The 55,634-nt window shown below is 63.0% G+C and carries 58 protein-coding genes (2 of these 58 cut by a window edge); 23 read left to right on the forward strand and 35 right to left on the reverse strand.

Features of this window, described 5'->3' with window-relative positions; translation table 11 throughout:
• Positions 1 to 848: the end of a phytase gene (locus tag CLU92_RS08115; protein ID WP_101481460.1), read on the forward strand. 1,018 nt of this gene lie to the left of the window's left edge; only the last 848 of its 1,866 coding nucleotides appear in the window; its start codon lies beyond the left edge, outside the window; the stop codon is at positions 846 to 848.
• Between the two features lie 64 nt (positions 849 to 912).
• Here the strand turns inward: CLU92_RS08115 and CLU92_RS08120 are convergent, their stop codons facing one another.
• Together CLU92_RS08120 and CLU92_RS08125 are read right to left on the reverse strand one after the other, a co-directional pair.
• Complete coding sequence (locus CLU92_RS08120; RefSeq protein WP_101481461.1) at positions 913 to 1,329, reverse strand: hypothetical protein; 417 nt, start codon at positions 1,327 to 1,329, stop codon at positions 913 to 915.
• 69 nt (positions 1,330 to 1,398) lie between these two features.
• Positions 1,399 to 1,899, reverse strand: a complete 501-nt coding sequence (locus CLU92_RS08125; protein ID WP_101481462.1) for a hypothetical protein — start codon at positions 1,897 to 1,899, stop codon at positions 1,399 to 1,401.
• Positions 1,900 to 2,100: 201 nt separating this feature from the next.
• Between CLU92_RS08125 and CLU92_RS08130 the strand changes: the two genes are divergently transcribed.
• Both CLU92_RS08130 and CLU92_RS08135 read left to right on the forward strand, forming a co-directional pair.
• The gene (locus CLU92_RS08130; RefSeq protein WP_166674772.1) at positions 2,101 to 2,979 is read left to right on the forward strand and encodes an EamA family transporter; all 879 of its coding nucleotides are present in this window, start codon (positions 2,101 to 2,103) and stop codon (positions 2,977 to 2,979) included.
• A gap of 162 nt (positions 2,980 to 3,141) precedes the next feature.
• Positions 3,142 to 3,552 (forward strand): cytochrome c family protein, encoded by a 411-nt coding sequence (locus CLU92_RS08135; RefSeq protein WP_101481463.1) that lies wholly within the window; start codon positions 3,142 to 3,144, stop codon positions 3,550 to 3,552.
• Between the two features lie 226 nt (positions 3,553 to 3,778).
• On the opposite strand, the gene CLU92_RS08140 is transcribed toward CLU92_RS08135, so the two are convergent.
• On the reverse strand, positions 3,779 to 4,042 hold the full coding sequence (locus tag CLU92_RS08140; RefSeq protein ID WP_218973452.1) for a DUF378 domain-containing protein: 264 nt from the start codon (positions 4,040 to 4,042) through the stop codon (positions 3,779 to 3,781).
• 357 nt (positions 4,043 to 4,399) lie between these two features.
• Here CLU92_RS08140 and CLU92_RS08145 point away from each other — a divergent pair, with 357 nt between their 5' ends.
• A complete protein-coding gene (locus CLU92_RS08145; RefSeq protein ID WP_101481464.1) occupies positions 4,400 to 5,785 on the forward strand; it encodes a methyl-accepting chemotaxis protein in 1,386 nt (461 codons plus the stop codon).
• Positions 5,786 to 5,806: 21 nt separating this feature from the next.
• Here the strand turns inward: CLU92_RS08145 and CLU92_RS08150 are convergent, their stop codons facing one another.
• Together CLU92_RS08150 and CLU92_RS08155 are read right to left on the reverse strand one after the other, a co-directional pair.
• Positions 5,807 to 6,331, reverse strand: coding sequence for a GNAT family N-acetyltransferase (locus tag CLU92_RS08150; RefSeq protein WP_101481465.1), 525 nt, complete (start codon positions 6,329 to 6,331; stop codon positions 5,807 to 5,809).
• Between the two features lie 7 nt (positions 6,332 to 6,338).
• On the reverse strand, positions 6,339 to 6,911 hold the full coding sequence (locus CLU92_RS08155) for a helix-turn-helix domain-containing protein (RefSeq protein WP_101481466.1): 573 nt from the start codon (positions 6,909 to 6,911) through the stop codon (positions 6,339 to 6,341).
• Between the two features lie 117 nt (positions 6,912 to 7,028).
• Between CLU92_RS08155 and CLU92_RS08160 the strand changes: the two genes are divergently transcribed.
• Entirely contained in the window at positions 7,029 to 8,117 is a 1,089-nt protein-coding gene (locus CLU92_RS08160; protein WP_101481467.1) for a flavodoxin family protein, read from the forward strand.
• Positions 8,118 to 8,129: 12 nt separating this feature from the next.
• On the opposite strand, the gene CLU92_RS08165 is transcribed toward CLU92_RS08160, so the two are convergent.
• Positions 8,130 to 9,032 carry a LysR family transcriptional regulator gene (locus CLU92_RS08165; protein ID WP_101481468.1) on the reverse strand — a complete coding sequence of 301 codons (903 nt, stop codon included), beginning with the start codon at positions 9,030 to 9,032 and terminating at the stop codon, positions 8,130 to 8,132.
• A 118-nt stretch (positions 9,033 to 9,150) separates the two neighbouring features.
• Here CLU92_RS08165 and CLU92_RS08170 point away from each other — a divergent pair, with 118 nt between their 5' ends.
• Together CLU92_RS08170 and CLU92_RS08175 are read left to right on the forward strand one after the other, a co-directional pair.
• Positions 9,151 to 10,233, forward strand: a complete 1,083-nt coding sequence (locus CLU92_RS08170; RefSeq protein WP_257561028.1) for a YeiH family protein — start codon at positions 9,151 to 9,153, stop codon at positions 10,231 to 10,233.
• Between the two features lie 106 nt (positions 10,234 to 10,339).
• Positions 10,340 to 10,981: a LysE family translocator gene (locus CLU92_RS08175; RefSeq protein WP_101481470.1), complete on the forward strand. Its 642-nt coding sequence runs from the start codon at positions 10,340 to 10,342 to the stop codon at positions 10,979 to 10,981.
• On the opposite strand, the gene CLU92_RS08180 is transcribed toward CLU92_RS08175, so the two are convergent.
• A complete protein-coding gene (locus tag CLU92_RS08180) occupies positions 10,982 to 11,749 on the reverse strand; it encodes an alpha/beta fold hydrolase (RefSeq protein WP_101481471.1) in 768 nt (255 codons plus the stop codon). It lies immediately after the preceding gene.
• 85 nt (positions 11,750 to 11,834) lie between these two features.
• On the opposite strand from CLU92_RS08180, the gene CLU92_RS08185 reads away from it, so the two are divergent.
• Complete coding sequence (locus tag CLU92_RS08185; RefSeq protein WP_180338459.1) at positions 11,835 to 12,608, forward strand: helix-turn-helix domain-containing protein; 774 nt, start codon at positions 11,835 to 11,837, stop codon at positions 12,606 to 12,608.
• On the opposite strand, the gene CLU92_RS08190 is transcribed toward CLU92_RS08185, so the two are convergent.
• From CLU92_RS08190 to CLU92_RS08210, 5 genes are all read right to left on the reverse strand, one after another.
• Complete coding sequence (locus CLU92_RS08190; protein WP_257561029.1) at positions 12,605 to 13,324, reverse strand: CatA-like O-acetyltransferase; 720 nt, start codon at positions 13,322 to 13,324, stop codon at positions 12,605 to 12,607. The genes CLU92_RS08185 and CLU92_RS08190 overlap by 4 nt on opposite strands.
• Before the next feature lie 102 nt (positions 13,325 to 13,426).
• Positions 13,427 to 14,299, reverse strand: coding sequence for a hypothetical protein (locus CLU92_RS08195; protein ID WP_257561030.1), 873 nt, complete (start codon positions 14,297 to 14,299; stop codon positions 13,427 to 13,429).
• Between the two features lie 161 nt (positions 14,300 to 14,460).
• Positions 14,461 to 14,832, reverse strand: coding sequence for a DUF5071 domain-containing protein (locus tag CLU92_RS08200; protein ID WP_101481473.1), 372 nt, complete (start codon positions 14,830 to 14,832; stop codon positions 14,461 to 14,463).
• A 13-nt stretch (positions 14,833 to 14,845) separates the two neighbouring features.
• On the reverse strand, positions 14,846 to 16,066 hold the full coding sequence (locus CLU92_RS08205; protein WP_101481474.1) for an MFS transporter: 1,221 nt from the start codon (positions 16,064 to 16,066) through the stop codon (positions 14,846 to 14,848).
• Between the two features lie 78 nt (positions 16,067 to 16,144).
• Positions 16,145 to 17,170: an ice-binding family protein gene (locus CLU92_RS08210; protein ID WP_180338460.1), complete on the reverse strand. Its 1,026-nt coding sequence runs from the start codon at positions 17,168 to 17,170 to the stop codon at positions 16,145 to 16,147.
• Positions 17,171 to 17,693: 523 nt separating this feature from the next.
• On the opposite strand from CLU92_RS08210, the gene CLU92_RS08215 reads away from it, so the two are divergent.
• On the forward strand, positions 17,694 to 18,473 hold the full coding sequence (locus CLU92_RS08215; RefSeq protein ID WP_101481475.1) for an EAL domain-containing protein: 780 nt from the start codon (positions 17,694 to 17,696) through the stop codon (positions 18,471 to 18,473).
• A gap of 33 nt (positions 18,474 to 18,506) precedes the next feature.
• On the opposite strand, the gene CLU92_RS08220 is transcribed toward CLU92_RS08215, so the two are convergent.
• The 4 genes from CLU92_RS08220 to CLU92_RS08235 form a co-directional block, all read right to left on the reverse strand.
• On the reverse strand, positions 18,507 to 18,794 hold the full coding sequence (locus CLU92_RS08220; RefSeq protein WP_101481476.1) for a pentapeptide MXKDX repeat protein: 288 nt from the start codon (positions 18,792 to 18,794) through the stop codon (positions 18,507 to 18,509).
• Positions 18,795 to 18,972: 178 nt separating this feature from the next.
• Positions 18,973 to 19,743, reverse strand: coding sequence for a molybdopterin-dependent oxidoreductase (locus CLU92_RS08225; protein WP_101481477.1), 771 nt, complete (start codon positions 19,741 to 19,743; stop codon positions 18,973 to 18,975).
• A 10-nt stretch (positions 19,744 to 19,753) separates the two neighbouring features.
• Entirely contained in the window at positions 19,754 to 20,359 is a 606-nt protein-coding gene (locus tag CLU92_RS08230) for a cytochrome b/b6 domain-containing protein (protein ID WP_101481478.1), read from the reverse strand.
• Positions 20,359 to 21,165: a DUF1223 domain-containing protein gene (locus CLU92_RS08235; RefSeq protein WP_257561031.1), complete on the reverse strand. Its 807-nt coding sequence runs from the start codon at positions 21,163 to 21,165 to the stop codon at positions 20,359 to 20,361. The genes CLU92_RS08230 and CLU92_RS08235 overlap by 1 nt, the downstream gene beginning before the upstream one ends.
• A 140-nt stretch (positions 21,166 to 21,305) precedes the next feature.
• Between CLU92_RS08235 and CLU92_RS08240 the strand changes: the two genes are divergently transcribed.
• The 6 genes from CLU92_RS08240 (at position 21,306) to CLU92_RS08265 (ending at position 26,848) form a co-directional block, all read left to right on the forward strand.
• Positions 21,306 to 21,896: a sigma-70 family RNA polymerase sigma factor gene (locus CLU92_RS08240; protein WP_101481479.1), complete on the forward strand. Its 591-nt coding sequence runs from the start codon at positions 21,306 to 21,308 to the stop codon at positions 21,894 to 21,896.
• Positions 21,893 to 22,540, forward strand: a complete 648-nt coding sequence (locus CLU92_RS08245; RefSeq protein WP_101481480.1) for an NrsF family protein — start codon at positions 21,893 to 21,895, stop codon at positions 22,538 to 22,540. Before CLU92_RS08240 ends, CLU92_RS08245 begins: the two co-directional genes overlap by 4 nt.
• 132 nt (positions 22,541 to 22,672) lie before the next feature.
• Positions 22,673 to 24,181, forward strand: coding sequence for a DUF4331 domain-containing protein (locus tag CLU92_RS08250; protein ID WP_180338461.1), 1,509 nt, complete (start codon positions 22,673 to 22,675; stop codon positions 24,179 to 24,181).
• A gap of 18 nt (positions 24,182 to 24,199) precedes the next feature.
• Complete coding sequence (locus CLU92_RS08255) at positions 24,200 to 24,448, forward strand: hypothetical protein (RefSeq protein WP_101481481.1); 249 nt, start codon at positions 24,200 to 24,202, stop codon at positions 24,446 to 24,448.
• Positions 24,449 to 24,521: 73 nt separating this feature from the next.
• Complete coding sequence (locus tag CLU92_RS08260; RefSeq protein WP_101481482.1) at positions 24,522 to 25,733, forward strand: lipopolysaccharide assembly protein LapB; 1,212 nt, start codon at positions 24,522 to 24,524, stop codon at positions 25,731 to 25,733.
• The gene (locus tag CLU92_RS08265; RefSeq protein WP_101481483.1) at positions 25,730 to 26,848 is read left to right on the forward strand and encodes a HupE/UreJ family protein; all 1,119 of its coding nucleotides are present in this window, start codon (positions 25,730 to 25,732) and stop codon (positions 26,846 to 26,848) included. The genes CLU92_RS08260 and CLU92_RS08265 overlap by 4 nt, the downstream gene beginning before the upstream one ends.
• 41 nt (positions 26,849 to 26,889) lie before the next feature.
• Here the strand turns inward: CLU92_RS08265 and CLU92_RS08270 are convergent, their stop codons facing one another.
• Genes CLU92_RS08270 through CLU92_RS28420 form a run of 3 tightly spaced genes read right to left on the reverse strand, consistent with a single transcriptional unit; the run spans position 26,890 to position 29,525 of the window.
• Positions 26,890 to 27,435: an RNA 2'-phosphotransferase gene (locus CLU92_RS08270; protein WP_101481484.1), complete on the reverse strand. Its 546-nt coding sequence runs from the start codon at positions 27,433 to 27,435 to the stop codon at positions 26,890 to 26,892.
• A gap of 17 nt (positions 27,436 to 27,452) precedes the next feature.
• Entirely contained in the window at positions 27,453 to 28,418 is a 966-nt protein-coding gene (locus tag CLU92_RS28415) for a TonB-dependent receptor (RefSeq protein WP_306821363.1), read from the reverse strand.
• A 15-nt stretch (positions 28,419 to 28,433) separates the two neighbouring features.
• Positions 28,434 to 29,525, reverse strand: coding sequence for a TonB-dependent receptor (locus CLU92_RS28420; protein ID WP_306821364.1), 1,092 nt, complete (start codon positions 29,523 to 29,525; stop codon positions 28,434 to 28,436).
• 432 nt (positions 29,526 to 29,957) lie between these two features.
• On the opposite strand from CLU92_RS28420, the gene CLU92_RS08280 reads away from it, so the two are divergent.
• The 5 genes from CLU92_RS08280 to CLU92_RS08300 all read left to right on the forward strand — a co-directional run bounded on the left by CLU92_RS08280 (position 29,958) and on the right by CLU92_RS08300 (position 35,986).
• Positions 29,958 to 31,232, forward strand: a complete 1,275-nt coding sequence (locus tag CLU92_RS08280) for an alpha-xenorhabdolysin family binary toxin subunit A (protein ID WP_101481485.1) — start codon at positions 29,958 to 29,960, stop codon at positions 31,230 to 31,232.
• 69 nt (positions 31,233 to 31,301) lie between these two features.
• Positions 31,302 to 32,558 (forward strand): alpha-xenorhabdolysin family binary toxin subunit A, encoded by a 1,257-nt coding sequence (locus CLU92_RS08285; protein ID WP_101481486.1) that lies wholly within the window; start codon positions 31,302 to 31,304, stop codon positions 32,556 to 32,558.
• A gap of 72 nt (positions 32,559 to 32,630) precedes the next feature.
• Entirely contained in the window at positions 32,631 to 33,650 is a 1,020-nt protein-coding gene (locus tag CLU92_RS08290; RefSeq protein ID WP_101481487.1) for a hypothetical protein, read from the forward strand.
• Complete coding sequence (locus tag CLU92_RS08295) at positions 33,647 to 34,669, forward strand: hypothetical protein (protein ID WP_101481488.1); 1,023 nt, start codon at positions 33,647 to 33,649, stop codon at positions 34,667 to 34,669. Before CLU92_RS08290 ends, CLU92_RS08295 begins: the two co-directional genes overlap by 4 nt.
• A gap of 114 nt (positions 34,670 to 34,783) precedes the next feature.
• Positions 34,784 to 35,986, forward strand: coding sequence for a response regulator (locus CLU92_RS08300; RefSeq protein ID WP_180338462.1), 1,203 nt, complete (start codon positions 34,784 to 34,786; stop codon positions 35,984 to 35,986).
• Here the strand turns inward: CLU92_RS08300 and CLU92_RS08305 are convergent.
• Together CLU92_RS08305 and CLU92_RS08310 are read right to left on the reverse strand one after the other, a co-directional pair.
• The gene (locus CLU92_RS08305; RefSeq protein WP_101481490.1) at positions 35,968 to 36,345 is read right to left on the reverse strand and encodes an immunity 22 family protein; all 378 of its coding nucleotides are present in this window, start codon (positions 36,343 to 36,345) and stop codon (positions 35,968 to 35,970) included. The two genes, CLU92_RS08300 and CLU92_RS08305, sit on opposite strands and share 19 nt — an antisense overlap.
• A 2-nt stretch (positions 36,346 to 36,347) precedes the next feature.
• Positions 36,348 to 39,041 (reverse strand): polysaccharide deacetylase family protein, encoded by a 2,694-nt coding sequence (locus CLU92_RS08310; RefSeq protein ID WP_101481491.1) that lies wholly within the window; start codon positions 39,039 to 39,041, stop codon positions 36,348 to 36,350.
• 162 nt (positions 39,042 to 39,203) lie between these two features.
• Here CLU92_RS08310 and CLU92_RS28210 point away from each other — a divergent pair, with 162 nt between their 5' ends.
• On the forward strand, positions 39,204 to 39,326 hold the full coding sequence (locus CLU92_RS28210; protein ID WP_257561032.1) for a hypothetical protein: 123 nt from the start codon (positions 39,204 to 39,206) through the stop codon (positions 39,324 to 39,326).
• A gap of 56 nt (positions 39,327 to 39,382) precedes the next feature.
• Here the strand turns inward: CLU92_RS28210 and hmgA are convergent, their stop codons facing one another.
• From hmgA to CLU92_RS08380, 14 genes are all read right to left on the reverse strand, one after another.
• Positions 39,383 to 40,687: a homogentisate 1,2-dioxygenase gene (gene hmgA, locus CLU92_RS08315; RefSeq protein WP_101481492.1), complete on the reverse strand. Its 1,305-nt coding sequence runs from the start codon at positions 40,685 to 40,687 to the stop codon at positions 39,383 to 39,385.
• Positions 40,684 to 40,869, reverse strand: coding sequence for a DUF2783 domain-containing protein (locus CLU92_RS08320; protein ID WP_101481493.1), 186 nt, complete (start codon positions 40,867 to 40,869; stop codon positions 40,684 to 40,686). Before CLU92_RS08320 ends, hmgA begins: the two co-directional genes overlap by 4 nt.
• A 12-nt stretch (positions 40,870 to 40,881) precedes the next feature.
• Positions 40,882 to 42,573: an FAD-dependent oxidoreductase gene (locus CLU92_RS08325; protein ID WP_101481494.1), complete on the reverse strand. Its 1,692-nt coding sequence runs from the start codon at positions 42,571 to 42,573 to the stop codon at positions 40,882 to 40,884.
• 13 nt (positions 42,574 to 42,586) lie between these two features.
• The gene (locus tag CLU92_RS08330; RefSeq protein WP_257561033.1) at positions 42,587 to 43,942 is read right to left on the reverse strand and encodes an MFS transporter; all 1,356 of its coding nucleotides are present in this window, start codon (positions 43,940 to 43,942) and stop codon (positions 42,587 to 42,589) included.
• Between the two features lie 140 nt (positions 43,943 to 44,082).
• Positions 44,083 to 44,481: a DUF1842 domain-containing protein gene (locus CLU92_RS08335; RefSeq protein WP_101481496.1), complete on the reverse strand. Its 399-nt coding sequence runs from the start codon at positions 44,479 to 44,481 to the stop codon at positions 44,083 to 44,085.
• Between the two features lie 208 nt (positions 44,482 to 44,689).
• Entirely contained in the window at positions 44,690 to 45,508 is an 819-nt protein-coding gene (locus CLU92_RS08340) for a helix-turn-helix transcriptional regulator (protein ID WP_101481497.1), read from the reverse strand.
• 18 nt (positions 45,509 to 45,526) lie between these two features.
• Positions 45,527 to 46,036, reverse strand: coding sequence for a peptide-methionine (S)-S-oxide reductase MsrA (gene msrA / locus CLU92_RS08345; RefSeq protein WP_101481498.1), 510 nt, complete (start codon positions 46,034 to 46,036; stop codon positions 45,527 to 45,529).
• 53 nt (positions 46,037 to 46,089) lie between these two features.
• Positions 46,090 to 47,433, reverse strand: a complete 1,344-nt coding sequence (locus CLU92_RS08350) for an MBL fold metallo-hydrolase (RefSeq protein WP_101481499.1) — start codon at positions 47,431 to 47,433, stop codon at positions 46,090 to 46,092.
• Between the two features lie 101 nt (positions 47,434 to 47,534).
• Positions 47,535 to 48,509, reverse strand: a complete 975-nt coding sequence (gene hemB, locus CLU92_RS08355) for a porphobilinogen synthase (protein ID WP_096235656.1) — start codon at positions 48,507 to 48,509, stop codon at positions 47,535 to 47,537.
• A 112-nt stretch (positions 48,510 to 48,621) separates the two neighbouring features.
• Positions 48,622 to 49,524 (reverse strand): DUF535 family protein, encoded by a 903-nt coding sequence (locus CLU92_RS08360; RefSeq protein ID WP_101481500.1) that lies wholly within the window; start codon positions 49,522 to 49,524, stop codon positions 48,622 to 48,624.
• Between the two features lie 169 nt (positions 49,525 to 49,693).
• Positions 49,694 to 50,887 carry an acyltransferase gene (locus CLU92_RS08365; protein ID WP_257562393.1) on the reverse strand — a complete coding sequence of 398 codons (1,194 nt, stop codon included), beginning with the start codon at positions 50,885 to 50,887 and terminating at the stop codon, positions 49,694 to 49,696.
• A 111-nt stretch (positions 50,888 to 50,998) separates the two neighbouring features.
• Positions 50,999 to 52,366, reverse strand: a complete 1,368-nt coding sequence (locus CLU92_RS08370) for a cell wall metabolism sensor histidine kinase WalK (protein ID WP_101481502.1) — start codon at positions 52,364 to 52,366, stop codon at positions 50,999 to 51,001.
• Positions 52,356 to 53,042, reverse strand: a complete 687-nt coding sequence (locus CLU92_RS08375) for a winged helix-turn-helix domain-containing protein (protein WP_101481503.1) — start codon at positions 53,040 to 53,042, stop codon at positions 52,356 to 52,358. Before CLU92_RS08375 ends, CLU92_RS08370 begins: the two co-directional genes overlap by 11 nt.
• A 107-nt stretch (positions 53,043 to 53,149) precedes the next feature.
• Entirely contained in the window at positions 53,150 to 53,527 is a 378-nt protein-coding gene (locus CLU92_RS08380) for a hypothetical protein (RefSeq protein ID WP_143452569.1), read from the reverse strand.
• Between the two features lie 247 nt (positions 53,528 to 53,774).
• On the opposite strand from CLU92_RS08380, the gene CLU92_RS08385 reads away from it, so the two are divergent.
• Both CLU92_RS08385 and CLU92_RS08390 read left to right on the forward strand, forming a co-directional pair.
• Entirely contained in the window at positions 53,775 to 54,551 is a 777-nt protein-coding gene (locus CLU92_RS08385) for a YdiY family protein (RefSeq protein ID WP_101481505.1), read from the forward strand.
• Between the two features lie 16 nt (positions 54,552 to 54,567).
• On the forward strand, positions 54,568 to 55,634 hold the 5' portion of the coding sequence (locus tag CLU92_RS08390) for a triacylglycerol lipase (RefSeq protein WP_180338463.1). 793 nt of this gene lie beyond the right edge of the window; 1,067 of the gene's 1,860 nt are visible here — the first part of the coding sequence; it begins with the start codon at positions 54,568 to 54,570; its stop codon lies off the right edge, out of view.

The raw sequence follows: 55,634 nt of genomic DNA on the forward strand, positions 1-55,634 counted from the left end.
AACAGGGTCTGTTGGTCTACGACCTGCAAGGCAAGCAAACGCAGCTGCTGGAAGTGGGCCGTTTGAACAACGTCGATGTGCGGCAAAACATCAGTTTTGGCGGCAGCAAGGTCGACCTGGCCGTGGCCACCCAGCGCGACGACAACAGCATGATGCTCTTCACCATCAATGCCAGTGGCGACGTGGCGGAAGCGGGCCGTTTTCCGACCGGACTGAAAAGCATCTACGGCATGTGCCTGTATCAACCGGCCAGCGGCGGCGTGGAAGCGTTTATCAACGACAAGGATGGCACCTTCCAGCAATACCGCATTGGCGTGAGCGGCAAGCAGTTCAGCGCCACCCTCTTGCGCAGCTTCAAGGTCGCCACGCAACCGGAAGGCTGCGTGGCCGACGACGCCAACGCCCGCCTCTTCCTGGGCGAGGAAACGCGCGGCGTGTGGACCACCTCGGCCGACGCCGCCAAGCCGGACACCCTGGCCATGGTCTTGCCGGTGGGAGCGAACCTGAGCGCCGACGTGGAAGGCATGGCCATCTACCGCAAGCCGAACGGCAAGGCTGACTCTGGCTACCTGATCGTTTCCAGCCAGGGCGACAGCAGCTACGTGGTGCTCGATGCGCAAGCACCGTATAAAGTGCGCGGCCGCTTCAAGGTGGGATTCAATTTGCCGGCAGGCATAGACGGCACCTCGGAAACGGATGGCCTCGACGTCACCTCCGCCAACCTGGGCGGCGCGTATGCGCAAGGCATGCTGGTGATCCAGGATGGCTACAAGCGCTTGCCCGATGGGCCGCAGAACTTCAAATATGTGGCGTGGGAGGATGTGGCGAAGGCCTTGAAGCTGGACTAATGACCTGCGGGCGGCCTGTACTGGCTGCCCCAATAGTCGCCCAGTCGCTGCGCCAAAGACCCGGCTACACCATGCGCGGCATATCGATGGCAAACGGCAGGCTGCTACCAAAGAAGTCCACCTTGCCTGCAAGCGCCAGGCGTTGCGAGGACAATTCCACCAGGCGCAGCTCCGCGACATCATGGTAATCCATCATGTAGAGACTACATTCACCCTCTGTACAGCTTGCATCAACGGCTAGCATATGCACGGGCGCGGCATCCGCCCCCGCCACGAGCAAGCCTTCCAAAATGAAGGATGGCGGATACAAGGCCCACGACCAGGGTGCATCGTCGTCTTCCGTCAGCCGCATGAACACGTCGTCATCGGCCTCAATCCTGATATTGATTTCCCGCATGCCATCGGCGCGTGCAGCCAGGCTGATCCGGGATTTCGCGACATCCACTTCAAAATTGGTGTCGCCGATACTGAATACATGCATTTCCCTGCTACTCCTGATTGACACGTTAATATACTGCTCGGCGGGCCAGCAGACAGGCGCGAGTAGCCGTCAATCGCCCTGCTGTTGCCACACTGCCTTGCCACCCTTGATATAGATCAGGGCACTGGCAGCACCCTCTTTCCCCACCACGATCCCGTCCGTTTTCAGCTTGAGGGATTTCTCATGGTAGCTGTGCTGGCGCGAACCCTTGTCTTCCACCTGCCAGACTTCCAGCCAGGCGAAATCGTCGCCGCCGTTGGACAATGCATGTCCGGCACCGACGATCAGGGGCGCCGCCTTCTGCTTGAACAGGAAGACGATGCCCTCTTTCTTGCTGTCTTTGTTCTTGATCAGCACAGCCAGATCGCCCTTCCCATCGCCATCGAAATCGCCGCGCAAGACAAAGGGATTCATGCGCGCATTGATTTCGATCGCCTCGCGTTTGGCCAGGCTTTCAAGCTGTTGCGTCGCCCAGCTTGGCAATTGCGCCTGCGGCGGCAAGGCCTGCGCACCGGCCATATCAGCGGAAAATACCAAAGCCACGGTCACTGCAATGCTTCTGCCATTCATGGGGCGGCTCCATCAAGATGAAGAATCGGGGGTGGCGCACGGTAGTTCCGGGCATGCAGGCAGAATAGCATTCTCCGGAAATACTTGCACTGCCACAACAGGTGCCCGCTCCGCATTGCGTGCCAGTGTCCATGGAAAAATTGCCGTCCGTTGCAGATATGCCAGCGACTGGCGGCCTGCTGCGTATTAAAATGGCGCCCCATGACCTCCCCCGCCTCGACCTCCCCCCTGCCCGACAGCATTTTGCTCCCTTCCCTGGCCGTCCTGGGAGGGCAGATTTCTGTCAATCTGGGGGCGGCGATTGCGAAAAATCTGTTTCCTGTCATCGGGGTCGAGGGGATTACGGCGTATCGCGTGGGGTTTTCGGCGCTGATTTTACTGGCTATCTTTCGTCCCTGGCGCTTCCGCCTGACGCGCAAGGATGTGCTGAACTTGCTGGTCTACGGTTCCGTGCTGGGATTGATGAATTTGCTGATTTACCGGGCGTTTGCGCTGATACCGATCGGTATTGCGGTCGCCATCGAGGTGACGGGGCCGCTGGCGGTGGCCATGCTGTCGTCGCGCCGGCCCCGCGATTTGCTGGCCGTGGCTTGCGCCGTGTTCGGCTTGTATTTGCTGTTGCCGCTGCAAGGCAGCCCGGGCAGCCTGGACCCTGTGGGAGTGGCGTATGCGCTGGGGGCGGCCCTGTGCTGGGCGCTGTATATCATCTTTGGCAAGCGCGCCTCGACCTTGCAAGGCGGGCAAGCCGTAGCCTGGGGCATGACGGTGGCGGCCATGGTAACGGTGCCCATCGGCGTCGCTTACTCGGGCACGGCCTTGCTGGCGCCGTCGATTGCCTTGATGGGCCTGGCCATTGCCATGCTGTCCAGCGCCCTGCCGTATTCGCTGGAAATCTTTGCCCTGCGCCGCTTGCCGCAAGGGGTGTTCGGCATGTTCAGCAGCGCGGCGCCGGCCGTCAGCGCGCTGGCTGCCATGGCCGTGCTGGGAGAACTGCTGAGCCTGACCCAGTGGCTGGCTATCGCCTGCATCGTGTTCGCGTCGGCCATGGCGGCGCTGGGTGCGCAAGGCGGCAAGCGCTAGCCGCGCACGGCAAGTCCTAAATCAGCCATGCGGATGGTCTAGGTGCTCGCCAGCAATTTCCGGCATTGCCACGCGCGCCGACGGGCAAGTTTTGATGCCTGGCTGTAAAATGTGCCATCCCTTGCCACGTACGGCATGCCAGCAGGCATGCTTGCTCCTCCAATGACATTCGCATTCCTTTTACGCTTGTTCTCTCCTCTCGCCGCTGCAGCCTTGCTGCTGGCGCCAGGCGCCGCCGCGCAGGCAGCCGCCGCGCCCGCCACCCTCACGGGCAATGCCGAAGCGGGCAAGGCGGCGTTTCGCAAGTGCGCCTCCTGCCACCAGGTGGGGCCTTCGGCGCGCGGCGGTTTCGGCCCCAAGCTGACGGGCTTGATCGGCCGCAAGGCTGGCTCCACCACAGACTACAAGTATTCGTCGGCCATGAAAAACGCGAATATTGTCTGGACCGAGCAAAACCTGGCCAGCTTCCTGAAAGCCCCCAGCGATTTCATTCCCGGCAATAACATGCGCTTCTGGGGCATCGGCAATGCGCAACAAGTGGCCGACTTGCTGGCCTACCTGCGCACGCAGTAAGCAAGCAGGTAAGTAGGCAGGTCATGCTCCTGCCTGCCTGCCCGCACGCGGACAGGCGGACACGACCCATCAAGTCATGACCGCAGCGCAAGCCTGCAGCGCTTGCAGCCAGCCCTTACGCTTCTTGCGCGCAGCCCGGGTAACGCCCTTCCTGCTTGAAGTTTCGTTCCAGCTGCTTGAATTCGCGTTCACGCCGGGGATGCTCACCGGCAGTCATCTGCTTCCCCTAGGGCTTGGTGGGCAGCTTGCGCAGGCACAGGTAAATGGAATACAGCGCCGCCAACCCCACCAGCACGTACACGCCACGCGACGCGGTCGACATGGCACCAAGGATGCGGGCCACGATATCGATATCGAACAAGCCCACCAGCGCCCAGTTCAAGCCGCCCACGATCAGCAGGATCATGGAGATCCAGTCGACCACGTTCAGGCGCTTTGCCGTCATTTCCTCGTTTGCCGCACCGTCCGATCCTTCCTGGATATTCGCCATCTCAGCCTCCTGTAAGAAGACAGGACCCGCCGTCGGGTCTGTGCAAAGTTCAGTGTAGGCGCGGCACCGCCACACGCCAGTCGGACGATGCCGGGTGTCGAGGTAGGACGAATCTGTAATACGGCAGGTGATTTTATCCGGCACCAAGCCAGGCGCCAGGCAAGGCGGCTATGCGTTCTAGTAATAGTTACCAGCTGTTGCTAAACAAGCAGTGACCAATTCCAATATGGAAATATTTATAGATTACTTAGTATTGCACTGCTACACTCATTTCACCCCGGCAACATCAGGGGCAACAGCGCCGCGCCGTGCCGCCCGCATGGGGTGCGGCCACCATGGGACAACAGCTGAGGGGACATGAATATTTCTATCATACGCATCGGTGTACGCCTGACCACGGGTTTTTTGCTGGCATCGCTGTTGCTGGCGGTGGTCGTCAGCATCAGCACGTGGCAACTTGCTACGGTGAGCGGGGAAATCGACAGCAGCGTGAACCAGCGCTATGCGCGCATCGCGCAATTGCAGGCCACACGCAACAGCACGCAGGCGCAGCCCGCCCTGCGCGACATCGACCAGCAGATCGCCACGCAATCGGCGCAGATGCGCGCGGCGGCCGAGGCGGCCATCGCCCGCGCGCACAATACCAGCGTGCTGATCATCGCGCTGGGCCTGATCGGCGGCGTGCTCAGCCTGGCCACGGCCTGGTTCATCAGCAGCGGCATCGTGCGGCCCCTGCGGCACGCCGTCAAGGTGGCGCGCAAGGTGGCCGGCGGCGACCTGAGCGGCAATATCCGTGTGGAATCCGGCGATGAGGTTGGCCAGTTGCTGCAGGCACTGAAAGACATGAATGCCAGCTTGATCCATATCGTGGGTGACGTGCGCGGCGGTACGCAGGACATCGCGGGTGCCTCGGGAGAGATTGCTGCCGGCAACCTGGACTTGTCGCAGCGCACGCAGGCGCAAGCCAGTTCGCTGGAGCAGACGGCCGCCTCGATGGAAGCACTGACGGGCACCGTCAAGCAAAATGCGGACAATGCGCGGCAAGCCAACCAGCTGGCGCTATCGGCCGCCGATGTGGCCGGCAAGGGTGGCAAGGTGGTGGCAGAAGTGGTCGACACCATGAGCTCGATCAATGCATCGTCGAAAAAGATCGTTGATATCATCGGCGTCATCGACGCTATCGCCTTCCAGACGAATATCCTGGCCCTGAATGCGGCTGTGGAAGCGGCGCGCGCAGGCGACCAGGGACGCGGCTTTGCCGTCGTGGCCGCCGAAGTGCGCACCCTCGCCCAGCGTTCGGCCGGGGCGGCGCGGGAAATCAAGCAATTGATCGGCGACTCCGTCGAGCGGATCGACGCGGGCGCGCGCCTGGTCGACACGGCAGGCGCCACCATACGCGAAATCGTTGCCAGCGTGCACCGCGTGACGGACATCATGGGCGAAATCAGCATGGCCAGCGGCGAGCAATTGTCCGGTATCGAACAAGTCAATGCCGCCATCGTGCAGATGGAGCATGTGACGCAGCAAAACGCCGCCCTGGTGGATCAGGCGTCGGTAGCGGCCGCCAGCATGCAGCAGCGCGCCCAGCAGCTATCGGGCACGGTGGGCATCTTCACCTTGGGAACGGAGGTGGCGCCCCCGCACGCGGCGCGGGCCATCAGCCTTGTCGCGACGCATGACAAGGAGGCACCCGCCCTGACACGCTTACGCGCCCCTGCCGTTAGAGCGCGCCTGAAAGCCTGAGTTCCCCGCCTGAGTTCCCCGCTATAGCTGCTTGTACATGATGGTCGTGGCGTCCAGCCGGTCGCCGGCAGGCGCCAGCGCATAGGCGGGGATGCTGCCGGCCACCAGGTAACCGAGCGACAAATATAACGGTTCGGCATGGTCGCCGCTGCGCGTGTCCAGGGTCAGCAGGCTGCGCGGCAGGAGGCGCGCCTGCTCTTCCAGCGCCAGCATCAACTGGCGCGCGAGGCCGAGGCGGCGGTAAGCGGGCGCGACCAGCAGCTTGCGCACTTCGGCCCGATGCGCCTGGTTGGGATTGGTGTCCCAGTCCAGCTGCACGGCGCCGGCCACCCGACCATCGACTTCGACCACCAGCAGCAGGCGCACGCCGCGCGCCACGGCGGGCAGCACATTGTCCGTCCAGAACGCCTGGCTGGCCGATGCGTCGAAGGGCAGGATGAAACCGATGCTGGCGCCATCGTGCACGCAGTCTTGCAGCAAGGCGCCCAGTTCCGGCAGGCGGACGAGAATATCGGTGGACGAAAAGTGGCGTAGCGATATAGACATGGTAGCCTCAGACAAGAAAGAGAAAATAGCGGGCGCCGCTATCGTGCGGCGTCGCAAACGCGCTGGCGCCATGCAGCTGGTAGCGCAGGCAATCGCCGGCCATCAAATCGTGCGAGCGGCCGTCGACGGTGACGTTCAGCTTGCCCTCTTGCAGCAATAGATGGTGCTCCATGCCGGGCCGGGGCGAGGCGGCATAGGCGATCGTGACGCCCGCGCCCAGTTCGCATTCGAGCGCTTCGCCAGCCAGCGCGCGCGACGGCGGCGAGATGGAACGGCGGATAAAACCTGTGTCCGGATCCGTCCACACGCCCTGCTGGGTGCGCCGCAGGACGGGCACGAAATCGTCTTCCACCATGCGCAACAGGCGCGACATGGCCAGGCCATACGCGGCGCACAGCTTGCCCAGCACAGCCGTGGTCGGGCTGACTTCGCCATTTTCCAGGCGCGACAGGGTAGCGCGGCTGACCTGGCTGGCACTGGCCAGCTGGTCCAGCGACCAGCCCCGCTCCACGCGCAACTGCTTTAAGCGCGCCGCCAGGCGCTGTTCCGTATCGTCATCAGTCAATTCTGTATTTTCCATATATGGGAATTTATCCCTAAAACGGGAATTTGGCAAGCAATCGTCGCAGAGTTGCTCAACGCACAGACCCACACCCGGACTCCAGGCACCATGGCGCCACCACTTCAAGGAGAAGCCATGTCCGCCACTCCCCCCACTCCCCAGCCGCGCCAAGGCCAGGCGCCCGCGCCACTGGGCAGGGTCGAATTTCATTTGCAATTTATCCGCTCGTTTGCCGACCCCACGTTTGACGCCGTACGCGACGCCCTGGTGCAAGTGGAAGATGTGGCGTGGAAGAATTATCAGGATGGCCGCAAGGCGCCCGTCACGCAGAAGGCCGGACCGGGTTTTGCCGACCCCGACTACGATTTATCCGTGGAATGGCTCGGCACGCGCGACCGTCTGCTGGCCGCCGAGGCGCGCCAGAAAGATCCCGCCACGCCGTCGCGCGTGCTGCTGATCTGCGGCGCGGCACGCAATGACGGTTCTTGCCCTGGCGAAATATCGAAGACCTGGCGCATGACGCAATGGGCCAAAGAAGTGCTGCAGGCGGACGCCATTGAAGCGGACGTGCTGGACCTGAGCTTGCTGACCTCCTCGTATGATTTGCACATTCATCCATGCAAGGGCTGTGTCTCGACGGCCATGCCCCTGTGCCACTGGCCATGCAGCTGCTATCCGAACCATGGAGAACGCCAGACGAATGACTGGATGGCAGAAATATACGAGCGCTGGACGGCCGCGCATGCCGTCATCATCCTCACGCCCGTGTACTGGTACCAGACGCCCGGCGTGCTGAAACTGATGATAGACCGGCTTGTGTGCGCCGATGGCGGCAACCCGGACCCCACGTCCACGCACGGCAAGAAAGCCGTGGAAGCGAAGGCCCTGGAGTTGCAAGGCTGGAATTATCCGAAACACCTGGCCGGGCGCGCGTATGGCCTCGTCGTGCATGGCGACGTGGCCGGCATCGAAGGGGTCCGGCGAGGCCTGTCGGACTGGCTGGACTGGATGGGCCTGGTCGATGCGGGCGCGAAATCACGGCTGGACCGCTACATCGGCTATTACGACACTTATGCGCAAAGCCATGAGACCCTGGACCGCGATACCGATATGCAGGAAGAAGTGCGCAACGTGGCGCGCGCCGTGGCCGACGCCGTCAAGCGGCAGCGCGCAGGCACGCTGGCGCCGCCCGATGCGGCATTACAAGCTCCGCGGCCAAAATGATACCTTGCGTACCTACCCCGCCATGCGCGAGGCGTGGCGGCACAGTTCCAGGAAACCGCGCAAGCGGGGCGAGAGTATTTTTTTAGACTGGCGTATCAGATAAAAGTTGCGCTCCAGGGGCGGCAACATGGTTTCCAGTTCCACCAATTGCCCGCTGGCCAGCAGATCGGCCACCACCACCCTGGACAGGCAGGCGATACCCAGCCCCGCCGCAGCGCCATACTTGATGGCTTCCGAATTGCTGAACTCGCCCGCAGCGCGCAGATAGTGCAGGTACGGCACCAGCGCCTGCTCCACCGCTTCGCGCGTGCCCGAGCCCGCTTCGCGCAGCAGCCAGCCCGCCTGGTTCAGTTCCGCAAAGCTGAGAAAATGACGCAACTGCGCCAGCGGATGCGTGGGCGCGGCCACGATCAGCATCTGGTCCGTCAGCCATGGCTCCACCAGCAAGCCCGCTTCGTGGCACGGTCCTTCGATCAGGCCGATATCGACCTGGAAGGCGGCCACGGCAGCGGCGATATCGGCCGTGTTGGCAATCGTCACTTGCGGGATGCTGCGTCCGTACTGCTGCGCCGCCTGGGCCAGGATCTGCGGCAACAGATAGATGCCGATGGTGGTGCTGGCGCCGATTTGCAGGCTGACGGGCACGGACGGGTCGGCGCCCGCAAACTGGCGCTCGATGCTGGCAGCGCCGTCGCGCATCTGCCGCGCCTGCGGTAACAGCAAACGACCATTGTCGTTGAGCAGCAATCGCTTGCCCACCCTGTCGAACAGTTGTGCACCCAGCAAGATCTCCAGTTCATTCAAGGAGGCGCTGGTGGCCGATTGCGATAGCGCAATCAGGTCGCCGGCTGCGCTGGTGCTGCCCGTGTCCGCCACGGCCAGGAAAATCTGCAGTTGCCGCAAGGTTAACGCCATGCCTTACTCCTCCGATTTACCTATTTTTCAGGTTAAACATACAAAAACAATCCGTTTTACCATTTAATCGACGAGCTGTACAGTCATGCCATACGAACACAGAACCATGGAGTACGGCATGTCATCCCTATCAACGACGAATACAACAAGTTTCAGCGACCGCTACGGCCGCCTTTTGCCGGGCCTGCTGCTGAGCGGCGTGATCGCCTGGGGCGCCATTCAACTGGGCAAGCTGGAATGGATGCAAAACCACGGCATGAGCGCCCTGACCCTGGCCATCATGCTGGGCATTGTGCTGGGCAACAGCGTGTATGGCCGCCTGGCGCCCAGCTGCGGCGCGGGCGTGGCCTTTTCCAAGCAGACTTTATTACGTCTTGGCATCATCCTCTACGGCTTTCGTTTGACCTTCCAGGATATCGGGCAAGTGGGCCTGGCCGGCATCGCCATCGACGCGCTGGTGCTGGCATCCACGTTTGGCCTGGCCATGTTCCTCGGCATCAAGGTGTTCAAGCTGGAGCGCAACAGCGCCATTCTGATCGGCGCAGGCAGCTCGATCTGCGGCGCGGCGGCCGTGATGGCCACGGAACCCGTCGTCAAGGGGCGCAGCGAGGATGTCACCGTGGCCGTCTCCACGGTCGTGGTGTTCGGCACTATCGCCATCTTTTTGTACCCCTTGCTGTACCAGTTGAATCAGGGCTGGCATGTGCTGGCGGCAACGCCTACGGCCTTTGGCGTGTACATCGGCTCGACCGTGCATGAAGTGGCGCAAGTGGTGGCGGCCGGCAAGTCGATCGGGCAAGAAACGGCGAACGCGGCCGTGATCGCCAAGATGGTGCGCGTGATGATGCTGGCGCCCTTCCTCGTCATCCTGTCGGCGGTGCTGGCGCGCGGCAAGGCCCAAGGTGGTAACGGCGGCCATGACAAGGCGGCCAAGCTGGCCATCCCCTGGTTCACCTTCATTTTTATTGCCGCAGTGGCCTTCAATTCGCTGGGCCTGTTGCCAGCAACTACAGTAGCTGCCATCACCGAGTTCGACACGGCCCTGCTGGCCATGGCCATGGCCGCCCTGGGCTTGACGACGCATATGTCGGCCATCCGCCGCGCCGGCATCAAACCCCTGCTGCTGGCCGGCCTGCTGTTCTGCTGGCTAATCGCCGGTGGCGCCGCCATCAACCACATGGTCGCCAGCCTGTTTGCCTGAAGTTGCGCCAAATTCAAGCGAGGGCCGCTGACACGAGAGTCTAAAACTTCGTACAATAAGCGTGTTTTGACTCTCAATCCCGCTTCGGCCCCACCCAGGAACACCCATGCATATCTCGAACTGGCTGCTTTTCTGCAGCGTCGCCCTGCTCGTCACGTTTTCTCCCGGCCCGGCTGTTCTGCTGGCCATCTCGAATGCCATCGCCGTCGGCCCGCGCCGCGCGATGATCAGCAGCATGGGCAATGGTTTTGGCTTGTTCATCATTTCCGGCGTGGCCATGGCCGGCATGGGCGTCGTGCTGGCGACCTCGGCGACGGCCTTCATGCTGCTGAAACTGGCTGGCGCCCTGTATCTGGTGTACCTGGGCATCAAGCAATGGCGCAGCAAGACCAGCATCGTGGCCGATGCGCCCGTTGCGCTTGGCGCGGCCAATCCTAATTCGTTCTGGAAACTCTTCCGCCAGGGCTTGACGGTGGCGCTGACCAATCCCAAGGCCATCCTGTTCTTTTCGGCCCTGTTCCCGCAATTCATCACGCCGGGCGAACCCGTGGCCATCCAGTTCACCGTGCTGACAACGTCGTTTGTCGCCTGCGCCATGCTGGCCCACTTGTTCTATGCCAACCTGGCGCGCCTGCTGAAAACCCAGTTGGCGACGCCGGGACGCGCCAAGCTGTTCAACCGCATTTCGGGCGGCGCCTTCGTGCTGTTGGGCCTGAGCCTGTTGCGCCTGCGCGCCAAGACCGCGTAACTAGTCCTTTTCCGTCAAAAACGCCTCGATGCTGGCCGCCAGGGCCAGCGGCGTTTCATTCATCGGATAGTGTCCCGCATTGGCCAGCACTTCCAGCCTGGCCCGCGGGTACCACGCCAGATACGTGCGGCGCATCAGGGTCGCATCGAAGCGGGGATCGTGCTCTCCCACCAGCGCCAGCAAGGGCAGCGGCGACGCCGCCCGCCTCACTTCGCCGCTGAAATCGGAGCCGCTCCACGCGAGGAAGTAGGCCGCGAACGCGGCTGGATCCGAACTTTCCCACGAATACTGCGCCTTCCAGTCCAGCCAGGTGGAGGACAGGCGCCCGCCCGTGCTGCGGGCGATGATGGCGCGCCGCGCCTGACGATCGCCGCTGGCATCCAGAAACAGTTGCCGCGCCGCCCCGTCCAGTGCCACGCCGCAGCTGGGCACGGGCGCCACGGCCACCAGTTTGCGCAAGCGCATGGGCTCTAGCAAGGCCAGCCGTTCCAGCGCCATGCCGCCCATCGAATGACCCACCACGCTGAACGTGGCAAAACCCAGCGCATCGGCCAGCGCCAGCGCGTCGCGGGCGACCTCGTCCATCGAATACTCGCCCGCCGCGCTGCGCATGCCGCCATAGCCGCGGCAATCCATGAAGACATAGCTGAAAGCGTCACTATCGAGGGCAACCTCCATCGGTGCAAACGCGTGCGCGTCGCCAAACCAGCCGTGCAGGACGATGACGGCGTGAGCGCCATGACCCACGCGATGATAGCTATTGTGCATATACACTCCTGAAAAAGAGTGGATGGTAAGCGGAGATCAAGCGGCCCGCCTTCGATGTCAGGTCAAATACTGTAGAGTATGGGCCATGGATAACTTTTATACGGAAGTGCCCCGCCCATTGATCGCCACGGCGCGCGACCATGCGCCCGATGAGATGTTTCCCAGCCACAGCCATGCGCGCGGCCAATTCGCCTACGCGGCGCGGGGCGTCATCAGCGTACATACGCCGCAAGGCAACTGGCTGGTGCCCCCGCAGCGCGCCTGCTGGGTCCCGGCCAGGCTCATCCACGGCATGCGCATGCATGGCGCCGTGACCATGCACAATATATTCGTTGACGAGGCCGCCATCGCAAGGATGGGCTTGCCACTCGATTGCCAGGTATTGGACGCTTCGCCGCTGCTGCGCCAGTTGCTGGCCGAGGCAGTGACGGTGGAGACCCTGTATGCGGAAGAATCGCGCGACGGACGATTGATGGGCTTGCTGCTCGATGAGATTGCCGCAGCCAGGCCCCTGCCCCTGAGCGCTCCCCTGCCGCAGCAACCCCGGCTGGCGCGGCTGTGCATGGAATTGCTCCGGCAACCAACCCTGGACAGCAGCCTGGATGCGATGGCGGCGCAGGCGGGCATGAGCCGGCGCACCTTTACGCGGCAGTTCCGCGCCCAGACGGGGCTGGCCTTTGCTCAATGGCGCCAGCAAGCGTGTTTGCTGGCGGCCATCACGCGGCTGGCCGAAGGGCAAGCCGTCACCAGGGTCGCGCTGGACCTCGGTTATGCCAGCCCCAGCGCCTTCACGGCCGCCTTCCGCCGCGTGCTGGGCCAGGCGCCCAGCGCGTATTTAAGTCAAGTTACGCTGGACTAGGCAATGATGGCGGCGATGCGCTGGTCCAGCGCCAGCGCCAATTTCTGCACATGGTAGCCGTCGACAAAGCCGTGGTGGGCCTGCGCGGAAAACGGCACCCGCATGCGGCCATCCCCCTGCGTGGGACCGAACTTGCCCCAGGTAAAGGTCGGGATATCGGCATCGCAGTGGCGGTAGATGGGGTGTTCGATGGCCGCCAGCTCCAGCCATGGCAGGCAGGTGATGAAAATATTGTTGCGTTGCTCGCGCTCGGTCTCTCCCTCGCCCGTGTTGATCAGCGCGGCACTGGCTTCGGCGATGCGCTTGGCTTCCAGGCTGCGTTCGATGAATAGATCGAGCCGGTCCGTCATCGTGAAACGCGTGTAGTTAAGGTTCTCGTCGCCGTTGATGACGGTGTAGGAAGCGGGGAAATCGTCGATCTTGATCACCTCGCCCTGGTAGATGCGGTACATGAAATTGTCGATCTCCCTCACCGTATTGAGCAGGCAAAACAGGAAGAAGTGGAACACGGGGATTTTCCGTTCCTTGCACCAGGGCCGGAAGTCCGGCACGTCGAGCTGGAAGTTGATGTTGACGAGGGGATTGTCAAATGCCCGGAACAAGTCATAGCGGTCGCGCCGCTTTTCAAAATTTTTCATGCGGCGAGTGTAGACGATGGGGGTGCTGGCGGGCAAGTCATGCCATAGGCGCATGAAATGTTTTTTGATATTCGTCATTCCACAGTCAATGTGTTTTCACTTTTATCTGAAGTTGACTGCCGACCGGGATAGCCCGGTCGCAAGCCTCCCTGTATCGGGAGGCATATTTTCGCCGGATTTTTACGCGGCCTGATTAATCTCGTCGTCCAGCATATTGGCGAACAGATCGAAACTCAGAATACCCGTGCCGATGCACGAAAACACCGTGGCGCCCGCCGCATCCTTGATCGTCACTTTCTCGGTCCAGTCACTCAGATTCATGCATTTCAGGCTGGCGCCAGGAAAGGTCACGCCATCCACATGCAAGCCCTGGGCAGACAATGCCACTACTTGTGTCTTGAAATTCAGGAAATTGCCGAGCAAACGTTTCTTGTACACGTTACCGCTACTGATGTAATGGAAGTTCACGCGTTCGCCGTCTGCAAGCTTCTGCTTTAATACGGGCATGCGGTGCAAGACATAGCGGGAACGAAACTCGTCCATGAAATCGCCAAAACGTTTGAGTTCTGCGGTAGCCAGTATCCAGGGCTGGTCGGCGCCCGTGCGATAGGCAAAGTTATTGATCAAGCCTGACATGGCGGTGGAGCCGGCGGCGAATAGATACAGGTCTTCGATATCGGCAAATGCAGCGTAGCTGCGGATGCCACCCGATTCATGCACCACGCCGTCTTCATGCAATTCAAAACGGCTCTTTTGCCGCTTGAGCATTACCGCACGCATCACCAGTACCAGCAGTGCGATCAGCAATAGAAAAGCCGCTGTGCCATAAAGAATAGTCAGATTGCTGTGCGTGCCCAGCTTGGCGCCATTTCTCAGTGCCATGGCCGAAGATTCCGTCAGCGTTTTCTGCGGCAGGATCGTGCTTAAATACAGCACGAATCCCGCCACTGCCGCCAATATGGCCGCAAATACCGCAAAGAGCATAGGCACTGTCTTGCCATGAAAATACACGGCGAGTGCTTTATTGGTTTGCGGGATACTAAAATTACCCATGTAATCTTCCTGTTAAATGATAGGGGGGGGTCAAAACCCGGATGTCGACATAATTCGGACCGGATTGTCCCCCATCTGCCGCAGGAATGGCCACACGCACGCACATTCAATATTGATGCGCTCAATGCCAATACCGGATGCCGGTCGCGCACGGTTATTATCTAATGTCCCAACATTTCCCGAGCTACCTCGGCCACGCCTTCTTCCAGCTCTCCAATTGTTGGCGCATGGGCCAATCGGTTCAATTCCCCGCCTAATTCGAATGCCAGCTTCGGGGAATGGCGCACGATACCCAGCAGAACAAAATACTTCCATTGTTCGTCATCACTGGCGAGCACCGTTTTTATATAGGGGGCGAGGCGTGGACCGATACCAGCCAGATAAGGCAGGAGCACGGCGGCCACTGGCCAATTGGCATCCTGAACCCATTCCAGTATCTGCGGCATGGCGGGGCGGAGTTCCTCCCAGCTCAAGGCGATGAGCGCTTGCGCATGCTGCGTATCGTGTTTGTCGCGCGGCAATGGCAGCCTCATGCAAGGCCTCCTGTCATGTGGCGCCACCGTGTGCCAGGCCCTTCTGCACCTTCCACGCCAGCGGCAAGGTCAGCAGCAATACGGCCGCCAGCGCCAGCAAGGCTGTGTTCACGCTGCTATGGTCGCTCAGCGTGCCGAACAGCACGGGCGACAGCGCGCCGCCGCCGATGCTGCCCGTGTAGAACAGGGCGAACGCATGCTCGCGCTTGCCAGGCTCGGCCAGTTCCGGCACCGCGCCGTACAGCACGGACGAGGTGCCGTTCAGCGCCAATCCAAGCAAGGGCAGCATGGCCATGACGCCGGCCAGCGGCAGCCACAGTGCCGCGACGATGAGCACGGACGTCATCGATTCCGTCAGCCATACTGTCTTCATCATGCCGATGCGCGCGCCCAGATAGCCGCACAGCAGCTTGCCGAAGGCGCCTCCCACGAACAGCAGCGATAGCGCCACGCCGATGCCGGCCGTGCCCGCACCCTTGCTTTTCAGCAAGAATGGCAAGAAGGTGAGAAAACCCATGCGCACGGCGCTGTCCAGGGTGCCCGTGGCCAGCAGCGCGCGAAAGCTCGCCTTCGAGCCGCTGCCCACGATGCTCTTGCCCGGCTTCTTCGGGCCCGCCTGAAGCTCGCCCGGTTTCGGCAATAGCCACCACAGCAAGCCGGCCGCCGCCAAGCCCAGCAAGCCTAGCAGCGAAACGCTGGCTTGCCAGCTGCACACCAGCAACAGCAAGCCCACCAGCGCGGGAATCAGGGTCTTGCCGATATCGCCGGCAAAGTTGTAGTGCGACAGCGCCTCCTTCACGCCGCCGCCCGCCTCGTGCGTGTCGGTGACAATGGACGAGGCCAGCGAATGCTGGGTGCTGGCGCCCAGTCCGCCCAGCAGCAAGGCGAACAGCAGCACGGCCAGGCCACCCGCCTGCCCGGCGATCAGGTAAGCGATACCAGCCAGCGCGGTGCCGCCCACCAGCAGGCGTTCGCGCCCCCAGCGCCTGGCCATGCGGCTGGCCAGCAACTGGAAACCGGCCATCATGCCCGAGTACGAGCCCCGCAAGAGGCCTACCATGGCGTAGCTGATGGCAAACTGCGCCTGCCAGATGGGCAGGAGCACATAGATCACGTCCGTCAAGCCATCATGCACGGCATGCGCGCTGCAGGCGGCAAACAGCGAGCGGCGGCGGATCGATTTATCGGAGGGATTTGCTTCGGGGGACAGCGCGGCGGCGGATCGTTCGGTCATGACAGTGCATGCAGGAAATCAGGAGGCGACCAGCTTACTACAAATTGCAAACTGGCATCTTGGTCGCCTTGCGTCCCCTTACACGCGAGCCTGCTTGCGCTGCCGCATCAGGCCAAGCAGGGCAAGTCCGGCCACCAGCATGGCGTAGGTGGATGGTTCCGGCACTGGCGATATGTCGATGCTGCGTACAGCGGTACCGTCCACGATATCGAAACCGCTGCCTATGCCGCGGCAGCCGCTGCCGCCGATGCGCGCGCCGTCGCCCGTCGACACATACGAGGTGGCGGAATAGAGCCCGCCGCATGCGCTTCCCACGCCTGTGACGCTGGTGCCCGCGCCTACGCTGACGTAATCCTTTGCCAGGATGGTGCCGATGAACTCCCCGCTGGCCCCCAGGCTCGTGTAGCCGCCACTGTTCCAGATGACGCTATTGCTGGCATCGGCATTGATCAAGACAATTTTCATAGCCGCTCCAGTGACCAGGTAATCGTCGATATTGAACACCCAGGATTGATTGGGCCGATTCTGTCCGTCCAGGGTCAGCGTGATGCCGGCCGTGGTCGACAGATTGGCAGCCGTAAACACGCCCGGGTACAGCGTGGTATCGAGCGTCATGGTCGTGCCCAGGGCTGTCCCCTGCCCCATGTTCTTCAGTGCGGCCTGCGCGGCGCCGATCTGCTGCGCATTGCTCTGCACGTTCGTCGGCAGCGCGGAAAGCGTATCTGCGCCATGGGTGGTGCTACTGGCGGACAAGGTGATGGCTCCCAGCGCCGCCACCTTGCCGGCAACGGTGGCATTGGCGCCGACGGTAGCGGCGCCGCCACTGACCATATTGCCGCTCACGACGGCATTGGCACCGATGGTGGCCGCGCCCAGGGACTGCAGATTACCGCTGAGCAACGACGCGGCGCCCATGGTGGCGACATCGCCCGAGACGATATCGCCTGTGACGGTCGAGTTGGCGCCGGTCGTCGCATAGGTTAGGGCAAACACGGAGGTGCCTGACAGCGACTGGCCAAACAGGGGCACGCCTTCGGCGTGGACTTGCGCGGCGGTGCATGCCAGCGTAACGAGCAGCGCCAGTGTTGATGGAGGCAATTTCATGGATTTCTTTTTGCGCAGCTTGCGCATGAATGGAGTCACGTGCGAATGCCGGGACGGCTACAGGAAGCACCACGAAAAAAGCGCGCAGCGTATCCCCGGCCATCATGGCCAACTTGAGAATGAATGGTCGTTTCGCGACTAGCAGCAGGCAGCAGAGGTGAAACACCTGAAACGATATCGTCGAATGCAGCAAGCCAGTACGACTGCGCGCAAGGGCCGGTAGGCAGGGAAATACCGCGGGGGATGGGCGGCGGGCGGTCAGCTGTTCCGATGGGCGGGTCACGGTGACGACGTGACGCATCAGAACTGGTAAATTGCTTAATGGAAATAATACAGCGCCTGTCGGCGATTAGCCAATCAATTATTACTAGGAGGCAATTTGTATTATTTTCTGTCTCATTTACCCGTCCTGGCACAGCCTTCCCCTGTCTTGACGGGACATAAATATAGGGCTACTGGCACAGGACCGTGGTATAAGGACTGTGTACAACTTGTATATTCTTGATCAGAGGCAAGCGCGACCATGACGTCATCCAGCGACACCTCGGGCCAGGCCGGGAAAAAAGCAGGCTGCAGCAAGTGCCGGGACAACGAGCCACTGGACTTCGACTTCACGTTTGCCTATCAACCGATCGTCGAACTGTCCACGCGCTCGATCTTTGGCCATGAAGCACTGGTGCGCGGCCCCAACGGCGAATCGGCTTATTCGGTCTTGTCCCAGGTCAATGACGAAAACCGCTATATGTTCGACCAGGCCTGCCGCGTGCGCGCCATCGAGGGCGCGGCCCGACTGGGCATCCAGGAATATCTGTCCATCAATTTTCTGCCGAATGCCGTGTACCGCCCCGAAGCTTGCATCCAGGCCACTTTAGCCGCGGCGCGCGAATACGACTTCCCCATCCGCCGCATCATCTTCGAGGTGACCGAAGGCGAAGAAGTGCGCGACCGGCCCCACCTCGTCAACATCTTCCATGAGTATCGCCGCTTCGGCTTTCAGACGGCAATCGACGATTTCGGCGCCGGCTACGCGGGACTGACCCTGCTGGCGGAGTATCAGCCGCACATCATCAAGATCGACATGGAACTGGTGCGCGGTATCGAGGCAAGCGCACCCAAGCAGGCGATCGTCAAGGGCATCACGGCCATTTGCAAGGAACTCCACATTACCGTTCTGGCGGAGGGCATCGAAACGGCCGCCGAACGCGATTGCCTGAAGGAGATGGGCATCGACCTGATGCAGGGATATCTATTTTGCAAGCCGGCATTGATGGCCATCGGCGTGATCAATCCCGCAGCGTGGTGACAGGCAGTCACCACGCCTTGATCTGCTTCAGCCTTACTTGCCCATCGCATCCTTTTTCATCTCGTCCTTTTTCATCTCGTCCTTCTTCATGCCATCTTTCGCCATGGCATCTTTTGCCATACCATCCTTGGCCATGTGATCCTTCTTCATGTGTTTCTTGGCCATCGGCTTGTGCATGCCACCCTTGTCCATCGCATCCTTGTGCATGGCGTCGGCCGAAGCGTCCTTGGCCATCGGGTCTTTCTTCATGGCATCCTGGGCGAAGGCGGCGCCCGACATGAGGATGGCGGAAGCGATAATGGCGGTGATGGTGGTTTTCATGATAAATCCTTGTCTCAAGGTTATATGGGCGAATGCCCGGTGGTAAAGCTGTTGCTGTGCTACAGGGTGCTGCTTGCTGCTAAACAATAGGAAGGCCGGGAGGGGTCAGGGCCAGGCGCATTGCCGCAGGCAGTACGATTAGACAAGGCAATGCAACATGGCCGCCTTTGCCGTCTTCCTAAGAACCGCCGAACCAGTTATATCCCTGGTTTTCCCAGTACCCTCCCGGATACGTATTCGTCACGAAGATGGCCTGGATGTGCTTGGGATTCTTGTAGCCCAGCTTGGTGGGCATGCGCAGTTTCATCGGGTAGCCGTACTTGGGCGGCAATTCCTGGCCGTCATACGTCAAGGCCATGATGGTTTGCGGATGCAAGGCCGTGGCCATGTCGATGCTGGTGAAGTAATCGTCGGCGCACTTGAAGCCGATGTATTTGGCCGTCGTGTCGGCGCCGACCCGTTTCAGAAAATGGGAAAACGGCACGCCGCCCCATTTACCGATGGCGCTCCAGCCTTCCACGCAGATGTGGCGCGTGATCTGGGTTTCCTGCGGCAAAGCACGCAGCTGCGGCAAGCTCCACGGTTTCTTGTCGGCGATCAAGCCGCTCAATTCCAGACGCCAGGCGTCGCCATCGACCTCTTCCACTTCGTCTTCGCCGTAATACGCGTTGAAGGGAAACGGCCGGGTGATCATGGATTCGGGATAAGTCGGCGCCAGTTTGTTCGGGTCGAAGAGCCAGCCCTGCACCCGGTCGTTGAAGCGCGAGACCGCCGTCAAGGCTGTCTCGATGCTGTACGGGTCGCTGGCGTTGCAACCGGTCAGCAGCGACAGGCCGCCCAGGGTCAGGCTGCGCTGCAGGAACAGGCGCCGTGATGGCTGCTTGATCTGGCGCAGGGCGTCGGCCAGCATGGCCTGGCCCTGCTCTTGCACGAGGATGGTTTTTTTCATGATTATCTCCTTAGCGGCCGCGCAGCATGGCGACCAGGGTGCGCGGTACCAGCGCCACCATCAGCAAGTGGACGCCGACAAAGCCCACCAGCAGCGCCATGGCGATGAAATGCACGCGGCGCGCGCTCTCGTAGCCACCCAGCAGCTCGCGCAAGAGGGGGAACTGCACGGATTTCCACAGCACCAGGCCGGACAGCACCAGAACGATGCAGTCCAACATGACGAACAGATAGGCGGCGCGCTGCACCATGTTGTAGCGGCGCGGGTCTGCATGGGCCAGCTTGCCTTTCAGGGCAGCCAGGAAATCGGCCAGCAGCAGGCGCGGCGTCAGGGGAAAGAACTGGCGCCGCAGCCGTCCCGATACCATATTAATGATCAGATAGAGCAAGCCATTGGCCACCAGCAGCCACATGGCGGCAAAATGCCATTGCAGGGCGCCGCCCAGCCAGCCGCCCAGGGTCAGGGCGCGCGGCAGCTCGAACGGGAAAAATGGCGCAGCATTGTAGATGCGCCAGCCGCTGGTGGCCAGCACCACCACGGCGACGGCATTGAGCCAGTGCGTCAGGCGCAGCCAGGCGGGGTGGATCACGGCGTTGGAATCAGTCTGCGTATGCATCACAGTACTCCCTTGGCGCATGGCGCCGTGCTGACGGCTTGCAGGATGGCGCTGCTGTCGTCCCGCTGCACGAAGGCGACCACTTGCAGGTGCTCGGGGCGCCAGTTGGCGGGCAGCTTGACTTCGCGGCGTAGTTGGGCGCGGCCTTGCGCCAGCGCAACTGGCCCCAGCCACAGGCGCACGGCCGCGTCGTGATGCAGGGTGGCGCCCCGGTTTTCGCCGCGCAGCACAGTTGACACGATGCCGCTTTCGCTGATGGCCAGGTACAGCTGGCCGCTGGTCAGCGGGTCTGGCGCACTGGCATTCGCTTCCAGCAGTAATTTCCCACCCTGCCCTGGCGTGGCGGACAGGCTGATGTTGACGGGCGCGGCGGTCGCGTTGATGCGGCGTATGGCGGCCGGCAACTGCGTATCCCAGCTGCGCAACTCTGTGCCGCCGACGAAAAACTGGGGCGTGTAAGCCACATGGCGCGGCTGGTGGCGCAGCAGCTCGGCCTGGCGCGTATCGAATTGCGCCTGCGCCAGCGGGTCCGTCCAGCCGATCTGGTCCCAGTAGGTGACGTGCAGCGCCAGCGGCACGACCAGGCTGGCCGTCCCCGCTTCCTTGCGCAAGGCGTTCAGGCGCTGGTCGGCGGGCGGGCAGCTAGAGCAGCCTTCGCTGCTGTACAGTTCCACCAGCGCCGCTGTTTGCGGTCCGCTTTGCACGGCGCAGCGCTGGCCGGCCGCCATCTGCGCGTAAGCGGGTGCCGTCGCGGCCCACAGACAGAGCGGAACGAGGCTGGCGGCAAGGCGGTGCTTGATATGCATGATGACTACCCGTTATAGTGAATGAAGAAACGTGCTTGCTTGTCAATTCGCCGCGATGGCCGGATTGGTTACAGCCACCTTCAATTATTTTTGAATTTGTTGTTAGATTTATTTTTCAACGCCTGTCACCAAAGGCCTGCATGCAACGAATACCTGTTAGCGAGCATCTGCACGGCACGGAATTGCGGCTGCATGGCTTGATGCTGCGCGGGCTCGATGGCGATGCGCAGGCCTACCGCAGTTTCTTGCAGGCAAGCAGCGCCCATTTGCGTGCGTTTTTCCGGCGCCGCCTGCAGCGCTGGCCTGACGAAGTGGAAGACCTGGTGCAGGAATGTTTGCTGGCCATCCACAACCAGCGGCTGACGTATGACACGGGTGTGCCGCTGACGTCGTGGATCCATGCGATCGCACGCTACAAATTGATCGACTGGCTGCGCCGGCATGGGCGGCGCGAGGCGCAGCACTTGCCGTATGACGAAGAAGACAGTGCGCAGGAAATGTTTTCCAGCGCCGATGCCGAGGCGGCCGAGGCCAGCCGCGACCTGGGCAAGCTGCTGGCCACCCTGCCGGCGCAGCAGCGCTGCGCCATCGTGCATACCAAGCTCGACGGCTGGTCCGTGCGCGACACGGCTGCCGCCATGGACATTTCGGAAGCCAGCGTCAAGGTGGCCGTGCATCGCGGCTTGAAGGCACTGGCAGCCAATTTAAGGATAGAAGGAAGCGCATCATGAAAACCGATGACTTGATCGCCATGCTGGCCAGCGGCCCGGACGTGGCCGCCGCAGCGCCCCCGGGCACGCACTGGCGCGCCGCGTCCACCTTGGGCGCCGGCCTGCTGGCCAGCGTCGCCTTGACGGCCATGCTGCTGGGCGTGCGTCCCAACCTGGAGCAGCTGGCACTGCTGCCCGACTTCTGGATCAAGGTGGGCTTTGTCGTGTGCCTCAGCCTGGCTGCCTGGCACGTCAGCCGCCGCCTGTGCGTGCCGGGCGCCAACACACGCGCCCTGCCGCTGCTGATCGCCATGCCCCTGCTGCTGATGTGGGCGCTGGGCGCCATCATCATGCAGGAAGCCCCAGCCGACCAACGCGCCGAACTGTTCTGGGGCGCCACCTGGCGCAGCTGCCCCTTGCTGATCGCCCTGCTCTCGCTGCCCATCTTGGCCGCCGTCCTGCGCGTGATGCGCCAACTGGCGCCCACGCACCTGCGCCTGGCCGGCGCGGCTGCCGGTTTTGCCGCCGGCGCCATGGCAGCGCTCGTCTATTGCCTGCACTGCCCCGAACTGGCGGCCAGCTTCGTCGGCTTCTGGTACGTACTGGGCATGCTGGTGCCGACCGCCATCGGCGCGGCCATCGGCCCCAAAGTGCTGGCCTGGTAGGGGGCCGGCAAGATCCACTCGCACACGTTGAGAAAAAGTTGAATCCGTTTTTTTTCCCCGTTCGTATAAGTTTGGCAGCCTGCAGTTTCTTGGACCTGCCTGTCAACGCTAACAAAAATCGGGAGAATCGAAATGTCATTGTCACACTCGAAAACCGCACTGGGCGCCGCACTCCTGGGCAACCTGCTCGCCGTGTCTTTTACGTTGGCCATCGCGCCAACGGCCTACGCTTCCAGCCACCGCGAAGCGCCATTCATCACGCAAAACCCCAAAGTCGACGCCACCGACTTCTATATGTTCCGCAGCTATGAAACAGGCCGCGGCGCCTACACCACCATGGTGGCCGATTATATTCCCCTGCAAGACGCCTACGGCGGCCCCAACTACTTCGCCATGGATCCCAACGCCCTGTACGAAATCCATATCGACAACAATGGCGACGGCAAGGAAGACCTCACCTTCCAGTTCCGCTTCACCAACACCATCAAGGATGGCCAGTTCACCGTGGGCGGCAAGAAAGTCTCGATTCCGCTCGTCATCAACGGCGGCGCCATCGATAGCGTCAACCCGGCCGGCCTGAACGTGCGCGAAACCTACAGCGTGACAGTGGTGCGGGGCGACCGCCGCACGGGCACGCGCAGCAGCGTGACCAATGCCACGGGTGGCGGCACGACCTTCGATAAACCAGTCGACTACATCGGTACCAAGTCCATCCCCAACTACGCCGCGTATGCCGCGCAGCACGTCTACACGGTCAACATCCCCGGCTGCGCCACGCCGGCGCGCATGTTCGTCGGCCAGCGCAAGGACCCCTTCGTGGTGAACCTGGGCGAAACGTTTGACTTGATCAACATCAAGGCGCCCGCCACGGAGTTTGCCGCGAATGCAGAGTCGGCCGCCAAGGATGACCTGGCGCGGAAAAACGTCACGGCCATCGAAATGGAAGTGCCGACCGCCTGCCTGACGGCGGGCAGCGACCCCGTCATCGGCGGCTGGACCACGGCCAGCCTGCGCCAGGGCCGTTTGCTGAACCCGGCGCCGGGCAGCACTGCGGCATCGAAGGAAGGCGGCGCGTGGGTGCAAGTATCGCGTCTGGGCATGCCGCTGGTAAATGAACTGGTCATCGGCCTGAAGGACAAGGACCGCTTCAACGCCAGCAAGCCTTCGGGCGACGCGCAATTTGCCGACTATGTCACCAACCCGACGGCGCCAGCGCTGGTGGAAGTGCTGTTCGGCTCGGCAGGCGCCAAGGCGCCCACCAACTTCCCCCGCAACGACCTGGTAGCCACCTTTTTGACGGGCATCAAGGGCGTGAACCAGCCAGTCACCGTGACGGCATCAGAAATGCTGCGCCTGAACACCTCGATCGCGGCCACCAATGTCGGTGCGCAAAACCGCCTCGGCGTCATCGGCGGCGATAACGCGGGCTTCCCGAACGGCCGCCGTCCCGGCGACGACGTCGTCGACGTGGTGCTGCGCGTGGCCATGGGCAAGCTGTGCACCTTGAACATCGGCTGCGCGCCAAGTGACGCCCCCGCCGGCGGCCTGCACTTCACGGACGGCGCTTTCCTCGATGAAACTTCCTTCACGGCAGGTTTTCCTTACCTGAAAACACCCATGGCCGGTTCGCCGCAGCTGTAAGCCAACCAGGAGAATGCGATGAAAAAGCTCTATGCATGCAGCGCCCTGGCGCTCACGGCCCTGCTGGCCGGCTGCGGTGGCGGTGGCAGCAGCCACGGCGGCGATAACGGCAACGGCGGCGTCAACCCGCCTCCGGTAGTCTTGCTCGATGCGTTTTATGTGGCCGTCAGCAACGTCATCCTGACCACCAGCGATGACAAGGAAGGCGTGGGCATCGACGCCATCATGGCGACGTCTCCGGAAGACACGGAACCGGTGCCGTTGTAAGCCATTGCGGGCGCCGCGGAGACTAGCTCTCCCCGGCGCCCGCCCTGTTCCCCCACCGTTCACGGCGTCCACCATGAAAACACCATTTTCCCTGCTGTGCGCCTGCCTGCCCATGCTGGCATGGGCCGCGCCCTACACGCCGAAGGATGGCAGCGCCGTCATCGAACAACTGCCGCGCCGCGCCGACGCCACGCAAATCGCCCTGCGCGGCCTGCGCCAGCAGCTCGACGCCGCGCCGCAAGACCTGGCCCTGGCCAGCAGCCTGGCGCAGCGCTACATCGCGCTGGCGCGCAGCGAAACGGACCCGCGCTACCTGGGCTATGCGCAAGCGGCGCTGGCCCCCTGGTGGCGGCAGGCGGCGCCGCCCCTGCCCGTGCGCCTGCTGCGCGCCACCATCCTGCAAAGCACCCACCATTTCGATGCCGCCCTGCTAGACCTCGATGCCGTCATTGCCCAGGAACCGGCCAATGGCCAGGCCTGGCTGACGCGCGCCACCGTGCTCACGGTGCAGGGCGACTACACGAAAGCAACGGCGGCCTGCGCCCGCCTGTCGGCCTTGACGACGCAGCTGGTCACCGTCACCTGCCTTGCCAATATCGCCAGTGTCACGGGCCGCGCTGCCAGCAGCGAGCGCTTGCTGGACATGACCCTGCGGCGCAGCGCCGGCGCAGCGCCCGAACTGGAAAGCTGGGCCTTGAGCCTGCTGGCGGAAATGGCCACGCGGCGCGGAGAGAGCACGCTGGCCGAAGCGCGCTACAAGACAGCGCTGGCGCAGCAGCCGCGCGACAGCTACCTGCTGGGCGCCTACGCGGATTTCCTGCTCGACCGGCAGCGCCCGCAGGACGTCGTCAAGTTATTGAAGGAGCAGCAGCGCATCGACGCCCTGCTGCTGCGTTACGCGCTGGCCCTGCAATCGCTGCCCGGCCAGCAGACGGCATTCCTGGCGGCAAAAGCGGAACTGGCGGCCCGCTTCAACGCCGCCATGCAGCGTGGCGATACCGTGCACCAGCGCGAGCAAGCCCGTTTCACCCTGTTTTTGCAACGGGATGTGCCGGCCGCCCTGCAACTGGCGCAGAAAAACTGGGCCATCCAGAAGGAAGTTCCCGACATGCGCATCCTGCTGGAAGCGGCCCTGGCCGCACGCAGTTACGGGGCCGCGCAACCGGTGCTGGCCTGGATCGCCGCCAACGGCGTGGAAGACGAGGCCCTGCAGCGCCTCGTCCGGCAGCTGGGGCCGCAGGATGGCCAGAAACTCAGTGCAGCGAAGAAGGCAGGTGTACTGTGAAACGATGCCTCTTCATCCTGCTACTGTGCGCCTGGCTCGCTCCCGCGCAAGCCCACAAGCCCAGCGACAGCTATGTGAGCCTGGCTATCCAGGGCCAGCAGATCGAGGGACAATGGGATATCGCCCTGCGCGACCTCGATTTCGCCATCGGCCTCGATGGCAATGGCGACGGCGCCCTGACCTGGGATGAAATCCGCGCGCGCCACGAGGCGATTGCCGCCTACGCCCTGCAGCGCCTGCAGGTGGCCAGCGACCAGGGCGTCTGCCCCTTGAAAGCTGTCGACCAACTGATCGACAGCCACACGGATGGCGCCTACAACGTGCTGCGCTTCCAGGCCACCTGCCCCGGCACCGCGCCAGCCAGTGTGACGATCGGCTACACCCTGTTCGCCGACCTCGATCCGCAGCACAAGGGTTTACTCAAGATCAATAGCGGCGGCGCCACGCAAACGGCCATCTTCGACCCGGACAGCCCGCGCCAGACGCTGTCCCTGGCCGCGCCCGACCGCCTGGGGCAGTTCGGCGCCTACGTCAAGCACGGTATCTGGCATATCTGGATCGGCTATGACCACATCCTGTTCCTGCTGTCGCTGCTGCTGCCGGCCGTGCTGCTGCCCGGCTTGCGCGAGCAGCAGCACGGTTTGAAGGCGGCGTTTGTCGACGTGCTGAAAGTCGTCACGGCGTTCACGCTCGCCCACTCCATCACCCTGAGCCTGGCCAGCCTGTCGCTCGTGTCGATGCCGTCGCGCTGGGTGGAATCGGCGATTGCCGCTTCCGTGATCCTGGCCGCGCTGAACAACCTCCTACCGCTGTTCCGGGGCAAGCGGCCCGTGGCGGCCTTCGCCTTTGGCCTGATCCATGGCTTCGGCTTTGCCAGCGTGCTGCGCGACCTGGGCTTGCCGCAGGGCTCGCTGCTAGCCAGCCTGCTGGGCTTCAACGTCGGCGTTGAAATCGGACAGCTGGCCATCGTCGCCGCCTTCCTGCCCGTCGCCTGGCTGCTGCGCAAGACCTGGTTTTACCGGCAAATCCTGACCGTGGGTTCGCTGGCGATTGCCTTGGTGGCGTGCGTGTGGCTCGTCGAACGGATAGCCGACATCAAGCTGATCAGTGCATGAGCGGGGCCATGCATTCGCCCAGCGCATCAGCGCATGCCGGCTCAAGGAAAGCCGATAAACGCCTGCGGCACGGCATCGACCAGCCACACGCCGTTTTCCGATAGAAAAAACACCTGGCCTTGCGCCTGCATGGCGGCCGCATCCACCGTCAGCACGACGGGCTTGCCGTGGCGCGCCCCCACGGCCACGGCCGTTTCGCGGTTGGCAGACAGGTGGACATGATTGCGCGATCCGGGCAGCAGGCCGGCCGCGCGGATCGCCTCGACAAAGCGGCTGGCAGTGCCGTGATACAGCATGGCGGGCGGCGTGGCCGGTGGCAAGTCGATGTCGACAGCGGCCAGGGAATGCCCCTGGTTGGCGCGGATGCGCAAGCCGTCGGCACTGATGGCGTAGCGCGTCTTGCTGTCGCGCGCCACCACATCCTGCAATTGCTCAAGGGAAATGGAGCGGCCATGGCTGCCCGCCTGCGCCAGCAGCTGGCCGATGTCGGCCCAGCCCTGGGCATCGAGTGCAAGGCCGATTTTTTCGGGCGCGTGGCGCAGTATGAGGGAAAGAAATTTACTGGTATTTACCAAATGATCTGTCATGCCACAGTTTACCGTTGTCAGAACGCATATGACAAGGTCAGGCGCGCGGAACGCGGTTCCACCGGGTGGAAATGCCGGTCGTTCACCCCGTCCACCGCCTCGCCGGGCAGGCGCGACGCATAGTAATAATCGATGTCGCTGGCGCGCTTGTTGAACAGGTTGAACACGTCGAGCGACAGCCGCGTCTCGCGGTTGATCTGATACGCCAGGCGCGCATACGCCAAGGTTGTCGAGGCGGAGCGCACGCTGTTGTCCTCGATCAATGGGCGGGGACCGAAATAGCGCAGCTGGAAGGCGGCCGACCACGGTCCTTGGTCCGTCACCGTCACGCCGAACGAAGCCACCTTGTCGATGGAACCCGGAATGAAGTTGCCGGCCGTATCACTCTGCGTATAGCGCGCGCGTGAGGCGGCCAGATCCAGGTCGAACAGCAGCCAGGGCGCGGCTATGTAATGGTTGTTCCACTCGATGCCGTGGCGGCGGCTGGCGCGGCTGGGTTCCGTCTCGCCCGCGTCACCGACGAACAGCAGTTCGGACGCGATATCGAGACGCCACAGGGCCAGCGCGCTTTGCAGGCCCGGCAGCCATTGCGTGCGCGCGCCCAGTTCCATGCCTTTCGTCGGCACCAAGGGTGTGACGGGCGTGGAAGGCGCGCCATCGGGCAAGCGCGTCTGCGTCGCGCCCCGCGCATCGTTGCTATGGAATCCCTTGCCATAATTGACAAAAAACTCCGTACTGCTCCACGGCCCGAGTATCAACGACAGCTTGGGCGACACCACGTGGTCGCTCGCCGTGCCACTGTTGCCGTCGATACTGCTATCGACCTTGAAACGGTAGGCGTCATAGCGCACACCCGCCACGGAACGCAGCCAGGGCAGCCATTGCACGGTGCTTTCCCCATACAGGCCGACGCTGGCCTCGCGCACCCGGTCTTCGCGCACGGTGCTTTGCCGCACCCGCTCCACCGTGCTATACAGTCCCACGGGCGACAGCCGGTCTTAGCGTGCCTGTACGCCGAGCTTGTTTCGCATGGTCAATCCCGCCAGCTCCGTGTTCCAGCTTTCGCTGGCGTTCACGCCGGCCACCGTGCGCCGCTCGCTTTGCTGGAACTGGTCGCCATCTGCCGGGTTGGCCAGGAAGTAGGTGAAATCGCTGTTGAGTTCCAGCTGCGAACGAATCAGATACGCGTCCAGCTCGAACAAGCGGTTCTGCGTGCGCTGGCGCATGGCATACGACAGGCTGTAGCGCGACGTGTCGCCCCCGTCGCTGGGCGCCAGCGAACCAAAACGGCCGATCTGGCCCGATTCCACGGCGCGCAGCGGCACCTGGTCGGTGGCGTTCCAGCTGTTGCGATACGCCATGGCCGTCACGCTGTAGCCATCGTCAGGCGTGCCCTGGCTGTAGCGCAGCACGCCGCTATATTTACGCACGTTTTCCGGCACGTCCCAGGGGCCGTTGTTGCGGTTCACCTCCAGGCCGTACAACAAGGTGCCTGGCCCAGCATCCAAGGATGCAGCCACGACGCCGCGCACGTAACCGTGCTGACCGATGGATATGCTGCCCTGGCCTTGCGGCAATTTGTCGGCCAGGCGAATACGCGCAGCACCGGCCGAGGCAAAATCGCCTTCGCTGGCGAAATACGGTCCCTTCTTGTAATCGATACGCTGCACCAACTCGGGAATCAGGAAATTGAGGTCGGAATAACCCTGTCCATGCGCGTGCGTGCGCATGTTGACGGGCATGCCGTCGACATAAGTGGCGAAATCCGTGCCGTGGTCAAGATTAAAGCCGCGCAAAAAATACTGGTTGGCCTTGCCGTCGCCACTGTGCTGGGTGACGATCAGCCCCGGCACGAATTCCAGCAACTCTCCCGTGCGCAAGGAGGGCCGGTTGACGATCAGTTCGCTGGTGATGACGCCCTGGCTGGCCGCGTCCGACGTGCCGACGGCGTTGTCATAGTGGCCCGTCACGCGCACGGTGCGCGCCTCATTGGCAACTGCATCAGGCACAGCGTCGGCAGGCGGCTCCGCCCATGCGCTGGCCTGGATGGCCAGCCAGGCCAATGCCAAAGGGATTTTCCTCGATTGCATATCTTCTCCCGTTCATCCTGAAAACAACTGCTTGTGACTCGTCTCTGAAGATACGCAAAACACCGGCGTTCGGATTCAAACATTTGCGCAAAATCAAGCTGCAAAACACATGTTTTCAAACAATGCAATAGATAGAGGCGAGGTTATCTTTAGAGAGAATGTCGCCATGTAAAAAGTGCATACTACCTTTCAGAATCCGCGCACAAGACCGGCCCGCCAGCATCTCCTGCCATGCCTGCCGCTCTTTCGCCCGCGCCGCACCGCCGTGCGCATCAGGGCTGTCGCTGTGATTTCGCCGTCTACGCATCGCCCTGCCATATCGACCAGGCAGGCTGGCGCAGCTGCGGCAAAGTCTTTGGTTTTTTCCATATTGTCAGACACCGGCACGCCTGCACGGCGCGGCCTGGCGACCACTTTGAACTGGAGAACTACATGACATTGTTCCTGCCCTCTTCCACTCTGCTGATATCGGGCGACAATCCGGACGGCCAACGCTTCGTGCTGGCCTCGCAGCAATGGATCGACCTGCAGACGCGCATCCAGGCCGTGCTGGCCCTGCCGTCGGATATCGGCGAATACGAACAGCGCTACGGCGACGCTTCGTCCGGTTCGCAAATGAAGGAATGCTTCGACGCCATGCGCAAGCTGCGCCAGACGGCCGAGCGCTACGGCAGTCCCAGCAGCCTGCGGGCAAAGATCCTGCACGACCCGAATTTCCTGGCCAGCGGCACGCGCCCAAAAAACGATGCCTTTTCCGCCACCGTCTGGACCGTGGAACGGGCGCACCGCGATGCCTTTACGCTGTCGTCGACCTTGCGCAGCATCCCGGAGATGGCGCGCCACGAATCGGCGGCCGACGCCACGGCCGGCATCAAGAGCCTGTTCCTCGACAATGGCCAGATACTCGACAATATGCAGAACACCATCGCGAAAATCGGCGAGTTGATTGCGGAGTTCGAACAAATCGAAACAGCGCTGGACGAAGCCCAGTTGCTGATGCGCACCTTCACCGAACGCTCATCCAAGACGCGCACTGAACTCGACAAGGAAATCGGCGCCCTGGGGCAGAAAATCGGGGATCTGGAGCGCGCGCGCGACGCCGCCTACTCGAAATGGCTGGCATTGACTATTTCCGCCTGCATCGTGCCCGCCGTCATCGGCATCATCGGCATCGCCATCATGGTGATCTTGGCCGTGCCCACGGGCGGCGGCAGCTTTGCCATCGGTTCGGCCGTCACGGGCGGCGGCGTGGCCCTCTCCGCGGCGGCGCTGGGCGCGGCGGCCGGCGTGGCGCGCGGCAAATACGATGGTCTGGTACAGGAAGTACACGAGCAGAGCGCCTTCCTCGCCAAGCGCGCGTGCTACCGCAGCGACCTGGGCGCGCTCGATGAACTGATGAAATTCTCGCTGCCGGCATCCAACGGCATCCTGGGCCAGTTGCGCAGCGTGCAAGCGGCCTGGAGCGCATCGGCGAGGGAACTGGGCGCGCGCGCCAGCGATTTGAGCGTGGACAACCTGCACACCGGACCATGGCTGCGCGAAGCCGAGATGGTCAAGGCTGCCGATGGCTGGCGCACGCTCGACAACGCCTTGAAGGCGTTTGTTACCGGGTCCTTTGTCGATGCCAATCTGCTCGGCTTTGGCGCCAGCTTGCCGCCAGACCAGCCCGACTGGCAGCAGCAACTGGCGGCCAGGCTCGCCGCCTGACGCCAGCGTTTTCAGTAGCTGTCTTCCGTACTTCCACGCAGTCTGACCTGATCACTGAAGGGAACTACCATGAGTGTTACCGCTATTAATACCGCCGCCACGCCATCGATCGACCCGCCGCCAGGCTTGACCACGCCTGCCAATCCCCAATCCGGACAAAAGAGCCAGTTTGCCCTGTTCAGCGATAGCTGGATCGAATTGCAAGCCTATGTGGGCTCGGCCAGCGAATTGCCCATCACCAAAGGCGATTTCGAAAGCAAGTACGGCGCCGTCGATGGCTCGCAGACGGTACTCGATTGCATCGGCGCAATGAAAAGCGTGCAAAACGCCTCCACCGAATTCGGCAACCCTAAAAGCCTGCGCGCGGCCCTGATCAAGAATCCCGGTCTCCTGGCCACGCCGACGCCGCCGACAGAAATCTACACGCACACAGTATGGCTGGGCCAGCGCGTGCATGACACCTCGACCAAGCTGGTGAGCGGCTATCAAAGCGTGCTGGATGAACTGCCGGGCCTGCCTCCCAAGGAACAGGTGGAGAACCTGAAAGCCTATCTGTTCGACCAGACCATGGGTCCGATACCGCTGGCGCAAAAAATGTCGGCCGAAGTGGCGGCACTGATCAGGAAGCTGGGTCTGTTCGAACAGAAAATGAATGAATACAACAGCAAGCTGCAGGCATTTACCAGCAGTTCGTCGACGATGATCGCTAATGTCAACCGCACCATCGGCGGCCTGGAAACGAAGATCGTGGAACTGGAGAAACTGCGCGATGCAGCCTACAAGGCCTGGCGCGACTTCACCATCGCCGCCGTCACGGCGTCCGTCGGCTGCGCGCTGATCGGCGGCCTGCTGGCGCCGTTCACGGGCGGCGTCTCGCTGCTGGTGGGCGGCGCAGCCGCCATCGCCACCGGCGTCGGGCTGGGCATCAAGGCGGCGCAGAACCGCGCCGCCTACAACGAATATTGCACACAGATCAGCAGCCAGACGCAGGAATTGCAAAAGAAACAGCGGCTGCGCAGCGACCTGGGCGACTTCAACACGCAGATGGCGCGCGTGGGGCCGGCCATGTCCAAATTCCTCGGCAGCCTGCAAACGGTGGAAGGCGTGTGGGTGCAGATGAATACGGACATGATCACGCTGGGCAACAGCATCACGGAATCGAACGTGGGCAGCATGCCTTTCCTAGTCAAGGCGAAAGCCAAGCTGGCCATCGATTCCTGGCAAGCCATCGATGACAGCGCCAAGCAGTTTACCGTGCAGTCGCTGGTCGACTACGACAGCCTCGCATTCGGCCAGCACTTGTCGGAAAACCAGCGCGCCGCTTGATGACAGTTGCCCCCCGGCCCAGGTACCGGGGGGTAAACATACCGATCGTTGGCTTACAGAAAGGCAAACACCATGTCGAGACAATTCGGATATCCGCTGGCGGTGCAACAGGCGGCGCTGCGGCAAGCTGCTGATGATGGCAATCCCCATCTGGCGTTTGAAGGCGGCAGCGCCTGGGATCACCTCACGTACTACATAGCCCAGGCGGACAAGCAGCAGCCCGGCCCGGACAAGCCGCTGGCAGCGGCGGCGCAAGCCGTAGCGGACGAGGCTGCCCGCTTTGGCACGCCGAAAAGCTTGCGTGCCCTGCTGGCCACATCGCCTGACGCTCTGGCGCAGAACACGCCGCCGGCCATGCTGTACGCGGGCCTGGTGTGGTTTGTCTTGCGCCTGAAAAGTTCGGCTGCCAGCATGCTGTCGTATCAACAATCACTGCTGGAGGCAGGTGTTGCCGCCAGCGACAGGCGCGAAGTACTGCATGCGCTGGGACCGATGGTGGAAGAAGCGCGCGCGTCCATTGCCCCCCTGCTGCAAGGCTTGAACAAATGGAAGGATGGCGTCTTGCCGGCGAATGCGGCGCTGGCCCAGCTGGCTACACAGACGGGCACCGATCTGCAGGCGCAGCAAGAGGCGCTGGGGCGCTTGCAGGCAGCCATCGCATCGATAGAGGAACAATTGGCGCACCTGGGCCTGTTCAGCGGGCACAAGAAAAAGGAACTGGAGGCGCAGTTGCACGCCTTGCGTGAGCAGCTGGCGCGCGACACGGCGCTGTCCGAGCAGCTGCGACTGCAACTGGAAGGCGTCAACCTGCTGCTGGCCAATGGCGGCTGGCTGGAAGCGGCTATCGATGAGCTAATCCATTGGCTGGACAGCTTGCGCACCGCGTGGAGCGCTCTCGGTTCCGGTACGACCCAGCTGGCGGCCGACGCCAGCGACGCGGAACTGGGCAACGACAGCTGGCTGGCGCAAACACTGGCCAGCGCCATGGCCTTTCCCCTGTGGCAGGCGCTCATCACCGCCGCGCAACGCTACGCCAGCAACGCGCTGGTCGACTTCCCCGCGCCGCCCGACGCGGCGGGACGCCAGCCATGAGGCGCGCCGCCGCACGCCTGCTGCATCTGCTGGCCATGGCCACCCTGGCGCTGGGACTGCTGCATGCGCCCGCCATGGCGCAAAACAGCAATAGCGCCGCGCTGGAAAACGCGCTGCGCCAGCTGGTGCAATTCCAGCGCGAAGTGGCGAATATGCGCAATGCCGTGCGCCAGCCTCTGGGGCCGTACCCGCTGTACACGCAGTGCAGCTGGTGCAGCGAGCATGCGTGGTGGGGCCTGGGCATGTGCACCAAGACGACCACGGAAACATGGTCGCAGAATGTCGATTTCACATGGACGCGCAACCAGCTCGATCAAGTGCTGGCCCGCGCCGAACGCGATGCGGGCAACCTGGGCACGGCATATGCTCCCACCCAGGCGTGGATCGACAGCTTGCCGGCCTTTAGCCGCGCCTTTGACGCGAACGCCGACCGCGTGCTGGCGGTGCAGGAGCAGATTCGCCAGGGAATCGGGCCCAACGACCAGCAGAGGCAAACGGCGACGCAGGCGCTGCAACAGCTGAGCAGCGACATGGAGCGCAGTTCGGCCCAGCTGAAGGCGGGCACGCAGGCGCTGGCGGTGTCGCTGCAGCAGCAAAGCGCCTATCGCGAACAGATCCGCCTGGCCATCGAGGGTGCCGACCGCTCGGCCCAGGAAGCGCTGCGACAGATTGAACAGGCGGCCCAGTCGCATCACTGCCAGGATGGCTTGCCGCAAAAGTTCAATGCCATCCGCGACGACTTCAAGCGTTCGATCCAGAGCATCTCGGCAGCTTTCCAGCAGCTCGATAGCAGCAGCCGCGGCGCCGAGACCGGCCTGGCCGCACTGCTGGGCGCTGTCGTCACCTCGCAGACCGACATGCAATCCATCCTCGACCTGCTCAAGGCGGCGCAGAACGACAAGCTGGGCAGTTTCCTCGAGCGGCTGCACCTGAATGCGGCGAAACAGCAATGGCACGACCTGGCCAATGCCTATACGCGGGTGGCGCGCGAAGCGGCGCTGGCGCAAGGAGGCGGCTGACAAAGACTGACACTGCCGGATGCCGCCGCTTTGCGCCGTCTCAATACCACGGCCGCCCTACTTCCTATGATGAGCATATGCAGCTTGTGCAATGCCGCATCCATTGGGGGGGCCGTGGGCAAATCGGATACCAGCAGCGCCGGCGCCAGTGCGCCGGCAGCGGTGCGCAAGAAAGATGCGCTGCCATTCATCCTGCTATACATCCTGCTGGCGGGCTTGCTGGCAGTGATAGGGGGGGCGGTCCTGGCGCCCCGCTACCAGGCCGTGCCGGCGCTGCTGTGGAGCCTGGGTTTTTGCGTCAGCGGCATGCTGCTGGGATTTCTGTTCGGCATTCCCCGCACCCTGCCCTCTGGCATGGTCAACATGGCGCAAGCCGAGGACCGTCCGAACGGCAAGCGACGCAGCAGGGACGAGAACGCTAACGGGGGGACCGGCAATACCCTCTTTCTCGGCACGCCCGCGCCGATGGAAATCAATTCCAACTTGGTGGAAGTATCGGACTGGCTGACCAAGATCATCGTCGGCGTGGGCTTGATCGAAATGAAGACCTTGCCCGCTACGGCGCGCGGCGTGGCCGCCTTCATCGCGCCCAGCCTCGCCATTGCGCCAGACACGGCTCAGGCCGTCGTGAGCGGCATCATGCTGTTCTTTTCCGTGCACGGTTTCCTGATCGGCTACCTGCTCACGCGCATCTACCTGTCCATCATGATCCAGCGGGCCGACAGCCTCGTCAAAAATGATTCCGTGCGCCTGGAAAGCGGCAAGGAAATCGAAGTAACGGAACTGAGCCGCTTGCAGCAAAAGTCGCTCGACGACATGCAGGAAGCCGTCACGCAACTGCTGCTGGCCCATCCTCCGGACGGGGGCGCGGCAGTCACGGCCCTGGCCGGCGTGCCGACAGCGCAAAAGCCGTCCAGCCTGGTGCTGTGGCTGGATGACCATCCGTGCAACAACACCTTGCTGGTGGAACAGCTGGAACGGGAAAACATCAAGGTAGACCAGGCTGTATCGACGCGCCAGGCACTGGACATGCTGCAACAGAAGGCCTATGCACTGCTCATCACGGATATGGCGCGGGTGGAAAACCGCCGGCGCATCAAGGATGCGGGCGTGCGCACGGTGCGCGAAGTGCGGCAGGCGCTGCCCACGCTAGCCATCATCGTGTATTGCAGCAAAGATACGGTCGCCAGTTACGGCACCCAAGCTCAGGCGGCCGGCGCCCGCTTCATCACCACCTCGGGCACCAGCCTGCTGGCGGCCGTCAACAAGCTATTGCACGAGGAACAGGAGGATGGGACTCAGTCTTCCACGCGGTAACGGTAGCTGCCCACGTAATGCAGCGAACTGCGCTGGGGGTGCGCCAGCCGGTTCGGCGCAAACACGCACACGCTCGTGTCGGCCAGCACACCCTGCGCATCCGCGCACGCCTGCGCCAGCCAGCTGTCGCCATACGAGACGCCATCGAGCAATTGCGCCAGCGGCACGGGCGAGGCCAGCATCGCGCTTTCGAAGCAGGCGGGTTCATACTGCGTCAGGCCCGTTTCCAGGAAAAATGGCGACGGCACGGCGTCACCATCCTCCGTGCAGGTGGGCGACAGGTAAGCCTGCAGCGCTTCCCAACTGGCGAAGCGCCCCTTGCAGGCAAATACGTGGACGGTGGTCACGTTGGAAGACAAGCCTACAGCTTCTCCATTTTTTGCCGCACGGCCGGGGCCGTCGAGGCCGTCGGCGCCAGTTCCAGATAGGTTTTGTACGCGGCCTTGGCCTTGGCGGCATCGCCGGCCTTGGCATACGCGTCACCCAGGTTCAAATAGGCGATCGCGCGCGACGGGTCCATCTTGACCGTGTTTTCAAACCAGCGGGCCGCTTCGCGGTATTTTTCCTGCTTGTAGAAGACAAAGCCCAGGTTGTTCGCTGCCAGCGCGAAGTCGGGACGCAATTTCAGCGCTTCCGTAAATTGCGCTTCCGCCGCCGCATACTGTTTCTCCTTGTACAACTGCAAGCCGCGGTCGTTGGCCCGCTGCGCCAGCTGGCGCGCCGACGTGGGCACGGCGCCCGGCGTGACGATCTTTTGTTCACCGCCCTGCAAATCCTTCACCGTGACGCTGGCAGCTTGCGGCTTGGCGTCGAGCTTGCTGTTCAGGGCGATGGCTTCCGTCGACAGCTGTGTCGTGTTCGGGCTGAGGAACTCCGTCTCGCCCGGCAATTCGAAGACGAAGTCGCCCCCTTCCGAGCCAGGCAGGCTGCCAAACGCGGGGGTCTGGTTCGATACGCTGGACACGGCGGGCGCCACGTAGGCGGCCAGTTCCGTGGCCGTGATGAGGCCATCGCCGTTCAAATCGCCCTTGCCCGCCAGGCCTTGCAGCAGGGTCCAGGTGAACACCGAGTGGCCGTTAGGTCCGCCATCGGCCACCAGCTGGTCGCCGCCGCCGGCCGTCAGCATTTGCCGGCCGATGCGCTTGGCGTTATCGCGCAAGAAGGAGCTGGAACCGGCTCCGCGCGTCAGGCCCAGGCCGCTGTAGCAGGCATCCATGACAAAGAACGCATGCTTGGCCGTCAGCGATTCCGCGATATTCTGGATTTCCGTCATGGGAATCGCATCCGTGGCGAACTGCGCCGGGTCAGAATCGACGGGCACGATGTAGCCAAGGTCGCGCCCGGAGCTCAGCTTGCGCGTGGCGCCGTGGCCGGCGAAGAAGACGAAGATGCGGTCATTCTTTTGCACGCCGCCATGCGCCAGCTTGTCGTGGAAGGCGGCCAGGATGTTGTTGCGCGTCGCCTCGCCATTCTTCAGGGTCACGACGCGCTCGGGCGCAAAAGCGAACTTTTCGATCAGGGTTTCGCGGATGCCTTGCGCATCGCGCACCGCGTATTGCAGTTTTGGCCACTTCGCATAATCATCGATGCCGATCACCACGGCCCAGGAATTGGCGTAGCCCGTGGTGACGGGCACTTTCTCGGGTGCGGGCGCCGTGCTTTTCGCCACCTGGAAGCTGCTGCCATCCCAGCCTGCGAATTGATAGCCTTCAGCGATCAGCTTGTCGAGCACGGCCGGCAAGGCTTTCACCGTGCGCTCATGGATGTCATGGAACAGGACGATGCCGCGTCCCGCCTTGTCGACGGAGGCCAGCACGCGATTCGTGATGGAGCTGGGCACGGGATCGGCCCAGTCCAGCGAATCGATATTCCACATCACGGATTTCAAATGCGCATCGGCCAGCGCGGCCATGCCTTCGCTGTTGCGCGCGCCATACGGAAAACGGAACAGCGCGGCCCGCTCGGGGCTGATAGCTTTCAACAAGGTGTCCGTGCCGAGGATTTCGCCTTTCAGCTTGTCGCCCGTCTGTTTCGACAACTGGGCGTGACTGAAACTGTGGTTGCCCACGGCATAGCCCTCTTTCATCAGCTTGCGGCTCACTTCCGCGCCCGCGTTCAGCTTGGCGTGGCCTTCCGCGTCGAGCGAGCCCAGGTTGCGGCCTACGTTGAAGAAGACGGCCGGCACGCCATACTGTTTCAGGATGGCGCTGATTTCTTCCGTGTAGCGGCGGTGCGGGCCGTCGTCGAAGGTCAGCACGATGGTTTTCTTCGGCAAGCCCAGGCCAAAGATTTCCGCCTCATCTTTTTTTGGCGCCGGCTTGGCTTCGGGTATGGAACCGGCGGGTGGCACCGCATACGGTACGACAATGCCGTTTTCCTTCAGAATCTGCTCGCGGCTGTAAAGCTTTTTCAGCTGCGCCACGTAATCGTCCCAGCGTTCGCGCTTGAGTTCGATGGCGCGCTGGCCCAGGTTGCCGAAGATTTGCCGGATTTCCTTCTCATAATTGCGCTCGATCTCGCCCAGCGCATCGAGGTCTTCGGAAATGCGCTTGTGCAGCTTGATTGCCGGCAAGGAGCTATCCTTGGCCACGTCGGCCAGCATGCTTTGCAGCAGCTCGCGGAAAGCCAGGCGGTCCGCATCGTACAGGCCGGGATCGGATTCGATATACGTCAACAGGCTATCGAGCGCTTCGAAACGGCCCGGATTGGTGGGCGCCGTCAGCTGGTCCAGCGCCGCATCGAGCTTGGCAATGCGTTCCTGGTTTTCATGGAACAGCGCCTGCCCCACTTTACGCGCCTCGTCGCGCGCCCCGTCCGGCAAGCTTTGCTCGTCGGCCAGCAGCACGATGATCTTGCGGAAATTGCCCAGCAAGTCGCGGAACTGGCTGGCCACGGCGGCCGTGTCGACGGTGGACTGCGGTGCGGCGGCCGGGCTGTCCGAGGCGGGAGCGCCAGGCGTGGCGGTGGCGGCGGGACGGGTATAGGCATAAATGCCGGCCCCAGCGGCGAGAGCCACAACGACGGTGGCGGCGATCTTGATCGGCTTGGAAGTCACAGGCTTGTCATTCCCTTCACATACTATGCATAGCATTCAGATGGCGCGGATGCGCACGATGCATAATTGTAAAGCACGCCTGGCACAAGCTCAGCCCGCACACATGAATTTCGGCAATAATATGCGTGCAAACCTCCATTGATCGTAGAAACGGGAACGATGATGCACAAGAAACTTTGCGCGGCTGCGCTGATGCTGGGCGTGGCCCTGATGCTGTTGCAACTGCGCGCGCATGCGGGCGATGACGTGGTCAATGCGACTGGGCGCGTGTGCCTGCCGCACTGAAGCGCTGATGGCACGGATCACGGCAGCCCGCGGGCGGGCGCGGGCCGCCTGACTGGTTACCCCTGATCAGGATCAAAATGCTTGCGCAAGCCTTGCCAGCACTCGAAATAGCCGGTTTGCAGCAGGCCGCCATTCAAGGCGAACGGCGTAGGTTTGAGGATGGTGCGCGTCTCGAACATGAAGGCCATGGTGTCGGCCACTTTGACGGGCGCGGACGTGTCGCTCTGGGAAGCCTTCTCGAACGTCTGCGCATCGGGACCGTGGCCCGACATGCAGTTGTGCAGGCTGGCGCCGCCGGGCACGAAACCGGCCGCCTTGGCGTCGTACACGCCGTGGATCAGGCCCATGAATTCGCTGGCCACGTTGCGGTGGAACCACGGCGGCCGAAACGTGTGCTCGGCGGCCAGCCAGCGAGGCGGGAAGATGGCGAAGTCGATGGCGCCCAAGAGCGGGTTTTCGCTGGGAGCTTGCAGCACCAGGAAAATCGACGGGTCCGGATGGTCGTAGCTGATCGAGCCGATGGCGTTGAAACGGCGCAAATCGTATTTGTAAGGCGCGTAATTGCCGTGCCAGGCCACCACGTCCAGCGGCGAATGGTCCAGGGTCGTACGCCACAAATGGCCGCCGAACTTGGCCAGCAACTCGCACTCGCCATCGATATCTTCGTAGGCCGCGTGCGGCGTCAGAAAATCGCGTGCATTCGCCAGGCCGTTCGAGCCGATGGGCCCCATGTCCGGCAAACGGAAGGCCGTGCCGAAATTTTCGCACACATAGCCGCGCGCCATGCCATCCGGCAAGGTCACCCGGAAGCGCACGCCGCGAGGGATGACGGCGATTTCCTGCGGTTCCAGCTCGATCAGGCCCAGTTCCGTGGCAATTGCCAGCCGGCCTTCCTGCGGCACGACAAGCAATTCGCCATCGGCCGAATAAAAGAAGCGCTGCATGGAGCGGTTGGCCGCATACACGTGGATGGCGCAGCCGCTCATCGCTTCGGCGCTGCCGTTGCCGGCCATCGTGTGCCAGCCGTCGATGAAGTCGACCGGCGTACTGCTGTCAGGCAGCGGCAGCGGGTCCCAGCGCAGCTGGTTCGGCGGCGTGGGGGGCATGGCATGGAAATCGCTGACGATGTTGTTATTCGCCAGCATGGCAAACGGCGGATGCTGGCTGGCCGGGCGGATGCGGTACAGCCACGAGCGCCGGTTTTGCGCGCGCGGCGCCGTGAAGGCCGTCCCCGACAATTGTTCCGCGTACAGGCCCAGGGGCGCTTGCTGCGGCGAGTTTTGCCCATGCGGCAAGGCGCCGGACACGGCCTCCGTGGCAAATTCGTTGCCGAAGCCGCTTTGGTAGCCGGCCCCTATCATGCGCTCACCACCAGGCCCTCGGCAGCGTCGCGCAGCAAGCCCTGCACCACGTCGGCCTTGCCGATCGCGCCCATGGCCAGCAAGGCAAAGCGGGCGAGGAACAGCGGCGAGCGCTGTTCGCCCAGGTCGCCCATGGTGTGGCACAGTTCAGTATATAAATTATCGAGTTCGATGTCGTTCATGTTGTCTCCTTGTTACTCTGATTGGGCGATGCAGACCGCCGCCATCGCTGCCGCCACCTGCCCCGCCGTCACTTGCCGCCAGCGTCCCAGCACGTGGCCGTCCGGACGCACGAGGTAAAACGTGCCTGGCTGTGCGTCAAACAATGAGAATACCTGCGCAGTGTGGTCCCAGGCGCACAATTCGCCACTGGCCCCGGCCGGATTACGGGCCAGCGCCACGGTGGCCAATGGCCATGTATCGCGCAGCGCCAGCAATTGCGGGGGCACGGTGCCATCCTCGCTGAAATACAAGCCCGTAAAGTCGCCATCCGCACCTTGTACCAGATCGGTAATATACCCCGCTTTTTGTCCGCCGCTGTGTGGCAGCGCCAGCGGGCACTCCGGCAAGACCGTACCCGGCGCGGGCCCGGCCGTGAACACATCCGGGTCGGGCGCGTTCAAGGGCGACTGCGCATACGCGATGGCGCTGGTCTGGCGCGGATTGATCAGCGAGCGCACGTGCGCATGCTTGCCCGCCAGGCCAAGCACGGCCGTGCGCATCAGCTCGAAAGCGAACGTGGGCGGCGCCATGAATTCCGTGCTTTTCGTGCCGTGGCGCAAGTTTTCACGGGCGGCGAACACGCGCTCGTCCGAATAGCTGTCCAGCAAGCCATGGGGTGCCTGCCCTTTGACCACATACGCGAGCTTCCAGGCCAGGTTGTCGGCATCGTCGATGCCGGAATTGGCCCCGCGCACGCCGAAGATGGGCACCAGGTGGGCCGCATCGCCCGCGAACAGCACGGGGCCGTGCCGGTATTTGTCCAGGGTCAAGGCGTTGGCTTTATAAATGGTGATCCACACGGGATGCCACGGCGCAGTTTCCCCCATCATGGCCAGCAGGCTGTCCACGCGGGGCGCCACGTTTTCCAGCAACACGGCCGCCTGCGCGTCCTCGTCATCGCGCAACTGGTAATCGATGCGCCAGATATCGTCGGGCTGCTTGTGCACCAGCACGGTCGAACCGGGGTTCGACGGCGGGTCGAAATACGCCAGGCGCTCCGTCGGGCGGTCGCTCTTCAGGTGGATATCGACGATCACATAACGCCCCTCGTAACTGGTGCCCTGCAATTTGAGACCCAGCGCCTCGCGCACGGCACTGCGCCCGCCATCGGCCGCCACCAGCCAGTCCGTATCGATTTGATACGCATCTTCCGGTGTCGTCACCGTCACGCTGGCGCCATCGGCGCGACGATCCACGCACGTGACTTTCGTTTGCCAGCGGATATCGATCAGCTCCGGCAGGCGTTCGGCCGCGTCAAGCAGGAATTGCTCGATATGGTATTGCGCCAGGTTGACCATGGGTGGCAATTTCTGGTTCGCGTCTTGCGGCATCGTAAAGTGCAGCACTTCTTCCTCGCGGTAAAAGCTGCGCCCGCCCGCCCACGGCAAGCCCTTGGCCAAAAAGCCGTCGAGCGCGCCCAGGCGGGCTATGATTTCCAGGCTGCGCCGCGAGATGCAAATGGCGCGGCTGCCCGTGCACACGCCATCATCCGCTTCGATCAGCACAGAGCGCACGCCGTGGCGCGCCAGGCCCAGGGCCGTGGCCAGTCCCACGGGACCGCCGCCGATGATCAGTACCGGTACATGCTGCGTGCCGGCGCCCACCGGCTTGCCAGGCGGATAGACTTTCGGCACATGGGGATAAGGGTGAAATGTGTCGCTCATGATGCTTTCCTCTTCAAGAAGGTGTTTTACCAGTACGCGCAATGGGCAGGGTCAGCACGATGGCCGCGCCTGCCACGAGCAGCACGCTGGCATACAGCAAGCCCGTGGCAAAGCTGTGCGTGAAATCCTTCAGCCAACCCACGACGACGGGGTTCAGGGCCGAGCCAATATTGCCCGTGGCATTGATGACGGCGATGCCGATGGCCCGCGCGCCCAGGCTCAGTGCCCGGTCCGGCGTCGTCCAGAAGACGGACATGGCCGTATAGGCGCCCGTCGAGGCCATGCACACGCCCAGCAGCTGCACCACGGGGTTGCCGGAATACGCAGTCAGCAGCCAGCCAGCGGCCGACAGCAGCATGGGCCAGACGATGTGCCAGCGGCGTTCCTGCAGGCGGTCCGAGCGGCGGCCCCACATGACCATGCCGATGACGGTACATACCTGCGGGATAGCGGCCAGCAAGCCGATTTTCGTGTTGCTGGCGTCGCCGCTGAAGCTCTTCACGATCAAGGGTGTCCATACGGCAACCATCGCCAGGGTATTGACCAGGCAAAAATAGGCGATACCGAATTTCAGCACGGTAGACGACAGCATTTCCGCCAGCACCGAGGTTTTCGTTTGTCCTGCGGTTTGTGGAGCTGCCGGCTTGTGCTCGGCCGCCAGCATGCGCGCCAGCACCTGCTGTTCCAGCTTGCCCAGCCAATGCGCCTTGTTGGGCGAATCGTCGAGGTAGCCGTACACGGCCAGGCCCAGCAGGACGGATGGCATGCCTTCAAGCAAGAACAACCATTGCCAGCCCTTCAAGCCCCAGTGGCCGTCCAGGCCCAGGATCAGGCCCGACAGGGCCGAACCGATGGCGGCCGTGACGGGCATGGCGATCATGAACAGGGCGTTGGCGCGTGCGCGGTAGGCGCTGGGAAACCAATACGTCAGGTACAGCAACATGCCGGGCAGGAAGCCCGCCTCCGTCACGCCCACCAGGAAACGCAAGGCATACAGGCTGGCCGGGCCGCTGGCGAACAGGGTCGCCGTCGAGGCCAGGCCCCAAGCGATCATCATGCTGCCGATCCACTTGCGCGCGCCGATGCGGGCCAGCACGATGTTGCTGGGAATGCTGCACGCGATGTAGGCAATGTAAAACAGGGTGGTGGCAAAGCCGAACTGGGTGCCGGACAAGCCCAGGTCTTGCATCATCGTCAGGCCGGCGAAGCCGATATTGATGCGGTCGAGAAAGGAAAACACGAACAGCAGGAACAGAAATCCCAGCAAATGGCGCGATACCTTGCGCATCACCTGCTGTTCCAGCTGATTGGCGGCCGCGTCAAGAACGGGCGCATGGGTGGCGGGGGTGGCCGCTTGGGCGATGGTCATGCTTGTCTCCATAAGGTGTCACTCTCCCCTTGTTGATTTTATTGGGTGAGAGTTGCCGGATGCTCCGGCTTGAGACACAGTATGCAGACGACTACGCCAACGGCTGTCCCCATTTTGGGGACAGCCGCTGGCCAAAAGGACTAACCGCGTTTCTTGATGGGCACGTTGTCGATCTTCTGGTTGCCATAGCTGAAGGAACCGTGGCCGCTCCAGTTGTTGTCGGTCACGAAAGTCGCTTCAAACTTGGCCAGGTAGCTGCCGATGGCCGGTGGCGGCACGGACACCACGTATTCGCCGCTCAGGCTGAAGACGCGCGTGGCATTGCCCAGGCCCAGGCCATGCACGGGGCCGCTGACGGGACGGATCACCACGCGGCCATGCGGTGGCGCGATCGATTGCGTGATCAGCGCTTCGCCGCTGACGCTGCCGTCGTCGGGATTGTAAAACAGGGCGAGATTCAGGATGGGTGCGCCGGGCAGACCGAGATTGCCGGCGATCAGATAGACATGTTCTACCGCATTCAATTCAGATGAGGACACAATGAACTCCTTATGGGATGATTCCTGAGCCATGAAAAGGGAGATCGCGCGCGGCGACAGGCACTGGCTATCAGCCTTGCTGATGGCGCTTCAGCGCATCAACACTCTGCCGGCAGCATAGCCTTTTTTTTCATATCAATATGCTCACATTATTGCCTTGAATTCCAGTATTTTTGTGCACTGCCCCCTATGCACGGCGCGCTAGCATTTATACGGCATGCGGGCTTAGACATAACGCAAACAATTGGCGCTGGCTGGCAATGCCCAGCCGTTTGTACGCGCGCTTCTGATAGGTGACGACGCTCGATGGCTGCACGCCCATGGTCTCCGCTATTTCCACGGCAGTGAGCCCTTCAAGCACGCCGCGCAGCACGTCGAGTTCGCGCTTGCTCAATTGCGGGCCATGCTGGCGCAGCCGGGCCAGCATCATGGGCGAGACGCCTTGCGCGGGCTGTCCATTGATGCTGTAGTGGTGTCTGGCCGCATGCGCGAACAGGGGTGACAGGGTTTCGATGGCGGCGATTTCGCCGGGCTGGAACTGGCCCTGGCTGCTGTCGCGGTAGAAATTGACGGACAGCCAGATATCGCTGGCCGGCTGTACCAGCAGGGACAGCCGGTCCGACACATTGGGTTTTTGATAGCAGACGGCGCGGTAGCCGGGGTGGCGGATCTCGTCGCTGGCTTGCTGGTGCAGCACGATGGCGGGATCGATGTAGGGCCGGGCGGCGGGCGCGATGACGCTCTGGTTGCCGTCGAGCGCATAGTAATGACGCGCGTAGCTGTCGGCAATATCCTGCAGAAAACGCCCGCCGCGCCGGTCGGCCACGGCCACCGTGCGGGGCCGGTTGCCGAATTCATAAGCGAAGATCGTGCACTGGGCGATGGATGCTGCCGCGCCGGCCGTTTTCAGGATGGCGCTTGCCATGGCATTCACATCGGCATGGCTGATGGCGGCCACCAGATCGAGGGCGCGCCCCAGATCCAGCTGCCCTTCCGCCTGCCGCCGCTCTACCTGCCAATAGCGCATGGCTGCCTCCCGTGACGCTTATTGTTGACGCTGCGGCAAGACCCAGTCCGGGCGGATGTAGTGGCAGGTATAGCCGTGCGGCAAGCGCTGCAGATAATCCTGATGCTCCGGTTCCGCTTCCCAAAACGGGCCGGCCGGCGCCACTTCCGTCACCACCTTGCCGGGCCACAGGCCGGAAGCGTCGACATCGCGGATGGTCTCTTCGGCCATGCGTTTTTGCTCGTCGCTCGTGTAAAAGATGGCCGAACGGTAGCTCGTGCCGCGGTCATTGCCCTGGCGGTCTTCCGTGCTGGGGTCATGGATCTGGAAGAAGAATTCCAGGATCTTGCGATAGCTGATGGTGTTCGGGTCGAAAATGATCTCGATCGCTTCCGCATGCGTGCCATGGTTGCGGTAGGTGGCGTTGGCCACATCGCCGCCGCTGTAGCCCACGCGCGTGGCAAGCACGCCCGGATAGCGGCGCAGCAAGTCTTGCATGCCCCAGAAGCAGCCGCCGGCCAGGATCGCGGTTTCGTTATTTTGTGTCATGTTGTTCATTCCTTGATCTGAGAACCTTATCTTACCCTGTCGCGGCGTTTTCTTCAGCGGGCCAGCAAGCGCTTCAGCTGCGCCGCCTGGTAGGCGCCGATGGCGTCATTGAACAGGCAGCGGATCAAGGGATCATCGACGATGTCCGCTTCCATCAGCTCGGCCTGCGTGGCCGCGTCGAAAGGGCCATCGTTGATGCGCATGTACATTGAAGTCAGCGATTCGCCCAGCACCAGCGCCGCATGGCACTTCGCCAGCGGCACCTCGGTGGTCCAGCCGGGCGCCTCGCCGGTGGCGGGCACCAGGTCGATCAAGTCGCCATGCGTGCGGTAATGCAGCACGGTGGCCGCGCCGTCATGGCCATACAGCGACAATCGCCACAGGCGCGGCGCCTGGAAATAGCTGTCCTCGGACAGCTCCATGTCGCGGTAGCGCTCAAGCAAGCCGCGCTGGCAAAAATCGAGCACCAGCGCCGCGTCGGCAGCGCTCAGGGAGGCGAAACGCCGGGCAACGTCAGCCGTGGCGGGCGGCGGCGCATCGGGACGGTAGTCAAAATCCACGTCCTGCGGCCCGACGGGGATGACCCAGGGCAGCGGCGCGGCCGGCGTCAATCCTTGCGCATCGAGCAGCACGGACGTGGACGGGTCGAGGCGGAAGATGTGCACGCCGGGCAGCGCGGCGCCGATCTCCTGCGCAAACTGGCGGTAGGTAATGGGGAACATCGCGTGGTTGTACCAGGACCAGTCTTCCTGCACGAACTGGCAAGAGCTGGGCACGATGTAACGGGGCGCCAGGGCCTGCAGTTGCGGCACCCAGTCATCTGGCAAATCCACTGGGCCTCGCGTCGCCAGCGACGGCGCGATGACGGCGATCTCGCGCATGGTCTGGAACGGCCACAGCACCATGTCCCAGGGCGCGAAGGCGGCCAGCTGCTCCAGGGTTTCGGGGCCGATCCAGGAATCGACGACGTTGAGCACATTCAGGCCGGCGGCGCGCACCTGGAACAGCGAGTCCACATCGTCGTCCAGCGCACGGCGCGGGATCACCTCGATGGCGCCCACCCGCACGGGCACGTCGACGTGCAGCCGCTCGACGGCGGTAAACCCCAGCGCGCGCAGCATGGCGAACAGTTCGTCGAAGACGCAGTACAGGTAGATGGGCGTGGCGCGGTCGAGCACATCGAGGCTGTCGAGCGAGCAGTGGTCGTCGTGGAAGTGCGAGATAAAGACGGCATCCCAGCGCAGCCGGCGCACGGCATCGAGGTCGAAGCGCACCGAGGGAAAGGCGTGGCAGTTGCGGCTGAACGGATTTTCGACGATGGGGTCGAAGGCGATGGCCGTGCCTTCGCATTCGAAGACATAGCCGGCGTGCAGGATGCGGGAGATTTTCAGGGGCATAGGAAGCTAAGAATACCCAACGGCGTGAATGCTGGGGTCAGACCCGGCGGGTCTGACCCCGGAACTTGCTTTGGGGGTGAAGATAATTGACGAGGAAATGCTTAGTACGGATTATTCAGCACATCCATCGCGAAGTACGTAAAGATCATGTCCGCGCCCGCGCGCTTGATGGCGCCCAGGGTTTCCTGCACCACGCGGCGCTCGTCGATGGCGCCCGCCTGCGCGGCGAACTTGATCATCGCGTACTCGCCGCTGACCTGGTAGGCGCCAATCGGCAGGCGCGTCACTTCGCGCAGGTCGCGGATGATGTCCAGATAGGCGCCGGCAGGTTTCACCATCAGCGCATCGGCGCCTTCGGCTTCGTCGATCAAGGACTCGCGGATGGCTTCGCGGCGGTTCATCGGGTCCATCTGGTAGGTCTTGCGGTCGCCCTTCAGCGTGCTGCCTGCCGCATCGCGGAACGGGCCGTACAGGCCGGAAGCGAACTTGGTGGAATACGCCATGACGGGCGTGTCGTGGAAGCCGGCTGCATCCAACGCGCTGCGGATGGCCGCTACCTGGCCATCCATGGCGGCCGATGGCGCGATGATATCGGCGCCCGCCTGGGCCGCGATGACAGCCTGCTTGCCCAGGTTCAGCACCGTGCTGTCGTTGTCGACCGTGTCGCCATGCAGGATGCCGCAATGGCCGTGGTCCGTGTATTCGCAGAAGCAGGTGTCGGACATGACCACCATTTCCGGCACGGCGTCCTTGATGATGCGCGACATGCGCGCCACCAGGCCGTCCGGGTTCAGGGTGTCCGTGCCGTGGCTGTCCTTGTGGTGCGAAATGCCGAAGGTCATCACGGAGCGCAGACCGGCGCGCGCGTAGCGCTCGACTTCCTGCGCCAGCTTCGCTTCGGGAATGCGGCGCACGCCGGGCATGGACGTGATGTCGATGAAATCGCTGGAACCTTCGTCGACGAAGATCGGCAGGACCAGGTCGCGCGGATTGATCTCGGTCTCGCGGAACAGCTCACGCAGTTGCGGGGTCGCGCGCAGGCGGCGCATGCGCGAAGTTGGGTAGTGTGCTGGCATGGGATGACTGGCTTCAGGTTGGGAACGCCGATAAGTATACGCCGATCACGCCGGTTGCGCCGGGCCGTCCGGCAAAAAATCCGCCCAGGTCAAAAAATGCCGTCGGGTGCTTTCATTGCGCGTGAAGCAAAGCCGTCACTTGCCAGCGCATGTCCGCCGCCAGTTGCAGCAGCATGGCGCCGCGGCGTCGCGCCTCGGCACGCTTTTTCGACGGCAGTTGCTCCAGGTCCGGCATCCTGCAAGGGCCGCATGGCAGGCGGTAATTGCCGTCACTGGTAGGCAGCGCATGCAGTTCCTGCCACGCCAGGTCGTAGTCGCAGGAGATGTGGCGGCGCCGGCGCCAGTTCAGCGCGATGCGGTTGGCATTGCTGACCAGGTCCAGATGGCCGCAGCCGAAAAAATCGCCCAGGTCGCGCAAGGCGGCCACCATCAGATTTTTTGGCCGGCAGCCGTGCAGCGCCCGCGTGGCCGCTTTCACCGCCTGGGCGCCGGCGGGCGAGCGCAAGCCCTGCAAGGCGCCCAGCTGGATGGCGCAGCCGCCAGGCTGCGGCCGGAACAGGAAACCGGCCAGATACAGCGAGACGCCGTCGCGCGTCAGGCGCAGGCACAGGTCGCCCTCGCGGTGGCTGTCGTGGATAGCGGTCAGCTGCAAGCGGTAGGTGGCACCATCCCTGCCCTCGATGGTGGCCAGCACCAGCGCGCGCCGCGCCGCGTATTCCACCAGCGGCCGCGCGCCAGCCTGCCACAGGAAGCGGTAATGCCCGCGCAACAGCTCCACGCGCGCCGCGCAGGGAAACTGGCGGCTGGCGTAGGGCCGGTAAATTTTATACAACATGCTGGGATGGGCTTGCGCCAGCGCCGCCAGGCCCGGCGTGCCGGCAATGAAGGCTTGCCAGCGCGCGCGCTGCAGGGGAAAGACCAGCGCGCCCAGGGCGGCCTTGATACGGTGTCCGTGCGGACGCAGTGCCGGCTGCTGCGGCGCGGCGTTGTCGCCGGTGGCGCTAAAAGTATGCATGCGAACGACTCTACTGAACGGGACGCGGCGACGGCCGCAAACAGCCCGTCACAGGCTGCTGCGCGTGCGCAGCCGCTCTATGCCGGGGTAGAGCGAATGATAGGGGGAGGTGAAAACGAAGGGGGTTACAAGTTGGTAATGTCGACCTGGCGTCTGGCGCACAAGCACATTATGGTATGGAGCCGGCTGCCGCCACCCTGAGGCCGCGCTTGAGCCGCTGCAGCAGCCAGCGCCGTGCCGGCACTTCCAGCAAGCGATAGCTGATGTTACTGACAAAGAGCAGGATGGCGGTGAAGATCGCCGCCTTCATCATGTAGTCCGCTATGCCCGTGCCCGGAAACATCAGACGCAGCGGCTTTTGCAGCAGCATGACCAGCGGCACATGCAGCAAGTAAATGGCATACGAGCAGTCGCCCAGAAAGGCTGCCGCCCGGCCCTCGAGTATCGCCGGCCGCAGCCTGGCGGCGAGCCATACTGTCCCAGGTAATACGCCCATCACGACGATGCCCAGCGGTATGACATCGGCGGTATCACCCACCGCATAAAAGGCGCCAAAGACGCCAAGCGTCAGGGCCGCAAAATAGGCCAGTATCCAGGCATGCATGCGGCACTGGAACAACAGCAAGCCGCCTGCAAAGCCCAGCAGGCCACGCAGCAAGCCTTCGTGCAGGTCGTCCGACTCATAGCCGGCCAGGTAGCGGTTCATCCAGACGGCGAATCCCCATAGCAGCAGCACCGAGCCAAGGTGCAGCGCGAGCTTCCAGCGCAAAGTATGCATGTCCATGCGGACGGCAGGGAACCAGATCAGATTGATGCACACCTCGACGAAAATCGACCAGCTAGGTCCGTTCCAGGGAAAGGTAGACACGCCATCCTGCAGGCAGGGCAGCATCAGCGCATTGGGCACGAAGCATGCGATGTTAGCCGGCATGGTGCCGATGCGGCTCTTGATCACGGTAACGGCGAGGGCCGCCACTAACGCGACGGCGTACAGCGGATACAGCCTTGCAAAGCGGTTGTGCAGAAAGGCTCTGAACGGCATGCCAAGGCGGATCCGCTCTTCATAGCTATGTGCCATGACCCAGCCGGAGAGGATGAAAAAGAAGTCGACCGCCAAATAGGCGTGCGTGACCTTGAAGCCGAAGATGAACGGCAGATGATACACGGCGACCAGCAGCGCGGCCAGACCACGCAAGCCATCGAGAGAAACGATACGGCCGCTGAAATGGCCATTCTTCATGCCAGCACCAGTCATGCTTACCCCCGATATCCGCCTGTCGAACTGGCGCACCGCGCCAGCAATGAAAACCAGGCAGATATGGCGATCACTCGATGCAGCCTCCCGACGACGGGCAGGATCCACCGTCAAATGGCGATGCCACAAAAAGTATCAAAATTATATCATGATATTTTATTAAAAAGAAAATATGACAACACTTATGTCAAAAAAAACATCGCGACTAGCAAGGCTGGCTTAGCGGACAGCAAAACCGTCCAGTCTGAAACGCAGCCGCAAGCCCGGCGCCGCATCCTCGATCTCCAGGCTGCCGCCATGCAGGGCCGCGATGGCCGCGACGATGGACAGGCCCAGGCCATTGCCGGGCAGGTGGCGACTCTTGTCGAGCCGGTAAAAACGCTGCGTCAGCTTCGGCAGTTCTTCCGCTGGCACGCCGGGGCCGTTGTCGCGCACAGCCAGCCAGCTGCCCTGCTCATCGCTGCCGGCCGACACTTCCACCGTGGCGCCCGGCCCCGCATACTTGATGGCGTTGTCGACCAGGCTGGCCAGCGCGCTGCCCAGCAGGTTGCGGTCGCCGCGCGCCGGCACGCCCTCGCCATACATCTGCACCAGCAGCACGCCCTGCTCGTCGGCCGTCGCCTCGTACATTTCCACGATGTCGGCAGCGATCTGATGCAGGTCGATGTCATCGAAATTCTCGGGGCGCATGCCCGATTCGGCGGCCGCGATCTGCAGCAGCTTGTCGAACACGCGCGTCAGGTCGTCGATGTCGTCGATGGCCGCCTGCGCCGCGCTCTCAAAGCCGGCCACGCCCTGCTGCTGGCGCAAGGCGCCATCGAGCTTGTTGCGGATGCGCGCCAGCGGCGTGCGCAAGTCGTGCGCAATGGCGTTCGACACGTGGCGCACGCCTTCCATCAGGTGTTCGATGCGATCAAGCATGCGGTTGATATCGCGGCTCAACAAGCCGAATTCATCCTCGCTGGCCACGGGAATACGCCTGCTCAGGTCGCCTGCCTCGATTTCTCCCGCCGTGCGGCGGATTTGCCCGATGCGCGCCTCGATCTGACGGCGAAACAGCCAGGCGCCTGCCACCACCAGCAAGATGGCCACCCCGCCGCCATAGGCCAGCGAGCGCAGCACCAGGGAGCGGATCGACTTGCCCTCCTCCATGTCGCGTCCAACGAACAGGCGCGCGCCGTCCGCCAGGTCGCGGATCAGCATGCGCGCGGGCACCCTGCGACCTTCGCGCGTGACGTCGCGGTGCAGCAGGCGGCCGACGGGGCTGGCAAGGTCGGGCCACGACGACAGATTGCCCGCCACGCGGCGGCCATCGGCGTCCACCAGCAAGAAGATCTCCGTGTCGCTGTCGGTGCGGTCGGTGAGCAGATGGGCGATTTCCGCCGTCGTGCGGTTGCTGCCGCCCTGCTGGTACAGCGCGGCAAGGCGCTCCGAGAGCAGGGTCAGCTTGCGGTCCACGCTGCGGTCCAGCACGCCGATGGTGCCAAAATAGAATACGGCGCAGACAATGCTGATCGACACGACCACCAGCACGCCATAGCCAAGCGCCAGGCGGGCCGCGATCGATCGGTGCCAGTTACGCACCATCGATCACGCCCAAGGTGTAGCCGACGCCGCGCACCGTGTGGATCAGCGGCGGCGAAAATTCCTTGTCCACCTTGGTGCGCAAACGGCTCACCTGCACGTCGATGACGTTCGTCTGCGGGTCGAAATGGTAGTCCCACACGGCTTCGAGCAGCATGGCGCGCGTGACGGACTGGCCCTGGTGGCGCATCAGGTATTCCAGCAGGCGAAATTCGCGCGGTTGCAGGGCGATTTGCCGGTTGGCGCGCGTCACGCGCATGGTGCGCATGTCGAGCACCAGGTCGGCCACCTGCAGCTGCGTCGATTCGGGGACGGGCGCGGCGCGCCGCAGCAGCGCCTCGATGCGGGCCAGCAGTTCGGCGATGGCGAACGGCTTGGACAGGTAATCGTCTCCGCCGCTGCGTAGGCCGCGCACGCGCTCGTCGACGCTGGACAGGGCCGACAGCACCAGCACGGGCGTGTTGCGGCCCATGCCGCGCAGACGCGCGACGATGGCCAGGCCGTCGATCTCGCCGGGCAGCAGGCGGTCGAGCACCAGCGCATCCCAGTCTTCGCCGCAGGCCAGGCGCATGCCGTCGATGCCATTGTCGCAGGCGGTGACGTCGTGGCCCGCCTCGCGAAGGCCGGCACAAATGTAACGGGAAGTTTCGGCTTCGTCTTCGATGACCAGGCAGCGCACGGGGAATTCCTTGTAAAGATCGGGACAGTAAACAGACGCAGCATACGCCAGGCGCGCGCCACTTGCCAGCCCCGTCGCGAGCCCGTGCCGCCACGGGACATTCCGGCCTAGTTACATTTTCCGCGCAGCTTGGCGATCGCCACGAAGGGCAAGGCATACACGCCGCCGATACCGATCGGGCCGATGTTGGTGGGCTGGCGCTTCAAGCCATCGGCATGCAGGCAGTCAGGCACCTTTGCCTCGGCAAAGGCGGCAGCAAACTGTTCATATTTCCGGTCGGCGCGTATCGTCACCTGCTGCATGGCCGGCTGCGGCAGCGCGTCGCGCACCTGCGCCTCTTCCGCCAGCACAGCGCGCACGGCATCGCGTATCATCGATTGCGTCAGTTGCGGAACCGGGACGGGGGCGGCGTCAAGCGCTTGCGCGCCGGCTTGCGCCGCGAGGCACAGCCAGGCCACGGGGACAAGATTGCGTACCATTTTCATCGTCATCATCCATGCATGCCAGGTTTGCAATATTTCCCATAATATAGCAGCATTCGTGCGCGCCGCCGCGTGCGGCAAACGATGACAGGGTCGGGTACAATACAGCCTCGACAATGTTTGGCCGCGCCTGCGCGCGCATGTCCACATGTTTTAACCGGCGCCGCCCGGCTTGCCGCGGCCTGCATAGCCACCACTGCCACTAACGAACAGCAGGCGCGCCCGGCGCGCGCCACAGACAAATACAGCCATGAAATCGACCCACTCTCTCGCACTGGCGCTGGCCATGGCCATCACCTGCGGCAGCGCCGCCGCTGCAGACACCAAACAAACCATGCTGTTCGATGAAATTCCCATCGGCAGCTGGAGCACCTCCGCCGAACTGGGCGCCATCACCACCTCGGGCAATACGGTCGGCACCTCGGTGACGGGCAAGATCGACGCGCGCCAGGAACTCGATGACTGGAGCAACCAGTACATCTTCAGCGGCTACTTCAAGGAAGACGAAACGACCAACGACGACGGCGAGAAAGTGCGCGAACGCTCGGCCGAACGCTTTTCCGCCTCCGCCAAGGCCGCCTACAAGCTGATGGCCGACCATGAAAAACTGTTCGTGCTGGCCTCGCACGTGAACGACAAGTTCGGCGCCTACACCAAGTACTCTACCCTGGCCGTCGGTCATGGCTCGCGCTGGTATCAGTCGAGCGACAAAAGCGTCGACGTGGAATTCGGTCCTGGCTATTTCAGCGGCACCAACGACACGGGCGAATCGGAGCACGGCCTGACGGTGCGCGGCGCGGCCGCCATGAAATGGAAAATCAGCCAGTCAGCGATGTTTACGCAAACGGTCAGCGTCGAACGGGGCACGTCGAACACCCACTCCATCGCCGAAACAGCCCTCAGCACGAAAATCAACGGCACCATGCAGATGAAGGCCGCCTTCAGCGCGCGTAACGACACACGCGTACCGGACGACAAGAAAAACACGGATACGCAGACGTCGCTGACCCTGGTCTACTCGTTCTGAGATGCCTGCCACGCTGATGCGGCGACTGCGCCTGGGCGCCCTCGTGTGCGCCGCGGCGCTGCTGAGCGGCTGTGCCGCCGTCACCGTCAGCGCCATTTCTCCGGCCGACTACCTGCAGCAGCGGCGCGGCGACATCCTCACCACGGGAAAACTCAGTGCCTCGGCCAGCGAAGTGCTGCGCATCATCGGCAGCGACATCTCCGCCTGTGTAGCCAATACGGGCAGCTGCCGCGCCGACCTGGCCCGCTCCGAGCTGCTCAGCGACGAGCAGCGCCTGGCGACGCTCTCCGAATTGTGGCTGGAAAGCGCGCTGGCCGAAGAGAGGCAAGGTGGCCATGCCAGCGCCGAATTGCTGGCCGCCTGGCTGGAATCGGCCCGCTACGCCTATGCCTACCTGTTCTACACGACGCGCACACCGGGCCAGCGCGCCTTCGAGGAGCGGCAGACGCAAATCCGCGACTACTATAACTATGCCGTGCAAAAGGCCGTCGGCAACCTGTTCCGCCACCGCGGCGAATACCGTCCCGACGGCCATGTGATCCGCGTCGCCGGCTGGCAGATCGACAGCGAATTGTCGGCCCTGCGCCTGCCCGAGGACGGCACCCTGCCCGAAGAACTGCTGCCGGCCACCTCGCTGTCGTTTTCCGGCCTGCGCAATGTGTACCGGCGCGACGGCTTCGGCGCCGACCTCGTCGCCGTCATGCCCAAGCCAGGCGCATCGAAAGGCGAGTATGTGCCCTACGAGGAAACCCGCTTCCCCGTCGTCACGGCGCTGATCCGCTTCGACGGCAACAGCCTGCAGGAGGTATTGGCCACGCAGCAGTTGATGGTGATGCTGGTGGACCCGACGCGCAGCGAATCAACGCGCATGGCGGGCCAGGAATTGCCCGTCGCGGCCAATTTCACAGCCGGCTATGGCCTGTGGCTGGCCCGTTCCGGCTTCGGCGTGCAGGCGCTGCGCACCCTGTTCGGCCGCGCCGACGGCATTTCGCGCCCGCAGGTGCACCTGATGCAGCCCTACGACCCGAACAAGCGCACCATCGTCATGCTGCACGGCCTGGCCAGCAGTCCGGAAGCGTGGAT

This window comes from Janthinobacterium sp. 61 (genome assembly GCF_002846335.1).
Lineage (GTDB): Bacteria > Pseudomonadota > Gammaproteobacteria > Burkholderiales > Burkholderiaceae_D > Janthinobacterium.

Bases quoted from the DNA above. Each gene is read 5' to 3' on its own strand.
- CLU92_RS08120 (WP_101481461.1), bottom strand. From the start codon at position 1,329: ATGCATGTATTCAGTATCGGCGACACCAATTTTGAAGTGGATGTCGCG.
- CLU92_RS08125 (WP_101481462.1), bottom strand. From the start codon at position 1,899: ATGAATGGCAGAAGCATTGCAGTGACCGTGGCTTTGGTATTTTCCGCT.
- CLU92_RS08130 (WP_166674772.1), top strand. From the start codon at position 2,101: ATGACCTCCCCCGCCTCGACCTCCCCCCTGCCCGACAGCATTTTGCTC.
- CLU92_RS08135 (WP_101481463.1), top strand. From the start codon at position 3,142: ATGACATTCGCATTCCTTTTACGCTTGTTCTCTCCTCTCGCCGCTGCA.
- CLU92_RS08140 (WP_218973452.1), bottom strand. From the start codon at position 4,042: ATGGCGAATATCCAGGAAGGATCGGACGGTGCGGCAAACGAGGAAATG.
- CLU92_RS08145 (WP_101481464.1), top strand. From the start codon at position 4,400: ATGAATATTTCTATCATACGCATCGGTGTACGCCTGACCACGGGTTTT.
- CLU92_RS08150 (WP_101481465.1), bottom strand. From the start codon at position 6,331: ATGTCTATATCGCTACGCCACTTTTCGTCCACCGATATTCTCGTCCGC.
- CLU92_RS08155 (WP_101481466.1), bottom strand. From the start codon at position 6,911: ATGGAAAATACAGAATTGACTGATGACGATACGGAACAGCGCCTGGCG.
- CLU92_RS08160 (WP_101481467.1), top strand. From the start codon at position 7,029: ATGTCCGCCACTCCCCCCACTCCCCAGCCGCGCCAAGGCCAGGCGCCC.
- CLU92_RS08165 (WP_101481468.1), bottom strand. From the start codon at position 9,032: ATGGCGTTAACCTTGCGGCAACTGCAGATTTTCCTGGCCGTGGCGGAC.
- CLU92_RS08170 (WP_257561028.1), top strand. From the start codon at position 9,151: ATGTCATCCCTATCAACGACGAATACAACAAGTTTCAGCGACCGCTAC.
- CLU92_RS08175 (WP_101481470.1), top strand. From the start codon at position 10,340: ATGCATATCTCGAACTGGCTGCTTTTCTGCAGCGTCGCCCTGCTCGTC.
- CLU92_RS08180 (WP_101481471.1), bottom strand. From the start codon at position 11,749: ATGCACAATAGCTATCATCGCGTGGGTCATGGCGCTCACGCCGTCATC.
- CLU92_RS08185 (WP_180338459.1), top strand. From the start codon at position 11,835: ATGGATAACTTTTATACGGAAGTGCCCCGCCCATTGATCGCCACGGCG.
- CLU92_RS08190 (WP_257561029.1), bottom strand. From the start codon at position 13,324: ATGACGAATATCAAAAAACATTTCATGCGCCTATGGCATGACTTGCCC.
- CLU92_RS08195 (WP_257561030.1), bottom strand. From the start codon at position 14,299: ATGGGTAATTTTAGTATCCCGCAAACCAATAAAGCACTCGCCGTGTAT.
- CLU92_RS08200 (WP_101481473.1), bottom strand. From the start codon at position 14,832: ATGAGGCTGCCATTGCCGCGCGACAAACACGATACGCAGCATGCGCAA.
- CLU92_RS08205 (WP_101481474.1), bottom strand. From the start codon at position 16,066: ATGACCGAACGATCCGCCGCCGCGCTGTCCCCCGAAGCAAATCCCTCC.
- CLU92_RS08210 (WP_180338460.1), bottom strand. From the start codon at position 17,170: ATGAAATTGCCTCCATCAACACTGGCGCTGCTCGTTACGCTGGCATGC.
- CLU92_RS08215 (WP_101481475.1), top strand. From the start codon at position 17,694: ATGACGTCATCCAGCGACACCTCGGGCCAGGCCGGGAAAAAAGCAGGC.
- CLU92_RS08220 (WP_101481476.1), bottom strand. From the start codon at position 18,794: ATGAAAACCACCATCACCGCCATTATCGCTTCCGCCATCCTCATGTCG.
- CLU92_RS08225 (WP_101481477.1), bottom strand. From the start codon at position 19,743: ATGAAAAAAACCATCCTCGTGCAAGAGCAGGGCCAGGCCATGCTGGCC.
- CLU92_RS08230 (WP_101481478.1), bottom strand. From the start codon at position 20,359: ATGCATACGCAGACTGATTCCAACGCCGTGATCCACCCCGCCTGGCTG.
- CLU92_RS08235 (WP_257561031.1), bottom strand. From the start codon at position 21,165: ATGCATATCAAGCACCGCCTTGCCGCCAGCCTCGTTCCGCTCTGTCTG.
- CLU92_RS08240 (WP_101481479.1), top strand. From the start codon at position 21,306: ATGCAACGAATACCTGTTAGCGAGCATCTGCACGGCACGGAATTGCGG.
- CLU92_RS08245 (WP_101481480.1), top strand. From the start codon at position 21,893: ATGAAAACCGATGACTTGATCGCCATGCTGGCCAGCGGCCCGGACGTG.
- CLU92_RS08250 (WP_180338461.1), top strand. From the start codon at position 22,673: ATGTCATTGTCACACTCGAAAACCGCACTGGGCGCCGCACTCCTGGGC.
- CLU92_RS08255 (WP_101481481.1), top strand. From the start codon at position 24,200: ATGAAAAAGCTCTATGCATGCAGCGCCCTGGCGCTCACGGCCCTGCTG.
- CLU92_RS08260 (WP_101481482.1), top strand. From the start codon at position 24,522: ATGAAAACACCATTTTCCCTGCTGTGCGCCTGCCTGCCCATGCTGGCA.
- CLU92_RS08270 (WP_101481484.1), bottom strand. From the start codon at position 27,435: ATGACAGATCATTTGGTAAATACCAGTAAATTTCTTTCCCTCATACTG.
- CLU92_RS28420 (WP_306821364.1), bottom strand. From the start codon at position 29,525: ATGCAATCGAGGAAAATCCCTTTGGCATTGGCCTGGCTGGCCATCCAG.
- CLU92_RS08280 (WP_101481485.1), top strand. From the start codon at position 29,958: ATGACATTGTTCCTGCCCTCTTCCACTCTGCTGATATCGGGCGACAAT.
- CLU92_RS08285 (WP_101481486.1), top strand. From the start codon at position 31,302: ATGAGTGTTACCGCTATTAATACCGCCGCCACGCCATCGATCGACCCG.
- CLU92_RS08290 (WP_101481487.1), top strand. From the start codon at position 32,631: ATGTCGAGACAATTCGGATATCCGCTGGCGGTGCAACAGGCGGCGCTG.
- CLU92_RS08295 (WP_101481488.1), top strand. From the start codon at position 33,647: ATGAGGCGCGCCGCCGCACGCCTGCTGCATCTGCTGGCCATGGCCACC.
- CLU92_RS28210 (WP_257561032.1), top strand. From the start codon at position 39,204: ATGCACAAGAAACTTTGCGCGGCTGCGCTGATGCTGGGCGTGGCCCTG.
- hmgA (WP_101481492.1), bottom strand. From the start codon at position 40,687: ATGATAGGGGCCGGCTACCAAAGCGGCTTCGGCAACGAATTTGCCACG.
- CLU92_RS08320 (WP_101481493.1), bottom strand. From the start codon at position 40,869: ATGAACGACATCGAACTCGATAATTTATATACTGAACTGTGCCACACC.
- CLU92_RS08325 (WP_101481494.1), bottom strand. From the start codon at position 42,573: ATGAGCGACACATTTCACCCTTATCCCCATGTGCCGAAAGTCTATCCG.
- CLU92_RS08330 (WP_257561033.1), bottom strand. From the start codon at position 43,942: ATGACCATCGCCCAAGCGGCCACCCCCGCCACCCATGCGCCCGTTCTT.
- CLU92_RS08340 (WP_101481497.1), bottom strand. From the start codon at position 45,508: ATGCGCTATTGGCAGGTAGAGCGGCGGCAGGCGGAAGGGCAGCTGGAT.
- msrA (WP_101481498.1), bottom strand. From the start codon at position 46,036: ATGACACAAAATAACGAAACCGCGATCCTGGCCGGCGGCTGCTTCTGG.
- CLU92_RS08350 (WP_101481499.1), bottom strand. From the start codon at position 47,433: ATGCCCCTGAAAATCTCCCGCATCCTGCACGCCGGCTATGTCTTCGAA.
- hemB (WP_096235656.1), bottom strand. From the start codon at position 48,509: ATGCCAGCACACTACCCAACTTCGCGCATGCGCCGCCTGCGCGCGACC.
- CLU92_RS08360 (WP_101481500.1), bottom strand. From the start codon at position 49,524: ATGCATACTTTTAGCGCCACCGGCGACAACGCCGCGCCGCAGCAGCCG.
- CLU92_RS08370 (WP_101481502.1), bottom strand. From the start codon at position 52,366: ATGGTGCGTAACTGGCACCGATCGATCGCGGCCCGCCTGGCGCTTGGC.
- CLU92_RS08380 (WP_143452569.1), bottom strand. From the start codon at position 53,527: ATGAAAATGGTACGCAATCTTGTCCCCGTGGCCTGGCTGTGCCTCGCG.
- CLU92_RS08385 (WP_101481505.1), top strand. From the start codon at position 53,775: ATGAAATCGACCCACTCTCTCGCACTGGCGCTGGCCATGGCCATCACC.